Genomic DNA, 57,671 nt, shown 5'->3' with positions numbered 1-57,671 from the left:
TATTAATTGGCTGGTATTCATGTTTATTTGGCCTTAAATGCTTAATATTTATCCTAAATGGCCATTTTCACCCTGTGAGTTGGTAAAAAATCGGTTTATTTTAATTAAAACGGCCAGTAGTTGGTAAAATCGTGATCTCTATGCAAAACAGTGCTGCAGCCCTTATAATACTTACTGTTTCTCCGACCATACTGCAAATTCGTTACCGCTAGGCTCTGTAAAGTGAAACCGGCAACCGCCCGGAAAGTCAAAAATAGGCTTTATTATTTCACCACCAAACAGCACTACTTTTTTATAGGTTGCGTGAATATCGTTACTGTAAAACACCAGCAGAGCAGCCCCATTTTGAGTAAGCGATTTAAGCGGCGCATTAAAAAAGCCACCGTCAAGCCCTTGGCCGCTAAACGCTGTGTACTCTGGGCCGTAGTCGGTAAACTGCCAGTTAAATACGTTAGTAAAAAAGCTTTTTGTGGCTTTTAAATCGCATGCTGGCAGCTCTACATAATTTAGCTTTTCGTGGTTGCTCATTATTAGTTTGCTTTTAATACTTAGCTTTAATTGCCACTTTAAACCATTAGCTAATGGCTTATCAACAGCCTCTAAATAACCAAGATCAGTATTTTACTAAGTTATATAATTTTTTATCTAAATTAACTCAGTCATACAAATGAGAATAGCTATCTTTTGTATTTGAAGCCTATATAATAGCGCCTTCATTTATCCTCCATGTTTAAATAAAGGGTTTGTTAACTATGCAGGCACCGTTGCATCGTGCATCTTTTACTAATTTTAATCTTGAAGCATTTTTTAAAATTGCTAGTAGTTACAAGGTATTAGTATTTTTACGTTTTTTTATAGCCATTGTAGGAGGCTATGCTTTTACCTCTGCTGGTATTGCTTTATTAAGTGTTGTGCTACCAATAGCCAAGCAAGATGCTGTGTTGTTTAGCGTGTCGGTCAGTATTTTAATTTATGCTGTTGTGTTTATTTATGCGTTTTCGGTTAAGTCGTTAAAGACTGTATGGATCAGCATTTTACTAAGTACAGGACTGTTTATTGGCATACTTGCAGTGTTAAAGGGTTGGCTATGAAAGACAGTTTTTTTAGGTCGATGACGTGGCTACATACGTGGGTAGGCTTACTTACATGTTGGATCATTTACGTTATTTTTTTCGCAGGCACAATTAGCTTTTTTAGAGACGAAATAAACCTGTGGAACCAGCCTGCCATTCACAATGTACAAGCACAAACCGACAGAGTGGCCGCGCAGCGCATGCAAATTGTTAAAGGCTTTGATTATTTAAGCCACCATGGTGCAGGTTCAAACAGCTGGCGTATAACATTACCAGAGCAGCGTATTCCTTATTTAGTATACGGCTATGCAGAGCCAAAAGAGCCAGGACAGCGTCGCAGTAAATTTATAAATACCCAATTAAACCCAAATACAATGCAAGAACTAGCGCCTTTTGTGGATACTAAGGGGGGCAGTTTTTTTTATCGGCTTCATTACCAACTCTACTATTTAGATGCCATAACAGGACGCTGGGTGGTGTGTTTTGCCAGCTTTTTTATGTTGCTTGCGATTATATCGGGTGTGGTAATTCATAAACGTATTTTTAAAGATATGTTTAGTTTTAGGCGTAATAAAGGAGTGCGTAGCTGGTTAGATGCGCACAATTTAAGTTCGGTGCTTGCTTTGCCGTTTCATTTAATGATTACCTACACAGGTATTATTACGCTTATATTTATGTTGTTCCCCTACCCTGCGCTAACTACCTACGACAATGGCATGCGTGGCTTTTTTAACGATGTATCGCCTAGCAATAACGTGACTAATAAAGCGCAAGGTAGCGCGGCAATGTTGCCTATTAATAACATTTTGGATCAGGTTTATACTAAGTGGCCAGGTGCTGATATACGCAGTGTTAGAGTAAGCGAGCCTAATATGGCGGCCTCAACGGTTACTGTTTTGGTAGACCCTGGTAAGGAGTTGCGCGATCAAACGCCAAGGCTTTTATTTAGTGGTGCCACAGGCGAGCTTGTTGACCAATCGGCAGATGAGCTCACTAAAAGCAAAGCGCTTTACGAGTCACTTAACTCTATGCATACAGGGCGTTTTGCCACACCGTTATTGCGTTGGTTATATGTATTAGGCGGTATTGCAGGCTGTGTGATGATAGCTACTGGCTGCATAATGTGGGCTAAACGTATACGCGAGCGCAGTAAAGGTAAGGCATCGTTTGGCTTACAATTAGTAGAAGGCTTAAACCTTGCGACTATTATGGGCTTACCCCTTGCCTCTTGCGCGTTTTTTATTGCCAATAGGCTACTAAGCCCAACGCTTGCTGAGCGCGGCGATAAAGAAGTAACAGCGTTCTTTTTAGCTTGGTTAGTGGCGGGTGTTATTGCTCTAATTAAACGCGATAAGCTGCAATGGCGTGTAATGGCTGCTATTAATGCGCTTGCATGTTTAAGCGTTCCTGTAGTTAATGCGCTCACAACTAATGGCAATATTGTTAGTTATTTAATCCATAAACAGTGGGCGTTATTTACGTTCGATGCGTTATTTTTACTCTTTAGCATAATGTTTTTAGTACAAACCGAAAAATTACGTACTGCCAAAAACAATGTAAAAGCAGATAGTTTAAAACCAAGCACCCATCAAAAAGGAGAATAAGTATGATGGAATTACTTACTTTTAGCCTGTGTTTATTTGGTTTTAATGGTTTTGCGTTGGCAAAATTTAATCACTTTAAAGATGTTTTTAAAAAACGCCCTACTGAATTGCAACGTAAACAGCTTTTAATTGTTGCTTGGATCAGTATTTTACTAAGCTTAGTCATTTTTGTTGTAACACAAGGTAGTTATGGAGCTTTGCTATTTTGTGGGTTTATGAGTGTAAGTGTTTTAATTATAACAACTTTTTATAATTTGCTAACCGGCTATGTAAAATTGTTTAGTGTTTTAAATGCAGCATTAATCACAGTGAGTGGGCTATTTTTAGCATTAAAATAGCGTTAGTTGGTAAAAACGTGATCTGTGACTTTTAGTTTCAAATTTTTAGAAAAAAAATGGCAAGCTATTAAGCTTGCCAACAACAAGGGGGATATTCAGTATGTCCAACACTTGCATGTCTCGTTGCAAGTGCAGCTAATATAGCCTCAACATATTTAACTTACTTTACAGTAAGATGATCCTTTTATTACAGCTGTAAAGGGGCTTTACACAGCTATTGCTTAACCCAAATAATTTGCTCTGTTGCAAAACCAAGCTCTTTAGCTTTAGTTGTAAAATGTTGTTTAAGTTCATCACTAACTGTAGGTGTGCGCGATAAAAACCATAAATAATCACGGTTGTAGCTCGTTATAAATGCATACTGGTAGTCAGGCTGGTCAAGTTCAAAAATTACGTAAGCGCCATAAAATGGGCCAAAGAACGACACTTTGAAATGGCCTGTATCAGTCCCTTCTACAAATTTAGCTAAACCCTCTGCTTCATCCCACTTTTGCTCTTTGGTGATATAACCTTTGTTAAGTACCTTTACAGTACCGTCGTCGTTTACTGTGTAAGTAGCTGTTACCTGATCCATACCTTCTTCAAAAGAGTGATCTAGGCGGGCAATTTCGTACCACTTACCTTTGTATTGCTCAAGGTCAAAGTTTTTAACGGGGGTAATTCCTTCAGGTGCACTTGTGCAGGCAGTGAGTAAAAATAACCCTGTAATAAGTAAAATAGTCGTAATCGATTTCATGAAAGCTCCTTTTTAAAAGTGATGATGTTTGTACGACCGCAAGCAAATAAAGTTTGCTAGCCGATTAAAATAAATTGCTATAGGATCAGTTAAATACTAGAGCAATTAAAAGATTAAAGCATGAAAATATGGGTAGATGCCGACGCGTGCCCCGTGGTCATAAAAGAAATTCTTTTTAGAGCAGCAGAGCGCACGCAAACACCAACCATTTTAGTGGCTAACCATGCAATGCGCATTCCGCCTTCAAAATTTATTAGCCGCGTACAGGTTTCTAGTGGGTTTGATGTTGCCGATGACGAAATAGTAAAGCGTGTAGAAAAAGGCGACTTAGTCATTACGGGCGACATTCCACTTGCCAGCGAAGTTATAGATAACGGCGGCCAAGCACTTAACCCGCGTGGCGAGCTTTACACGCCAGAAAATATTCGCTCGTTGTTAAACGTGCGCGACTTTATGGATACTATGCGCTCAAGCGGCGTTGAAATGAGTGGCGGGCCACCACCGCTTAGCCAAACTGACCGCCAAAATTTTGCAAATAACCTTGACCGCATTTTAGCGCAAAATAAGGCAAAGTAAGTGACAGAGCAAGTTGTTGGTTTAGGTGAGTATGATTTTAACGTAGCCGTGTATGTCGCAAAAGCACCGCCTATGCCCTACTTTGAAACCCTGCAAAGTATTGAGCCTGTAATAAACGAGCAAATAAATACCATAAACCAGCACTGTGGAAATGGTTGGCGTAAGGTGTTTAACGTATACGCTAAAGTGTTGTTTGCATTACCGAGCGAACATTACAGCTTTGCAAAACAAGCCGATAGTTGGCAAGCGTATCGCGATAAATTTTTACTGCAAAACAACAGTAAAACAGCCCTTTTATTTAGTGCGCCCATTATTAACGGTACTAATAAAAACCAGCTGCATATAATTGCTGGGCGTACGCACGCTAAAAACTTACTTCAACAAGGTAAGCTTAATGCGCAATTTAATTGGCTAGACGACGAGTTTGCAATTGATACAACGAACCACATTATTGTTTGCCCGTATTTTGATTACAGACAGTTAAGTAATATAAAAATAGCCCGTTTAAGCGCACTAGTTGCACAGTTAAAAAACACTAAAAACAGATCGTAAGGAACTACTATGGCCGGAATTTTAGAGTTAAATGAATTATTAAAATCAATGCAGCCAGAACTAAAACAAGGTGAATACATATTTTGCTGTTTGGCAGGTAACCTTGCTGACTACGTTCATTTAAACCCGCTCGCCAGCTACGTTGAAGAAGAAGGGCTAACCCTTATTTTAAAAGCTGAAACTGCCGACAAAGCCGGTATTACTTACGAGGGTAAATATAATTTAATTACCCTTAATGTGCATTCAAGCTTAGAGGCTGTAGGGTTAACCGCTGCGGTATCGGCTAAATTAACTGAGCGTAATATTAGCGCCAATGTAGTGGCCGCGTTTTATCACGACCATATTTTTGTACAAACTGATAAAGCACAGGCGGCCATGAAGGCACTTGGTGAGATTAGTTAAGAGCTAATTTGATACAAAGCCGATATTGCAGTATCGGCTTTTGTTTTATTTATCGCTGCAAAAGTGCTGCGCTACAGGCTCCAGTTTTACTTTATCGCCTGCCGTTACGGCTACACATTGTGTGTTTTTATCGAGTTTTTGCTTTTGAATTACAGTAAATTCACCCTCGTTGGCAGCGTATAAATTATATTGATAGGCGTCATTACCGCCTTCAAATAGTGCCGTAAATAACCCTCCTATTAAGCCGCCAATGATGGCTCCGCCTACCATTTCTTCAGTGTTACCATCTAAGCTGTCTACAAAGCCAAACCCAGCGCCTGCTGCTATGCCTGTGCCTACTTCAGATGAAAGCGTTACTGGTTGCATTGATTCTACCGATGCGTAGTAGCGCTTAACTATTTGGTTTTGATTGTTTCTATCTACCCCTTGAGATGCGCAGCCTGAGAGTAGTAATACCGCGATAAGATACTTTTTCATGTTGAACCCCTATTAATATTTAATAGGAGGATTGTAAGCATGCAAGCATAAAAAATATGTGAGGAGTTTGTTTGTAGCTGTTAGAAGTTGTAAGCGTGTGTAGTGAACTACACACATTATTTTACTCAACCACCAACTTTGACACCACCCATTTATGCAGTGGGTTTTTATTGTAGCGTGGATGCCACGCGGCTATTACATCAAATGGGGCTGGTAGCTGCTGTAGTTCTATTTTTACCAAATCTGAACTGACTGCGCGTGAGGGTAAAAACGCGATGGAGTCGGTGGTTTCTAAGTACATAGGCACAATAGAAAAACACGGCGCCGATACAACAACATTGCGCGTTAAATCAAAGCTTTTAAACCAATCGTCAATAGAGCCTTTAAAATTTGGGCGCGAAGGAGAGGCAATAATACTTGGATAACTGGCTATTTGCGCTAAGGTCGGTTTTGTCCCTGCTATTGATGAGTTAGCGGAGGTAACGCAAATATGTTGCTCTTCAAATAACTTAATAATGGGGTAAGTACTTGGGATGTAGTCGGGGAAGGCAATGGCTAAATCAACTTTACCGTTTTCCATTAAATCGTGCAGGCTGTCGAGTTCAAAGTCTCTTATTATTAGTTTTAAGTTGGGCGCGTGATCTCTTAGCTCTTTTACAAGCGCTGGCAAAACAACTTGCTGTGCGTAGTCGGTAGCGGCTATTACAAAGGCACCATCAACCGTTTTTGGGTCAAATATTTTAGGTGCTATTAATGCCTGAAAGTCGTTTAATAGTTTGTCTATGTCTACCGATAACTCCTCTGCATAAGGCGTTGGCACAAAGCCGTTGGTTTTTCTTAAAAACAGCTGATCGTTAAATACATCACGTAGCTTTTTTAGCTGCTCACTCACTGCTTGCTGGGTTAAGCCCAATTTACCGGCCGCTTTTGATGCGTTTTTTTCGCGAATGAGCGCTTGAAAAATACGTAGCTGTTTTATATCTAGCCTGTCTAACTTACTCATACCAATGCCTTTGTTGTTTAAGCACGATTAACGTATCACATTACCACTTATTTTTGTATCAATTACATGAAAGGGTTGTTTCTAATTGTTGAGCTACCCCCTTACTATGCCCCTACAGACTAAATTGAATGATTGGAGCAAACAATGAAAACAGTAATTTTAATAGGCGCACTGGGTAAAATGGGTCAAGCGGCATTAACCGGTTTATCTAATCATAAAGTAATTACAGCGGGTCGCTCGGGCGAGGTAGATCATATTGTTGATATTACGAGTGAAGCGTCAATTACTGCTTTGTATGAAAAAGTAGGCCACTTTGATGCTCTAGTAAATACAGTGGGTTTATGTGAATACGACACCTTTGCTGATATGAGTGAAGCTCAGTGGATGACGACCGTTATGAGCAAAATGATGGGGCAAATTAACCTTGTACGTATTGGTCAAAAGTACATTGCCGATGGAGGCTCTTTTACGCTGATTAGCGGTATTTTAAACGTTAAACCTATCCCTTTTGCGATTGCCGATGCAACAACAAGCGGCGCAATAGATACGTTTGCAAAATGCGTATCACTAGAAATGCCGCGTGGCACGCGTATTAATGTGGTTAACCCTACTGTGCTTGAAGAAGCATGGGACGTATATGGCGAAATGATGCCAGGTTTTCAACCTGTACCAAGCAAGCTTGTAGGTAAAGCGTTTGAGCGTTCAGTTGATGGCTTTATTACTGGCGAAGTTATTTTTGTAGATGCATAACTACCCGCCAGATTGGTGAGAGAAACTAGCAAACTAACAAGCGCTTTGCATTAACAGTAACTGCAAAGCGCTTAAACACAGATTTTAACAGGTGATGAAATGAAAAAATTAATACCCGTATTTGCGATATTATTGGCCGCAGGCTGTGCCAATATAGCGCCAAGCTCGCAATATGTTAGCGAGCCAGGAGCCAATTCTAGTAAAGAATGTAAAACCATACCGCGCCATAAACATACGGTTAAATGGTGCAGGGCGCATCCTTCAAGATAAGTTAAACAACGTACCCGCTAAAACCAAGCGCTTTAAAATAAAGCTTAGGAACGCCGTATTTACACTCGTTAAGTAACTCGCTAAAGCGCATTCTATTAAGTGGGTAAAATTCACTTTCTAAGTTTTGAGCTGTGTAGGCTTGCCCTGCATCGCTTAAGCCTAAATCGGCACACACAGTGATTTGTGCTTCGCGCTCAAAGTCGGTTTCGGGTTTCATTAAATCGCTGATAAATAAGTGTGCGCCTTTATTTAAATTAGCTTTAATGTTTTTAAGTAGCTGCTTTTTACTACCGTCGTCTTCTAAAAAGTGCATTACGAGTAGGCATAGTGCGGCGTCGGCCTTTGCTGAAAGTTTATCTAGCTCGCCTTCAATAACGTTAACGCGCTCTGCTATGCCGTGCTCTTCAAACTCTTGTTTAGCAATGTTGAGCATATCACCAGAGATATCTTGCGCAGTAAATTGCCAAGTAGGGTTTAAAGCAGCCAGGGCGAGTACTTCTTTGCCTGTACCCGCGCCTACTACTAAAATATGCGCATTATCGTTAAGAGTTGCTTTAAGTTGTGCATTGGTAAGTTGGTGTAATAGCTCATAACCAGGCACTAAACGTGTTATGCGGCTATTGTATTGAGTTGCTTGCTCGTCTTTAAATGTTGGCATTTTTAATTCCTTTAATCAGCTTATAAAACTTCAACAGTGGAGTATCCACCACTTTGTTTACTTACATGTACTTGCGTGGCTACACGTTCGCTCATTTCGCTCACATGCGATATAACCCCTACTTTGCGGCCTTGTGCTTGTAATGAATCGAGCGCGTCCATAGCAACGCTGAGTGTTTCGCTATCTAACGTACCAAACCCTTCGTCAATAAACAAAGAGTTGATTTGTACTTTGTTTGACGAAAGCGATGCAAGCCCTAATGCCAATGCCAGTGATACTAAAAATGATTCCCCCCCAGAGAGCGTATTAACCGAGCGTTGTTCGTCGGCCATGTCGCGGTCAATAATGGCAATATCGAGTGACTGCGCAATGGCTGTGAGCTCGTAGCGCTTATTAAGGGTTTTTAAATGGCTGTTAGCATAATGCAGTAATATTTTTAGTGTTTGTGTTTGCGCTAAGTTACGCATGGTTTTACCGGTTGCATCGCCTAATACTTTATTTAATAAATGCCACTGCTCTACCTGTTTTTTAAGGGTAGCGAGCTGCGTTTGCTTACCCTCGAGTGCTTTGGCATTTTGGTTATGCTGCTCTATGGCGGTATTAGTGGCAAGTAAACTATTTTGCTGATCAGTTTGCTTTGTATTTAATGCCCCTAATTGCTCGGTTAGTTCAGTGTGGTTTTGTGATGGCTTGTTAGTATTATGGTGATCTGTATGCGCACTTTGTTGCTGCTTAAGCGCGGCATTTGCATCAGTAAGTGCTGCTGAAAGCTGTTCAAACTGGATTAAATGGGCTTTAATTTGCTCACTACTTAACGTTAGTAAAATTGTGATCTGCTCATGCGTTGCCTCACTGTACTGGGCTTTAAAGTCACTAAACCATTGCTTATAACGCGCATCAAGCGTTGCAAGCTCTGTGCTTTGCTCGGCTAAGCGAAGTTCAGCGTTTTTAAGCTCAATTGCATGCTCGTCTCGTTTTTTAACTGCACTATCGTAAGCTTGCTGGCTTTCGTTTAACTGTGTTTGGCATTGCTCAAGCTGGGCATTGATTTTTGCTTGATAGTCGTTTGCGCTTATTTGCTCGTTATTAAATAACGCAAGGCGCTCACTTTGTGTTGTATTTTGTAGCTGCTGAGCACTGTTTAAATCATCTTTTAGTGTTTTAAGTGCACTCTCGCTTTTGGTAATTAGCGGCGTAAGTTGCTGTGATTGTTGATTGGCAGTGTCTATTTGTTTTTGGCTTTGCTCAAGTTGCGCATGTGTTTGTTGATATTGTTCAACCTGCTGGCTTAAATCACTTAAGTTAAGCGAGCCTGCTTGCAGTTGCTGCCAAAAGTTGCTGTGTTCAAATTGTGCATTAAGCGCTGTAGTGAGCTCACTAATTTGCGACGTTAGCTCAGTGTGTTTTGTATTTACTTGGTTTAGTTTATTGGTTAATTCACTATTTAAATTATGTAATTGCTGCTGTGTTTGTTGCTCTGCTTTTAGTGAGTTTTGTTGTTGGTTTACTTTTTCTTGCAGGGCATTTTGCTGTTTTTGCGATTCAAAATACTGCGCTTTATGCCCATTAAGCTGTTTATAGGTTTCTTCTAGCTGCTCTGGTGTAAGGGCATTTAGATGAGTACGCGCAGCTTCCATGGTGGCTTTCATTTCGCTTCGTTTAGTATTGAGCGTTTGAATTGTTTGGCCGTGCTGAGCGTGTTCGTTAACGAGCACGGCATGCTGTGTTTGATGCGTGTGTAACTGCGTTTGGGCACTATCATACTGCTTTTTAGCATTGGTATAGCTGGCTTCAAAATCGGCTATTAAGTTGTTTAACTGCGGGTTTTGATCAGTAGCATAGGGGTGCTCGGTTGCACCGCACACTACGCAGGGCTCGTTAGGGTTAAGCTGTGCGCGCAAATGCTCTACGTTTTCGCTGGCACGCAGGCGAGCTTGGTTTAGCGCGTATTCGTTATGTTTTAGTGCCTGCTCGCACGTTGTTAGGTTTTGTAAAAGCGACTGCTGCTGTTGCTCACTTTGGCTAAGTTTAGCTGCAATGTTATTTTGCGCTTGCGTGCTTTGCTTAAGCTCTTGGGTAAATTGCGTGTAGCGTATTCGCTGCTCTTTTAAATAATCAATATTTTTAAGCTCGCTGTCGCATTGCTCAATATTAAATTGGCGTTGTTGCTCGTTCAGCTCGTTTAGGTTTTTTTGATCATGGCTTAGTTGCTGCTCTTGCTGCTCTACTTTTTTATTTTGCGTTGTTAAAAGCTCAGCCTGTTTGGTTTGCTCTGCTAGTAACTGCTGGTTTTGAGTTGCTGTTGCATTTAGCTGCTCATTAGCAGATAGATATTGATTAAAGCTATGTTGGTAGTAGTTCCAATCATTGGCTAGCGGTTTAAGCTGCGTATGCTCAGCAAGCCATTGCTGATGCTGCGTATTTAGTTTAGTTGCCTCATCAAGCGCAGTTTGGCTTTGCTTATGTTGAGTTTGTAAATCCGTTAATTGCTTTTGCTCTTTGTCGCTTTGCTGAGTAAGGCTAGTAATGCTTTGTGCGTGTATAGCAAGCTGGCTGTCGAGCTCGCGGGCTTTTGCAATAATTGGCTCAGCAGATTGCTTTTGCTCTTGCGCTGTTTTTAATTCGCTTTGCTTTATTTTAAGTGTTGCGGCCTGCTCTTCAATAAGCGCTGCGTGGTCAATACTTTTTAAGTTACTTATTTGTGTATTAAGGTCCTTATTTTGCGCCGTTAAATACTCATGTCGCTTTCGGTTATCTTTTATTTCAAGCGCGCTTTGTGCTTGTTTTGCTTGCTCACTTTGAAGAGCAATTGCTTCAAGCTCGCTATTAGCATGCTGCTGATTTTTTGTGGCTTCTTCAAGAGCTTGCTCAAGTGTACTGGCTTGCTTATACCAGTTTAAACTTTGCTCTGTGCTTATTAGTGCTTTTTTAGTGTGTTCTATTTGCTGTTTTAGCTCATTAAGCGTGGTGTGTTTTACTGATAATTCATCTTCACTTAATAAGGTATAGCTTGCGAGGCTTGCTTGAAGTAAATCAAATTTATCTTTTAATTCTTTGTTGCGCTCAAATATACGTTTTCCAATCAGGCTAAATTTATCTGTGCCTGTTAAGCATTCTAATAATTGCGCGCGTTCATCACCGGTGGCTTTTAAAAAGGCAGCAAACTCATGCTGCGCTAATAATACCGCACGGGAGAATTGCTCAAAGCTTAGCCCTATTTTGGTTTCTATTTCTTTTATGGTTTGGCTTTTGTCTGCTATGAGGGTTTCATCGGGCAAGGTAACTAACGTGTGCTCGGCGACTTTTAATTTACCCGTTACTTTTTTATGAGTGCGCTGAATTGAATAACGGGCGCGGTAACGTTGTTTGTCTTGCCCTATAAAATCGACCTCAGCGAAGCCTTCCCACTTTCCTCGGCGTAATAAGTTACGCGCATCGTTTAATTTTATGCTGTCGCCATTAAAATCAATTAGGTTGCCTTTATCGCCTTTTAGGCGAGCCGTTTTTGTGTAAAGTGCTAAACAAATGGCATCTAAAAAGGTACTTTTACCCGCGCCGGTGTCGCCGTTTATAGCAAACAAGCCCGCATCTTTTAGTGGGGCTTGGGTAAAGTCGATTTCGGCGTCAACTATAGATGCTAAGTTATGTATGCGTACTGCGGTAATTTTCATAGTTGTTCTTGCTCCGTCAGCTCACTTATTACATCGTTTAAAAGCGCTTTTAGTTCATCGGGTACACTTTGCCCAGCCATATCTTTATCATTTGCGAATGCTTGCTCTAATAAATTTTGTGGATTTAGCATTTCAACTTCACTTAAATCTTCAAATACAGATTCGTTGTCGTCTGTTGCTGATTTTTCACGTACTCGTTCAATACCGCAAAATTTTATATTTTTGCCTTCAAGTGCTTGTTCTATTTGTTCTCTGAATGTGGTGTCGGTATCGCTCGATTTAAGTTTTACGCGTAAATAGGGGGCTACTGTATTTTGCGCTGTATCGAGGGTTTTAATTTGTTCGCACAGTTCATTTAATGGTACACACTCCCCTTTAGGTAATACAATAACGTCGGCTGCTCGTGGAATGTAAAGGGGGTTTACAGTTGTGCTAATGTCATGTTTTTCATCGGTTTTAAATTCGATAACATTAACTTGGTGAGTGTAATTACGCTCTGAAAACGACATAGGAATAGGCGTGCCGCTGTAGCGAATAGCGTCATTTTTAGCAACTTGTTGCGCTTTGTGTAAATGGCCCAGAGCTACATAGTTGGCTTTTCTGCCAAATACATTGGCTGAAATAGACTCTTCCCCACCTATCACTAAGTTACGCTCTGAATCACTTGATATGTCGCCGCCTTTAGCATGTAAATGGCCCATTACTATTAACGGTGAATTTTGTTCATTAACCTTATAAGCATGATCTAAGGCAAGTTCATATGCTTTTGCAACGCCTTGTGCGTAGCTAGGGCCGTTTTTTGTTTGGCTTAGGGAACTAATATCACTTGAACGTAAAAACGGCATAGCAACGATTACAGCGCGTTTATTATTAGTGTTTATTTCTATAATAATATCGTTAGGCGTTGATACATCAAAACGCCCTACTACATGGGTATCAAATTGAGCCAGTAAAGGCTGAGCCGCTAATATACGATTAGCAGAGTCATGGTTGCCCGCAATAATTACCACATGTAATTGTGGGCACTGCTTTTTAACATCTTTTATAAACTGATAAAGTTGGTTTTCGGCGCTGGCGCTAGGTGTTGCCGTATGGTAAATGTCACCTGCAACTAATAATAAATCTATTTGTTGCTCAACAAGTGTGGCAAGTAACCAGGTAAAAAATGCTTGATGCTCTAAACGGCGGTCGTGTTCGTAGAATTGTTGGCCAAGGTGCCAATCTGAGGTGTGGAGAACTTTCATGTCGCGCTCTTAATAAAACCGTAAGAGCGCCAATATACCCAAGGCAGTTAAAGATGCAAGCCTCGGGTGTGCTTTAGCTTTAGGTTAAGTTATACCACGCTGCAAAAATAACCGGTAAAGCCAAAAGTGCCATTAATAATGGTAATTTTAGCGTTTTAGTTTGCTTTGCTTGTAATGCTTTAAGTGCGTTTGTTTCGTTACAGGCCGCTACTTTATCAATATAAAAATAACCTGAATCGAGATACTGCTTGCAGTTGTTCTCACTTGCTGGGATTGCAATTAGTTCTTGTTGTTTTTTTAGGATGTAAAAATCCATAAGCCCACCGCATTTCTTACTAGTAATCGATACAAATTTGAGGATAAACGTGACGAATTTATTTGCCTCAAATAAAAAGGTGGGCGATTTTAAATATAAACAGCAACAAAGATCAACCTAAAATTACACAATTTTTAATTTATCGTATAAATAGTTAAAATTAGCGAAAACACCGCAATATTTGCGCCAATTATTAACCATATTTTACTGTGTTTATGTTCAGTAGGTAGGCGTTTTAGCGCATCTTCTTTATCATACGCTGACACAACATCTACATAAGAATATTGGTCAGCTTCGTAGCGTTCAAGTAATGTTTTTTCAGCAGGAATTGCCTCGAGCTGATGATCTTTTTTTACGATGTAAAATTTCATACTGTGCTCCTTTAACTTTTTACTTAATTTAACTTTAAGCTATTTCTATGAATTAGACCTGAAGCACAGAAAATGTGCACAATTATGTGTTTTTGATTCCCTATATAACTGCCTTTTGTAAACCCCCTTTACACTTTAAAGTTCGTAGTATTTTGTTACAAAATCACTTTATTTTTTTATACAAAAAACTAAGCGAATATCACCCCAAAAATACGGCACTTGGTCGCTAATTTATTGAAGCGTGTAGGTATATTTGTCAAAGTACAATCACAAAATTATTTTAGGACTAACAATGAAAAAAATAAGTCTTACGCTTAGTGCTTTTGTATTGCCCCTAGCAATATCTAGCGCAGCTATGGCGTCATCTGTTGAGCAAACAAAAGGCTCTTACGTAGATAAGTTTCGTCAATTAGATGAAGCCCTTCCAACACCTAATGTTTACCGTAGTGCAGCGGGTGAACCGGGTGAGAATTACTGGCAGCAACGTGTTAATTACGACATTGATGTAAAGCTTGACGAAAAAAAGCGCCGTATTACGGGTAGCCAAAGCATTGAATATAAAAATAACTCGCCACATACGTTAAAATATTTATGGTTACAGTTAGATCAAAATATATTTAAAAGCGACTCTATTGCTGAAACAACTAAAACCTTTAAAAGCACACTTAATAGTTTACCGGCACAAAAACCAGCTAAGTTAAGTTTAGGTGAGCTTCGTCGTCAGCAGTTTATGAGCGACAACGAACTAGGCTATACAATTAGCGGCGTTAAAGATGATGATGGTAAAGAGTTACGTGTAACGGTTGTTGATACGTTAATGCGTATTGATTTAAACGAGCCATTAAAGCCAGGCAAAGAAGCTGAGTTTAGTATGAACTTTGCTTTTAACATTGTAGAAGAGGATGCTGTTGGGGCTCGTTCTGGTTACGAGCACTTTGAAGAAGATGGCAACGATATATTTTTACTTGCTCAGTGGTTTCCGCGTTTAGCTGCTTATACAGATTATGAAGCATGGACTAACAAGCCATTTTTAGGCTCTGGTGAGTTTACGCTTGAATTTGGTGACTACGATGTAGAAATTACCGTTCCTGCGGATCACATTGTATCGGCAACGGGTAAGCTTGATAACGCAAGTCAAGTACTTACACGTACTCAGCGTAACCGCTTAGAAAAAGCAGAAACGTCAAAACGCCCTGTGTTTATCGTTACTGAAGAAGAAGCGTTAGAGAACGAAAAAGAAGGTACCGACAAAACTAAAACGTGGCACTTCAAAGCCGAAAATGTACGTGACTTTGCTTGGGCGTCTTCTCGTAAGTTTATGTGGGATGCAAAAGGGTATCAGCAAGGTGGCGATGTTCAGCCGCTTGTAATGGCTATGTCGTTCTTCCCTAAAGAAGGTGGCGACTTATGGAAAAAATACTCAACTGAAGCTGTAGTGCACACGATGGAAGTGTACTCTAAGTACTCTTTTGATTACCCATACCCTGTAGCACAGTCTGTAAATGGCCCTGTAGGTGGTATGGAATACCCAATGATCACCTTTAATGGCCCTCGCACCAAGTTACAAGACGATGGTACGCGTACTTATTCTCAGGCTGAAAAACGCTTCCTACTTGGCGTAGTTATTCACGAAGTTGGTCATATTTACTTCCCAATGATTGTTAACTCAGATGAACGCCAATGGACGTGGATGGATGAAGGCTTAAATAGCTTTTTAGATGGCGTTGCTGGTCGTGAATGGGATCCTACGATTCCTTGGGGTGTTGAGCCTCGTGACATAGTAAGCTACATGAAATCTCAAAACCAAGTGCCAATAATGACTCAGTCTGACAGCGTGCTTCGTTTAGGGCCTAACGCTTATACTAAACCTGCTGCAGCGCTTAATATATTACGCGAAGTTATTTTAGGTCGTGATTTATTTGATTTTGCATTTAAAGAGTACGCTCAACGCTGGAAATACAAGCGCCCTACTCCTGCAGATTTTTTCCGTACAATGGAAGAAGCCTCTGGTGTTGATTTAGATTGGTTTTGGCGTGGTTGGTTTTACACCACAGACCATGTAGATATTTCGTTAGATAAAGTGTACAAACTGCGTTTAGACACTAAAAATCCTGATATTGATTACGGGCGTTTACGCGATATTGAAGCTGAGAAGCCTACATCGTTATTTGTTGAGCGTAACCGCGCAGAAGGCAAAAAAACGTGGGTAGAGAAAAACACTGACGTTACCGACTTCTACGATGAAAACGATCGCTTTACTGTTACCAATAAAGAGCGTAACTCGTACAACAAGTTCTTAAAAGGCTTAGAGCCGTGGGAGCGTAAAACGCTAGACCGCGCGCTTGAAGAAGATAAAAATTATTACGTTATGGAATTTTCAAACCTAGGTGGTTTGGTAATGCCTATTTTATTAGAGCTAACTTATGAAGATGGCACTACCGAAGAGCGTTATATTCCTGCTGAAATTTGGCGTCGTAATTACAAAAATGTTCAAAAGTTAATAGTTACAGATAAAAACAAACCACTTGTTTCGGTAACTGTTGATCCGCGCTGGGAAACTGCAGATGTGGATGTTGAGAACAATAACTACCCTCGCCGTATTATTCCTTCTCGTATAGAAGTGTACAAAAAGGAAAAGAGCAAAGCTAAGGTTAGCCGCGATATCATGCAAGATATTAAAACTGAGCTTAAAACGGACGATAAAAAAGACGAAAAGGATGACGGTGAGGAGCAACAGTAATGCGCTTTTTGCTTGTTATTGTTTGCCTTTTAGTTGCTGCGCCAAGTATGGCGCATCAACTTAAGTCATCGGTTACTACTGTGCTTTTTAATAAACGTACGAGTAATATTGAGCTTATGCATCGCTTTTACTTACATGACACCGAACACGCTGTAGGTAAACTATTTGAAGGCAAGGTCGATATTATTAGTAATAAAATTGATCAGCAGCGTTTTGCAAAATATGTTGAATCGCACGTAGCCTTAAAAACGCTTAGTGGTGAGACTTTAAAACTTAACTCTGTTGGAGCACAAGTAGATGGTAAGTTTTTTTGGGTATACCAAGAAGCTGCTATTCCTAAAGGGATTGAAGGTATAAAAATGAGTAATGGCGCACTACGTGACTTATGGCCATCTCAAGTAAATATGGTAAACGTTGAAGGTAAAGGTAAGATTAAAACTCTAAACTTTAGCCAAGACGATACCTGGCTCGAAGCTCGCTTTGAGCAAAACTAGTATCTAACTTCCCCAACCGACGCGCACAATAATTAATGTGCGCGTTTTCTTTATAAATTTAAACTACGTTCAGTTTTGATCTGCTATAAGTAAATTTACGTAAAATTTGGTAGTTCAGTTTGTATATTTACCTTTTATTGCGCATGCTACACTTAGAAATTATATTTACTGTGTTATCAATAGATTGATAGCTGTGTAAATAAATAATTTAAATATGGTTTCATTTATTCTTTTATTCAAAAGTATAAGCAGTAGAGATTTTTATGTTTAAATTTCATTTAGTATCGACTAAATTCAGGGAATGATATGACTACTCAGGTAGAGGCTATCCGTGGTGTAATTTTTGATTTAGATGGAACGCTAGTTTCGTCAGAATTAGATTTTTCGCTTATAAAAGCACAAATTGGCTGTCCTTGTGAGCAAGACTTACTTGATTACATTGCGCAGTTACCGTCTCCTTATATGCGTGAGGAGGCAATGAATATAGTCCATCAGCATGAGTTGATTGACGCTCAGAGCGCGAGTATTTTACCAGGCGTTGCTGATGCAGTTAATGCTTTGAAAGCCAAAGAAATTCCGATGGCTATTGTAACGCGCAATTTTGACAAAGCCGCTGCAATTAAGCTTCAAAATAATCCACTTCCTATTGAAACAGTATTAACCCGTAGTGACGCGCCAGCAAAGCCCGATCCGAGTGCATTAAATGCAATTTCTACTCTTTGGAATATAAGCCCTAGCAATTTATTGTATGTAGGGGATTTTCTTTACGATATTCAAGCAGCTCATAATGCTAATATGCGCGCGTGTTTATATGCTCCAGATACAACTCCAGCATACGCCGACCAAGCCGATTATGTTTTACATGATTTTATAGAATTAGTGACCTTAGTTGATAGTTACTCTCAAAAAGTAGAGTTATGTTAAATAGCGTGCGGTTTTAATTATTCAAGAATTAGAGCTGTATTATTAAAATTTGTTAACTAGCCCAATTCGGATGAAATTGGTAAAATATTGTAAAAGCTAACGTATTCATTAGAGGCATAAAATGGGCAGAGCATTTGTAGTTCGTCAAAGTTCTATGATCAAAACAGCCAACGCAAAAACAAAAATAAACTCAAAGTACGGTAAAGAGATTTACGTTGCAGCAAAAAATGGCGAACCCGATCCTGAAGTTAATCAAACACTACGTCGCTTAATTGAAAAAGCTAAAAAAGACCAAGTTCCAGCTCACGTTATTGAAAAAGCAATTGAAAAAGCTGCTGGCGGGGCAGGCGAAGATTACGCTGTTGCACGCTATGAGGGTTACGGACCAGGAAATTGCATGGTAATAGTTGATTGTTTGACTGATAACCCAAACCGTACAATAAAAGATGTACGCTTGCCGTTTACTAAAACCGACTCAAAAATTGGTACTCCTGGGTGTGTTGCACACATGTTTGATCATTATGCAGTACTTGGTTTTGCTGGTGATGACGATGAAGTTGTACTTGAAGCACTCATGATGGCTGATGTAGATGTAAGCGATGTTGAGTGCGAGAATGGTAAAGTATCGGTTTTTGCACCGCCGACAGAATACTTTAAAGCTAAAACAGCCCTTGAAGAGGCATTTGAAGGCATTAACTTTGAAGTTGATGAAATCACGTTTATTCCTCAAGTTAATATTGAAATCGAAGACGAAGAAGTGATTGCCAACTTTGATAAGTTTATAAATATGCTTGAAGATTGTGACGATGTACAAAATATTTATCACAATGCTATTGTAAAAAATTAGAGTAAATTCTTTAAAAAATACTAAAAAAGCGCGTTTTGTGTAAGCAAAACGCGCTTTTTTACGTTTGAATAAATGTTAGATATTCATGCTGGTTATTACTCCAATCTGCAATTGAACTAAACCAGTTTGAAGGATTGAATTTATCGCTAATTGCGTTAAAAACGGCATTAAATTCTTATATTTTGGCTCATACATGAAAAAACCAGCCCGAAAGCTGGTTTGACACGAAAAAATGACTCAATATAGCGTTAATTTAATTATTAACTCATTTGAGCCTTATATTTAATACGGTAGCTATGCAGTAATGGCTCAGTGTAACCACTTGGTTGTTTTGCTCCCTCTATAACTAAAGCTAAAGCCGCTTGATATGCAATGCTATTTTTAAGTGATAGCGCGTTGCTTGCCATAGGTTTATAAGCGCTGTCGTGCTCGTTTTGGCCATCAACTACTTTTGCCATTTTTGCCATTGTTGACTCTATTTGAGCTTGCGTACATACCCCATGGTGTAACCAATTAGCCATGTGTTGGCTTGAAATGCGAAGCGTAGCTCTGTCTTCCATTAAACCTATATGGTTTATATCGGGCACTTTGGAGCAGCCAATTCCTTGGTCTATCCAACGTACTACATAACCTAAAATGCCTTGTGCATTGTTTTCAAGTTCACTTTGAATATCTTCTTTTGAAAGCGCTGTAATATCGTCCATTAATGGTGGCGTAAGCAAATCATTTAGGCTTGCTTGTGCACGTGTCGCTATGTTTTGCTGCGCGTTAAATACGTTTACATCATGGTAATGCATTGCATGTAGGGTCGCTGCAGTAGGGGAGGGCACCCATGCGGTATTGGCACCAGATTGCGGATGCGCAAGTTTTTGCTCCATCATTAGTGCCATTTTATCTGGCATTGGCCACATGCCTTTACCTATTTGTGCCTTGTGACTTAAGCCACAAGCAAGGCCAATATCTACGTTACGGTCTTCGTATGCTTGGATCCATGGCTGCTTTTTAATCTCTGCTTTTGGTAATACAACTCCCGCATGCATTGAGGTATGAATTTCGTCTCCGGTTCTATCTAAAAAGCCGGTGTTAATAAATACAACACGCTCTTTAGCTCTATGTATACAAGCTTTTAAATTTGCAGAGGTGCGGCGCTCTTCATCCATAATGCCCATTTTAAGTGTATTTTTAGGTAAACCGAGTGCCTCTTCTACGTGGCTAAACAATGTGTTGGTAAAGGCAACTTCGTCGGGGCCATGCATTTTTGGCTTTACAATATTTATACTTTGAGCGCTTGAGTTTTTCATGCCTGTTTTTTTGTTTAAGTCGTGCAGGGCTGCTGTGGCTGTAAACATTGCATCCATAATGCCTTCAAATACAGGCTGGCCATAAATATCAGAAATAGCCGGATTAGTCATTAAATGGCCTACATTGCGGACAAACATCATGCTACGGCCTTTTAAGGTAACTGTGCCACCATCAAGAGCTGTGTATGTTTTATCGCTTTGTAAGGTACGCTCTACCGTTTTATCTCCTTTTTTAAATGACTCAGTTAAATTACCTTGCATAAGGCCTAACCAATTTTTATAAACTTGTACTTTATCCTCGGCATCAACGGCGGCTACAGAGTCTTCGCAATCCATTATGGTGGTAAGGGCGGCCTCGAGTACGACATCTTTTAAGCCGGCTTTATCGGCTTGGCCAATAGGGTGGTGATGGTCTATTTGTAGCTCTAAATGTAGGCCATTATTTTTTAATAATATAACACTTGGATTTTGCGCTTCACCCTTAAAACCAATAAGTTGTGAAGGGTTAGCAAGCGTTGTTTGCGAGCTGTCGCGAAGCGTTATAACTAGGCTACCATTAACTACTGAGTAATTAGTGCTTTCAATATGCGAGCCATTACTTAGCGGTAATGCTTTATCTAAAAACTGGCGCGCGTAAGCCATTACTTTAAAGCCGCGTACTGGGTTATATGTGCTGCCTTTTTCAGCTCCATCGTCTTCACTTAGCACGTCTGTGCCGTATAAAGCGTCGTATAACGAGCCCCAACGCGCATTTGCTGCGTTAAGCGCAAAGCGTGCATTACTAACAGGCACAACTAATTGTGGGCCAGCTGTAAGTGCGACCTCAGGCTCAACATTTTGAGTTTCAATACTAAAATTTTCAGGCTCTTTTACCAAGTAACCTATTTCTTGTAAAAAAGAGTGATATGCAGCGCTGTCCCACGATTTATTTTTCAAGTGGTAATCGTCTATTTGCTGCTGCAATTGCTCTCTTTTTTCAAGTAGTGCACGGTTTGTTGGCGTCAGTGTTTGCACTATATTTGCAAAGCTTTTCCAAAATTGCTGCTCTGATAAATGAGTACCTGGAAGTAGCTTTGTTTTAACAAAGTCAGCTAGCTGTGTATCTACGCTTAGCCCTGAGTGTGTGAGAGTGTGAGTCATAATTACCTTCCTTAAACGGTGCCGTGTGTTGTTTTTATATGTGTGTGTTAAACAAACAATACCGCATAAACACAGTGTTGAGTGCTTTTTGCTCATTCATAAAATATATAGCCGCAATAACAACTATAAATTTACTAAATCTAAAAAATGAGCCTAATGTTGAATTAAGCAAACGGAGCACACACTCCTAGCCACTCTCACAACATTAAAATAATTTATAGACCCGTTCGAAGGATTTTATTATGACAACGTACACACACGAAACAGACACTCTAGCGACCCTTTGCCAATCACAAGGTAATGCGTGGAAAGCAATTAACCCAGAGTATGCAAGCCGCATGCGTTTACAAAACCGCTTTCGTACTGGGATTGAAATTGCACAATACACAGCCGACGTAATGCGTGAAGATATGGCTGCATACGATAAAGACACAAGCCAATACACACAGTCTTTAGGGTGTTGGCATGGTTTTACTGCGCAGCAGATGATGATGGCTATTAAGCGTCATCAAAAAACAACTAAACGCAGTTACGTATACTTAAGTGGTTGGATGGTTGCAGCGCTTCGCTCTGCATTTGGCCCATTACCCGATCAAAGCATGCACGAAAAAACATCGGTACCTGCATTAATTGAAGAAATTTATACGTTTTTAAAGCAAGCTGATGCACGTGAACTAGACCATTTGTTTAACGATTTAGATGAAGCAAAAGCAAATGGTGGTGATGTACAAGCGGTGCTTGATAAAATCGATAACTTTGAAACCCATGTAGTGCCAATTATTGCCGATATTGACGCAGGCTTTGGTAACGAAGAAGCAACCTACTTACTCGCTAAAAAAATGATTGAAGCCGGCGCGTGTGCCATTCAGATTGAAAACCAAGTGTCTGACGCTAAACAATGTGGCCACCAAGCGGGTAAAGTAACCGTACCGCATGAAGACTTTTTAGCAAAAATTAATGCAGTACGTTACGCATTTTTAGAACTAGGGATTGATAACGGTATTATTGTGGCACGTACCGACTCGTTAGGTGCAAGCCTTACACAAAAAGTGCCGGTATCTCAAACGCCTGGTGATTTAGCTAGTCAATACAACGCCTTTTTAGAAACGACACCTATTAATGGGGTAGATGACTTAAATGAAGGTGATACCGCAATGAAAATCAACGGTGAACTTTGTAAACCAACTCGCCTTGAAAATGGCCTCTACCAGTTTCGCGAAGGCACTGAAAAAGACCGCGTAGTACTTGATTGTATTACCAGCTTACAGTCGGGCGCTGATTTACTGTGGATTGAAACAGAAAAACCACATGTTAAACAAATTGCAGAACTGGTAAACCGTGTTAAAGAGCAAGTACCTGATGCTAAGCTTGTATACAATAACTCGCCTTCATTTAACTGGACGCTTAAGTTCCGCGAGCAAGTTTACCAAGAATGGCAAGAAGCTGGCCGTGATTTAAGTGCTTACCCAAGCTTAGGTGACAACAAAGGCTTAATGGCGCCAGAAATGGATGACACTGAGCTTGCTCAAGCAGCTGATTTACTGGTACAAAACTTCCAGCGCGATGGCGCACGTGAAGCCGGTATTTTCCATCACTTAATCACACTACCTACCTATCATACTGCTGCACTAAGCACTGATATTTTATCTGAAGGTTACTTTGGTGACATGGGGATGCTTGCTTATGTACGTGATGTACAGCGCCAAGAAATTCGCCGAGAGCAGGCGTCAGTTAAGCATCAGGATCTTGCTGGTTCTAACATTGGCGATACGCACAAAGAGTACTTCTCGGGTGATAACGCACTTAAAGCAGGTGGTGAAGACAACACCATGAACCAATTTTAAATTCCTAACTAGATAGTGTTACTCAAGGGCCTGTAGGCCCTTTTTTATTATTTTAAATAAAGTTAGGTCATTGAAGGCATAGTTACAGATCATAGTTTAACTAACCAAATTATTTTGGATCACGATTTAACTACCTGAGTAAATTTACAGATCAGAGTTTAACTAACACGGTGTAAAACGCATTTTTTACGCTAATTTTTACCGTAAAGGGCCTTTCTTGGGCATTAAAAAGCCGATAAGTTACTGATTTTAGATTTATAGGAAGATTTGATGCGTTTTATAAACCGATTTTTTACTAACTTCTTTTAACTATAAAACAAAATTTTACTAACTGAGAGGTTATAAACAGTGGCTCAAACCGCTTTTTTACTAACTCAAACTAGTTAAAATAGTATAAACCGAAATTTTACTAACTGAAGTTTTGGCTAAGTCCGATATTTGTCTGCCATAAAACTGTAAAGGGGGTTTACAGTTTTAATGCTACAGCAGTAAATATAAAAGCCACTTATTTAAAGTGGCTTTTATTTGAGCTATAGATTTATTATTTTAAAATTAGGTTATTTAGTGTGCTTATCAAACCACCATTGAATATACGCAACTTTGGTCATTAAGTTAGATGGGCGTGTAGTAATTCCGTGAGATGCATTAGGAATACGCACCATTGCTGTATCAACACCCTGTAGTTTTAACGCTTGATAAAACTGCTCAGTTTCTGATATTGGTGTACGGTAGTCAGATTCTCCAGTAAGCAACATGGTTGGTGTGGTTACATTACCTACGTAGCTTATTGGTGAGCGCTTCATGTAGTGCTCAATATGTTCCCATGGCTTACCTGGAAACCAGTAATCAGCAAAAAATGGATAAAAGTCAGCAGTTAGTACAAAGCTGATCCAATTAATAACAGGTTTAGCAACCACTGCAGCTGCAAAGCGGTCAGTGTGGCCTACAATCCATGCTGTTAGTACACCACCGCCAGAGCCACCGGTTACAAATAATTTAGACTCATCAATAAAGCCTTTTGCTATTACTGCATCAACGCCAGTCATTAAATCATCAAAATCGTTGCTAGGGTAATTATGGTGTATGGTTTGAGCAAACTCTTTACCGTATGAGTCACTCCCGCGAGGGTTCATGTATAAAACTACATTTCCTTTTGCAGCAAATAACTGTATTTCAGCACTAAAATGAGGGCCATAATTAGCGACAGGGCCTCCATGTATCTCTAGTATTAGTGGGTATTCTTTATTACTATCAAACTCAGGCGGGTACGCAATCCAGCCCTGAATAGGCAGCTCATCGTGGCTAGATTTAACCCAGATTTCTTCAACTTTGGCTAATTGTTTGGTGTCGAGTGCATCCGCATTTAAGTTTGTTAAGCGCTCAGCTTTGCCGCGCTTAACTTTAGCTACATCTGCCGGGCGTTGGATGTCTGCAAGGGTAAAAGCAATATCACCATCTTCACTAATATCAAAATCCCCTCCTGAATAAGGACGACCAAACGCAACGCTGCCTATTTGCTCGGTGAGCACTTTACGTTTACCGCTACGAGGCTGATAGGCAAGGGCTGTTTGGCCTTCATCGGCGTAACTAAAGTAAACCCCTTTTGAGTTAGCACTCCATTTAATTTGGCTCACGCTTCTATCAAAATTAGGAGTTAAACTTTTTGTATCACCCGTTTTTAAATCACGAATATAAAGCTGAGTGTTTTCGTAATTTGTACGTTTATCATCATACCCTGTGTATGCTAAGTAACGACCATCAGGCGATACTTTAGGCTGCTGGTCGGGACCATTTCTATCAGTGATTGGCTCAATTGCTAAAGTGCTTAAATTAAGTTTATACACTTCGCTATTGGTTGGTTTAAGTAAGTTTTGCTCGTGTCTGTTTGCTGAAAAATAAAGAGATTTACCGTCTTTACTAAAACTAACATTGCCAGCGTTATCAAACTCATCATTTGTGAGTTGTTGTGCATTCCCACCGTTGGCATCTATGGCAAAAAGCTGGCTAAATCCTTTTTGCGTATAACCGCCACCATCTGCTCGATAGTAAACATCGTCAATAAACTTAGCAGGCTCTGCCCACGTTGCACCTTTTGGCTTTCCCGGTAAGCTTACTGGCGCCGAAGAGTTGCTTGGAACAAACATGCTAAAAACAAGCTGGCTTGAATCTGGGCTCCATGAAATAGCACGAGGGGAGCTTGTTAAGTTACTAATTTTTGCTATTGCACCGGTTTTTAGCCATTTCATATAAATTTGGCTACTGCCATCGCGGGTAGATATAAAAGCAAGGCGCTGACCATCTGGAGAAAGTACCGGCGAGTAATCCATATGCACGCCAGAAGTTAATGGCTGCATTTGCTTAGTTTTATAATCAACAGACCAAATATTACTTACTTTACGGTCGGTTTTTATATCCATGCGGTTACGCACAAAATAAACCGTTTTACCGTCTTCTGTAATATCTATTTGATTGGCATATTCTAAATTGAATACGTCTTGTAATTGCAGTGTGTTTTCTTCTGCGTAGGCTAAACTACTACATCCTAAAACGAGGCTACTACTAAGGCTAAGCGCTAAAAACTTTTTCATTTATGGTCCCTGTTGTGGTTTTTATCATTCTAAATGTATTTATATGATAGCTGCTTAGGGATTAAAAGGGGGATGCGGTGAAGCTCTTATAAAACTCTATGAGTTAAGCTGTAAAGGGGGTTTACAGCTTCAATTAAAGGTACTGTAAAGACTTAGTCAGCTGATTCGCACAGTGATTTAATATCTTTAATAAGCGCTATGCCGTCTGAGTTGTCGCCATGTACACATAAGCTATGTGCGTTGAGCGTTAGTTTTTTTCCTGAGCGAGTTGTTACGCTACCATCAGATAAAAGCTGAGTTACTTGCTTTAATAATGCCGCTTTATTGTGAACGCTACCTTCAAGCGTTCGTGATACTAAATGTCCGTCATCGGTGTACTGCCTATCGGCGAAGGCTTCGAGTATTAGTTCTACGTTTTGCTCTTTTGCTTTTTTAATATGCTCGTGAGCACTACTTGTGGCTAAAATCATTAATTTTAATTGGCTAGGGTAGTTGGCAATAGCATGTATAACCGCTTGTAATATTTGCTCATCAGCCATCATGTCGTTATAAAGTGCGCCATGGGGTTTAACGTAACTAAGCGTTAAACCATGCACTTTTGCCATCCCCTCAAGAGCCGCTATTTGATAATGCAGGCAATTAGTAAGTTCTACTTCGCTAAGGTTCATTGAGCGCCTACCAAAACCCTGTAAATCAGGGTAGCTAGGGTGAGCACCAATTTGTACCTTATGCTGCTTAGCAAGTTTAAGAGTTTTAGCTATTACATCAGCGTCACCTGCATGAAACCCACATGCAATGTTAGCCATATTAATATGCGGCATTACATCATCGTCTAGCCCCATGTTCCATGAACCAAAACTTTCGCCTAAATCGCAATTTAGTTTCATGTTAGTGCGCCTTTTGCGGTTTGATTGTGACAGGTAAAACGCCATTTGCTTGCTCTTTACCAAGTAATACTTTTGCTAACGCTGTAAAAGCGGGGCCAGAAACTCTCTCGTTTTTATCTATATCAATATTGTACGCGTATGATGCAAGCACTGCCTGAGCATATTCACCATATGTAGCAATATCGTACGGCGCCCTTAAACTAATAAACACGGTACTTTTATTACTTTGCTTAGCTATTTTTAATAATGACTCAAGCGCTTGAGGTTGTTGTGCAGTACTAAGAGCAAAATTAGGGTCATCTTTTAAATCGTCCATTCCGCCAATCTCTACTGCACTTTGATTAGGTGTGGCATTTGCAGCAATAATTACATCAGCCGAATTTATTTGCTTGCTAGCTTGTTCGGGATCAAACCCTTGTAAGCTACTACAGGTATAAGTTAATACTTTTTCGCTGATAGCTTCAAGTGCTTGCTGCATCGCCATACATTTACGTGTGTCGGGCATAATAATATGCACACGCTGCGTATTTTTTAGTTTTAGTGGCAAGGTGCTATCTGTATTTTTTACTAGTGTAATAGCCGCCACTGCAAGCTCTGTTTCTACTGTACGGTGAGCTTTGCTGCCAATAATCTGCTTTGCATTAATAAGCGCGGTAATAGGATCAAAATTAGTGCTTAGCTTAAATTTACTTTTTAAAGTGGTAATACGCTTCGCAGATTGTGCTATTTCGTGCTCATCGAGTTGTTTTGATTTTACAGCGGCTACCAGCTCTTTAATTAAAAAGTCTAGCTTGTTCAAATCATCGGGTGTTCTTATCTCTATAGGCATAAGTGCTATATCAACACCTGCCGCAAAGGTATTAATAACCGCTTGAGTTGGCGTAAAGAAGTGGCTAATACCCGCCATATCAAGCGCATCTGTAACCACGACCCCTTGATAGTTAAGCTCGTCTCGCAAAATATCAGTAATAATAGTGCGTGACATAGTGGCTGGTTTAATCATGGCTTTACCATCAATACTTATAAAGGTACTGCTATCGAGTTGCGGGTATTGAATATGTGCAGTCATTATCATACCAGGGTTTTGCTTGGCGATAATATGTTTAAACGGCGCAAGATCTTGCTCGTAAATAACCTCTTTTGAATGGTTTACTTGGGGTAGCCCTGTATGGCTATCGACACTTGTATCACCATGTCCAGGAAAATGCTTTAAAGAGGTAATAACGCCGTTACTTTCAAAGCCAGCAACTTGAGCTGCACCTAATTTGCCAACCAGTGTCGGGTTTTCACCAAAGGATCGAACATTTATTACAGGGTTGTCTGGATTCATATTTACATCAACAGTAGGCGCGTAATTAACATTAACTCCTAATGATGCAAGTTCTTTTGCTATGACTGTTGCCGTTTTAGTTGCGAATTCAATACCGTGCTTTTTGTAGGTTGCGCCAATCGACATATTACCTGTAAAGGAGGTCGCTACATCGCGAGGTAAACGTGCTACGCGTCCGCCCTCCTGATCTATTGAAATAAATAGCGGCAACTTACTGCTTGATTTGCTTGCTGCAGTTTGTAGCTGCGTATTAAGCGTAATCGTTTGCTCAATTGATTGTGTATTTTCAGAAAATAAAATAACACCACCAATATTGTGTTTTGTTACTACATTAGCAAGCTCGCTTGGCAAGCTGGTCATTGGGGTACGGCATTGTTTACTTGATCCTTGCTCACAGTAGTAGCGAAAGTCGAGTATTAACTTTTGGCCAAGTTGCTGTTCAAGAGAAAGTGCTGATTTAGCAAAAGAAGATTGTAATGGCATTAAGCACCCAGATAAAAAAACAAGAGACGATACAACATACTTATTTAGCAAAATATTCTCCAAAGCTAAATAAAATTAGATAAGTACACGCAGCTTATCTACTTTTACGCGCAACTGCAAAGCGCGTATTGATAACGATTTTTAGTAAAGTATAGATAGTATAATTAATGGCTTAATATTCAGCTAAGAGTTATAATTGACGGCTTTTTTACACTTTAAAGTGTTATTAATAACGAGTTGTGGAAGCGTTTTGATTAAAAAATTATTACCTGCTTTAAATTTAAGGTTTCTTATATTATTGCTCGCATTTTCTGCTGCAATGAGCACACTGGTGGGAAGTTTTTACTCTACTTATCAGGTTCAAAAAGAGCAGCTGACCAAATTTACGCTTAGAAGTAACCTAGCTTATGCACAAAAGCTAGCGTCCGCAACTGACAATTTTTTAGAGTCGGCTCTTCAGCAACTGGCTTATTCAGCTAACGTTATTGAACATCAAACAGATGACCTGCAGTTACTAAATAGCGAAGTAACCCGGTTAAACCTTCAAACAAAGAGTTTTAATTCTGTTGTGGTTAACGTTAATGGAATTCTTGCTGCTACTTCTCCACACTTTGCTACTATAATTGGCCAACCAATAAATACGCCAGGTGCAATTGAGGCCACTAATAAGAAACGTCCGTTAATTAGTAAGCCGTATATGTCGGCAGCTGGCAACTTAATTGTTTTTATATCGCATCCACTATTTGATTTAGAGGGCAATTATTTAGGCTATATTGGTGGCTCTCTTTATTTAAAAGAAAAAAATATTTTAAATGCCCTTTTAGAGCAGCATTATCACGAAGGGGGCTCTTATTTATATGTGGTCAGCTCAAATAAATATATTTTGTATCACCCGGATGCACACCGTATAGGTTCTTTAGTTACTGGTAATGCAGTTGTAGATGCTGCGTTAAGTGGCAAAAAAGGCGCGTCGCAAGTACTTAATAGTAAAAATAAAACCATGTTAGCAGGCTATGCACCTGTTGCGTCCTCTGGTTGGGGCATAGTGGCACAAAGACCTCTAAAACTAACGCTTTCATCACTAGATGTATTAACTATTGAAGTAGTTAAGCAAACGATCCCTATGGCGTTAATTACATTTATACTCATAGGCTTATTTGCGCACTTTATTGCAAGGCCATTAAAGCGCTTAGCCGACAATGCTGACACCCTTGACGATCCTCAAAGCTTAGACAAACTAAAAGCGGTTAAGTCTTGGTACTTTGAAAGTCATAGATTAAAAATGGCGATGCTAAAGGGGGTTAATATATTACAAATGCAAATAGGGCAGCTTCGCCATGATGCGCAAACAGATCCTCTAACTAACACTCATAATCGAAGAAGTCTAAATGGTTTATTAAACCAGCTTATGTTTAAACAAACACCCTTTGCTATTTTAGAAATAGATATCGATTTTTTTAAACGCGTAAACGATACCTTTGGCCATGATAAAGGTGATGAAGCGCTTGTTTACTTAACAGACATCATTAAAAAGCTCTCAAGAAAAGACGATATTGTAGCCCGTATTGGCGGTGAAGAATTTGTGCTAGTGCTACCTAACGAGGACAGTAAAAGTGCTTATACAATTGCGGAGCGCTTACGCACCACCGTCGAGTCTTCAAAAATAGATACTATTGGCTACATTACTATTTCGATAGGTATAGCAACTTGGCCAGATCACAGTAACGATATTGACCAAGTTTATAAGTGTGCCGATAAAGCACTTTATTATGCTAAAAACCATGGCCGCAATAGATGTGTAATAGCTGGTTCACTCTAGCTATTCCAACTTTTGAATGTAATTACAGATACTTACTTATTTTTGTGCATTAAAAGTTGATATTATCTCTGTTAGCTATTCACTCGTTATTTAATTAGTTATAAATGCTTGACAAAATATTCGAACTCTATATAGTGGGCCGCAGCTAGAAAGAAAGCATGTAATTTATAAATCTCCATTTCGTTGTTGTATAAGTAATACTTGTAGTACCGTCCTGAAGTTTTTAAGTACCATCTCATTTTTTGCTACACCCGCTCATATGAGCATATTTTTTTATTTTATATCAGGATATTACAATGTCTAACATCGTATCAGGTACAGTTAAGTGGTTCAACGAGTCTAAAGGTTTTGGTTTCATCGAGCAAGAAAATGGCCCAGACGTTTTCGCACATTTCTCAGCAATCAAAAGCGAAGGTTTCAAAACTTTAGCTGAAGGCCAACGTGTAGAGTTCACTCTTTCACAAGGTCAAAAAGGTCCTCAAGCTGATAACATCACAGCTGTATAATTTTACTTTTTAAGTAAAATGAAAAAAAGCGCTTAAGGCGCTTTTTTTGTGTCTGAAATTTGACTCAACCTAAGCTGCGCCTATTATTAATGTAAGTTCATCAGTAGGTATCGTTATCATTAAGTCCTTCCTCACACTCGTTTTTATATTTATCAGCCATTATGTACAGGCTGAAGATTTCAAGCTCACGATCTACACTGAGCACTTTTCACCATACAATTTTGAAAGCAAAGCGGGTCAGCTTGTTGGCATAAATCTCGATATTGTAAAAGATGTATGCATTGCGTCAGACATTATCTGTGAATTTAAAATACTTCCTTGGAAACGTGCTTACAGCCTAGTCCAAAAAGAAAAGCATTCAGGTATTATTTCTATCGCTAAAACGTCCCAAAGAACGCCTATTTTTAATTGGGTAGGGCCTTTGGCATCCAGTGAAACATTTTTTTATAAACTTAAAAAAAATACTCAGTTAAAAATGAACAGCTTAAATGAAGCTAAGCAGTTTTCACTTGCTATTGTAAGAGGGGATATTTACGAATCGATAGTCAAAAAAGTAGGGTTTGAAGCAGGTAAAAACCTTTTGTCTATAGGTGATGAAAAGCAATATATGCACTTGTTTTTAAATAGTAAAATAGACTTAATTTTAGGCTCAGAGTACACCATTGGTTATCAGCTTTCGCCTTTTGGGTATAGTGAGGACGATGTCGTTAGACTGCAGGAATTGCCAATACCTGAAATAGCAGGCAACTACATTGCGTTTAATAAATCAGTACCCAATTACATTGTAGCGCGTTTTAATAGTGAGTATGAAAAGCTTAAAAGGAAGGATAACTTTTCAGCTTATAAAAAGCGATATAAGCGCTGATGTTAGTGACTATAAGGGAGAGCTTTATTCTTTTTTACTTCTAAGAATGCTGCTTGAAGGGCTTCAATTAGTTGAATATCTGTTTTTTTGTTAGCCGCCAAGTAGGCATCAATCGTCAACTCATCAATTTTATAAACGAATTTTAAGTGCCCAGGTTCTAGCTTTAAATAGTCACTCATTTGCTGCATGTATAAAGGATCATCAACAATTAATTCTACTTTTTTTGCCAATAATAAAGAGTATGATTTTTGTATATCTGATGTAAGTACTACTTCAAAACCAAGTTTAGTTAAAGTTTGTGTAGAAAAGTCATTTCGTTGCATCGCAATTTTGTATTTTTTTGCCCCCTCTGTGCTGTTGATTTCAATATCATTACGTGACGATAAACTAATAAATCCTAGCTCAAAGCGTCCTACAGGCCCTATCCAATAAAATAAATCTTCGCGTTTCTCAGTGCGTGCTAAGCTGTAAATAAACGTGTTTTTAAGCTCTTTAGCGACTTTATATGCTCTTGCCCAAGGGTACATTTGTATATTAGGTTTTAGCTTGGCTTGGGCGAAAATATCCCTTATAAACTGCGTGCCTTCACCCACTACTTCACCATTAACTAGTTCTTGATTAGGTGGAGCAAGCTCTGTTACCACCAAGTAGTCATCTTGCGCTACGGCGGCTAGGCAATAGGTAAGGCATAAAAGGTAAATAAAGGGTTTCACAAGGTATATTCATTATTTGGTTTATAAGCATAAATTAAGTGTGGCTTAAAATATAAAAAATACAAAAGTAAAATTGGCATAAATTTCTTTAATAACAAAAATTAAGCTAAAAGTTAGGCATTTTATTGATGGTAATTTGCTTATGCCAATCTGCAATAATACTTAATCACTATGCGGGGCTAAGCGTGTTGCTACCTGCGTTAAAATATCTTCATTTACGACCGCATAAATGCAGAAAGTAGAGCAATGCAGGAGCAATTGCCAAGAACAATTAAATAGCGAATTTTTTGTCTAGTTATCAACACGTTTTTCCACCCTCAAAAATAGATAGTTCAATTAAGCGAGTGTGTATTAGGTAAGATAACCTAAGGTTTGAAGATATTCTCATGGCATGCAAAGCTGTGTACAGCGCTAAGAGTTTTAATAACCAGATCTCTGGTTAAATAGAATGAGTTACTATGTTTGTAATAATAGCGGCTTAAAGGGTATTTAAAGACTTGTGTAGAGTTTGCTTGTGGGAAGGTGAGTAAACAGAAGGAAGGTTAATTATTAAAGCCCTAAAACGATAAAAGGGCCTTGCGGCCCTTGGTGAAGTATCGTTCAAGTCAGATAGTACTTTAACCCCTTAAAGGACTATCTTCTTGTTTTGCAACACCTGAGTTCATCTCAATAAGTTTCTAAGCTAGCGAGAGGAAAAACCCAGCAATTGCTGCACTCATAAGGTTAGCCATAGATCCTGCTAACACTGCTCTGAGCCCTAAGCGTGCGATATCCTTCCGCCTGCTAGGCGCCATACCGCCTAACCCACCTAGTAAAATGGCTATCGATGATAAGTTAGCAAATCCACACAATGCAAAAGTAACAATTGCTTGCGTGTGAGCACTTAACGTATCGCGATAATTTATAAAGTCTAAGTAAGCAACAAACTCGTTTACTACTATCTTTTGACCAATAAAGCTGCCGGCTATAATTGCTTCATCCCACGGTACACCGAGTAACCATGCAACAGGAGCAAATAAATAGCCTAATATTTCTTGAAGCGTCAATGTTGGGTAATCGAACCACCCGCCAACGCCGCCTAATAAACCGTTTAGTAGAGCAATTAACGCCACGAAGGCAAGTAGCATTGCACCTACGTTAAGTGCTAGATGCATGCCGTTAGCTGCGCCTGATGCAGCTGCATCGATTACATTAACTGGTTTATCATGATCACTTAAATCTAAATCTGCTAAGTTATCTTTAGGAGTTTCTGTTTCTGGCACAATCATTTTTGCCATTAAAAAACCACCCGGCGCGGCCATAAAGCTTGCCGCAATAAGATACTTAAGGTCTACACCAATAATTACGTAACCGGCCATAACAGAGCCTGCTACAGTGGCTAAACCACCTACCATTACTGCAAACAATTCAGACTTAGTCATTGTTGCTATAAATGGCTTAACTATTAGCGGTGCTTCAGTTTGGCCCACAAAAATATTGGCCGTTGCTGAAAGCGATTCTGTACGCGAGGTTTTCAAAAGCTTTTGTAAACCACCGCCTAAAATTCTAATTATCCAATCCATAATGCCAAGGTGATATAAAACAGCGACAAGCGCTGAGAAAAACACAATAACCGGCAATACTTGAATTGCGAATATAAAACCTAACGTATCTTGTGACGCTAGCGGGCCAAATAAAAACCCAATACCGTCATTTGCATAACCAATAACCGATGAAACGGCTGCAGACATGCTTGTTAATACATTTTTTCCTGCTTCAAAAAACAGAACAAAACCGCCAATAACGACTTGCATAGCAAACGCTATGCCAACGGTTCTTAAACTAATTGCTTTGCGGTTAGTTGAAGCCGCAAAAGCAATACTTAGCAGCACAACCATGCCCACTAAGCTCATTAATGTTGTCATACCCATGTTTCCCGTTATTATTCTTGTAGTAAATACTTGATTTTACTTTTAATAATATCAATCGCAACACGGTTCATACCGCCTCGAGTCACAACTAAATCAGCGTTATGCTTAGAAGGCTCAATAAATTGATAAAACATCGGTCTAACAGTTGCTTGATATTGCTCAACAACAGATTGTAATGTTCTGCCTCTTTGCTCCATATCACGTTGCATACGTCGCATTAAGCAAATATCTAAAGGTGTATCAATAAACACCTTGATATCAAATTCTTTATTAAGCGCTTTATCGCTCAGTAATAAAATACCTTCTACTATTAAGATTTTAGCAGCCGGTACACGTCGCGTTTTATCGCTACGGGTATGCTGTGCATAATCATAAGTTGGTACTTCTACAGAGTTTCCACTACGAAGTTGTGTTAAATGCTCAAGCATTAGTTCATGTTCAAATGCATCAGGATGATCGTAGTTAGTTTGCGTACGATGAGCCATAGGCAAATGAGACTGATCCTTATAATAAGCATCTTCTTCGATAATGGCGATAGCACCAGGTTCAAGCTCGTTAACCAGTTCGTTGTATATAGTTTGGCTAAATAGAGATTTGCCAGACGCAGATGCGCCAGCTATGGCTATAATTGTAGTTCGTGTCACTAAAGTTCTCACCCACACAGAAGGATATATTGTTGGTAGATCACAATAGCAAAAAAGACACGATTAATCTCTTTTGCTTCGCTCAAGAACGCAAATTTATAATGTTTAGGTTTTATGAAACAGGACTTTTGTCCTGTACGAAAAATTCGATCAGCGGATAAAGTAACCACCTAGAAGCAAAGTGAGGTCAAAATGGCAAGAGCAATTATCTTAATGGCGGATAGCCTAGGAATCGGTGCAGCACCAGATGCAGACAAATTTGGTGATCTTGGCGCTAATACATTCGCTCACTTACTTAAAGCATATTATGACGAAACGGGCAGTGCACTATCGCTACCTAATTTATCTAAATTAGGTTTAGTAGATGCATGTGAAGCTGCCGGTGGGGAAACGTGTTTAGTATCAGATCGTCAAACACCGCAAGGTGCTTGGGGTTATGCTAAAGAACTTTCGAGCGGTAAAGATACACCATCAGGTCATTGGGAAATGGCGGGTGTACCTGTGTTATTTGATTGGGGTTATTTCCCTAAAACACAGCCGAGCTTCCCACAAGAATTTATAGACGAGTTTATTGCTCGCACTGGTATTCCTGGCATTTTAGGCAATTGCCATGCATCAGGAACCACCATATTAGAGCAGCTAGGTGAAGAGCACGTAAAAACAGGTAAGCCAATCTGTTACACCTCAGCTGATAGCGTGTTTCAAATAGCCGCGCATGAAGAGTCATTCGGCCTAGATAAGCTTTATCAAGTTTGCGAAATCGCACGGGCGCTACTTGATGAAATGAATATAGGACGAGTGATTGCGCGGCCATTTTTGGGTTCAAATAGTCAAGATTTTGCTCGTACAGGTAATCGCCGTGACTATTCGGTACTTCCGCCAGCGCCAACGTTGTTAGATGTATTAGCAAAAGATGGCGGCGAAGTAATTAGTATTGGTAAAATTTCAGATATTTACGCGCATCAGGGCATAACTCAAAAGCACAAAGCACCAGGGCTTATGAACTTGCTTGAAAAAACCAGTGAAGTTATTTCAAGCGCACCAGATCGCAGCTTAGTTTTTACTAACCTTGTAGATTTTGATGAAAAATTTGGTCATCGCCGTAACCCAGTAGGTTATGCAAAAGCATTAAAAGAATTTGATGACTATTTACCAACTATACTTAAACAGTTAAATGCAGATGATATATTAATGATCACTGCCGATCACGGATGTGACCCAACCTTTCCAGGTTCAGAGCACACTCGTGAATACGTACCTGTAATAGCTTATAAGCCAGGTATGAATAACACACCATTAGGTGAACGCAACAGCTTTGCAGATATAGGCCAAACCCTAGCACAGTGGTTTAACCTTTCTGAGCTTGAATACGGTGACAGCTTTTTAGATAAGCTAACTACACCAAATAAAAAGGAAAACAATTAATGAGTACTCCGCATATCAGTGCAAACGTTGGTGATTTCGCCGAAACAGTATTAATGCCTGGCGATCCGCTACGTGCGCAATATATTGCTGAAAACTTTTTAGATGATGCAGTACAGGTTACAGGTGTTCGTAACATGTACGGTTTTACTGGCACTTATAAAGGTAAACCAGTAAGCATTATGGGTTCTGGCATGGGCATTCCATCAATGTCTATTTATGCACGCGAACTAATTGTAAGCTTTGGCGTTAAAAACATTATACGTATTGGTACATGTGGCGGTATTGGTACCGACATTAAAATCCGCGACGTGATTTTTGCACAAGGTGCAAGCACAGATTCAAATGTAAATCGTGCACGTGTACGTGGTTACGATTTTTCTGCTATTGCTAATTTTGATCTACTTTTAAACGGCGTAAATGCTGCGAAAGAGTTAGGTATTAAAGCAAAAGTAGGTAACGTATTTACTACCGACACCTTCTATCAAGCAGACGACACATTCTACAAAGACCTAGATAAGTTGGGTATGTTAGCTGTAGATATGGAAACAGCCGGCTTATACGGCGTTGCTGCAGAGTATGGTGCAAACGCAATGGCACTATTTACCGTAAGTGACCACGTGATCACTGGCGAAGCAACACCAGCCGACGAACGTCAAAGCACGTTTAACGAAATGGTTAAAATTGCATTAGAGTCTATCTAATTAACTAAATAATCTGAACTTTGGTTAAGAGATTTATTATCCAGAGTTCAGGTTAAATATAACAGTTCCTTGGTAACGTATTCACTAAGTTTTGGAGACACGCCCAAAGTGAAGTGAGACTAAAACCTCCAAAGCCGCATTTTATGCGGCTTTTTTTATGCCTAAATAAAGAGTTAATCTTTATTAAAGTGCTAGGATTTGCGCATGTTTAGAGCAAAGCCTCTTCAAATTGACCCCTCTTTTTAAAGCTTTTAAATATAACGGTGCGTTATGTAAGTTTATCTCACTTAATGATAGTGTTTAAATTACAACCATTCTTTAGGTCGGCAGTGATATTGTTCAGCTTTGGAGTTAAATATGTCTAATTGGGTAGAAGCAACAGTAAAAGATATAAAATGGTGGAGCGAAACACTTTTTAGTTTAACGCTTAACGCAGATATAGCGCCATTTAAGGCGGGGCAATTTACCAAGCTTTCAATAATGGATGGCGAAAAACGTATTGCTCGCGCCTACTCATTTGTAAATGCCCCAGAAAACCCCAATCTAGAGTTTTATTTAATTAATGTTATTGATGGTTTGCTTTCGCCGCATTTAGCAAAATTGCAACCCGGCGAAACTGTACTTATAGAACAACGTGCTACAGGCTTTTTTACCCTTGACGAAATCCCGCAAAGCGATCAGCTTTGGATGCTCGGAACGGGCACTGCAATAGGGCCATTTTTATCTATATTGCAGCAACCCGATGTATGGCAAAAATACAAAAGCATTAATATAGTACATGGCGTACGTTTTAATAACGATTTAAGCTATCAAGCACTTATTAATGAGCTTTTAAGAGTGTACCCAGAGCAACTTAACTATATTCCTGTAGTGAGTAGAGAAGAGCCGTTACAAGGCCTTAGCGGTCGTATTACTAGCGCCATTGAAAACAATCGACTGTTTGATCATGCAAACTTACAGCCTACACCTAACAACGCTCAATTTATGATTTGCGGAAATCCACAAATGGTAAAAGATACAACAAACTTATTACTTGCAAAAAACTTTACCCGAAATCGCCGCAAAAATCCCGGTAACATCACTGTAGAGCAGTATTGGTAAGCTTCAGCTATGGTATTAGCTACCCGATAACGTTAAAATTTGCTATGTTGCAACCTTATACCAATTTTATCAAAAATATGAGCATTCTATTGCATTAAATAACTCACTAACTGCGTTAAAAATTATTCATATAAAACAGCTATATGTCACAATTTTCGCGTTGTTATTGTGCTATTTTCTTGACGCTATAACAGATCACTTATTTAATGCAATTGGTATTACACGTGTTTAGTGTTCATTTTAGGAAAGTTATGAAACCGTTATCAATCATTTTGGCCTCGTTAGCTACTACCGTTGCGCTTATTACTTATGCTGCCGATCAAACCGAGTCTGAGCAAAAAAAAGCACAACCAACTCAAGCAGAGCAAGTAAACACTGAAAGTAAAATAGTTGAAGAGCAGCAATCAGTGGCTGAAACTAAAACAGAAGATAAACTTAATACGCTTGAGTACAAAGAACCTGAGCTCAAAAAGCCAGTTATTGATAACACCAAACCGGATGATTCCAAAGTTTTAGGTAACGAGCAAAGTAAACCAGCTGTAAAACCTAAAAACAAAATAGAAAAAGCCGTAGCCGTAGCAGAAGCCGAAAAAGCAGTAACACAAGCTAAAGAAGCCCTAACAGTTAAACAGCAAACTAAAGCTAAGCAGTCACGCGAATCTCTAGCTGTAGTAGAGCAGTTAATAAAAGCATATAACGCACGCAACATTGAAGAGTTTTTACGTGTATATGATGAAGATGTAGAGTTTTATATTTTCCCAAATGAGCTACTATTTAAAGGAAAAGAAAAACTAATAGCACGCTACGGGCTAATGTTTAAAAAGCTAAAGTGTATTCACTCATCGCCAATCAAACGCATAGTGCACGGCGATATTGTAATAGATCACGAGCTATCAGAAACTTGCTCAACCGACGAAAATGTAATTGATAAACGCTCAGAGCTTATATCGAGCTACCAAATAAAAGATGGAAAAATAGTACGTGTGCTGTTTTTTAGATAAAGGGTAAGTATGCAAATAAATGACGAAAAAAAAATTCGCTTAATGTATCGCATTGAGCCAGGTTGCCTTGGGCCGCAAGGCGTTGAGCATATTGAAGATTTCTGTCGCTTTGCTAATAAGCATATTAAATCCCCTTTTTATGCACAGTTTGTATTTTTACCTCGTCACGACAAAACTATTGATGAGCGGCAATACAGTGTAAACAGCCGTAACCTATCTCTTGTGCAGGCTCGCGCATATTTAAAACACTTTGAAATTAATATGGAAGAGTTTGAAGAGCAACTCGACGAGCTGCTCACTAAAGCCATCGACCTATACTTTAAGCGATAAACGCACACCATTTAAGTCGCTGCACATTCACAGTTAACATATTTGTTTACTTAACTTTTAAAATCCAATTCGCATGTACTAAAAAAGGGCCTAAGCCCTTTTTTAAATACCAGCAACGTTAAGTACAAAGCTAACTTACTATGCTTGCTCACCCGCTACAATAATATTAAAGCTATCGTTGTCATGCAGGCTTGCAAATGCACTTTCATGCAATAGCTCATTTCGTAAATTAGGTGAATACTCAAGTGCCATTTTAATATCGGCTAAGGCGTCGGCATGTTTGTGTGTAAGGGCATAAGCACAGGCACGCTGCCAATATGCATAACCGTAATCACTATCTATATCAATGGCTTGGTTACAAAGTTCAATGGCTTGTGCTGTTTCGTTAATTTCAAGCAGTGCATCGGCTTTGTACGCAATCGCTTCAACGTCTTCTGGTTTACGATTAAGTATTTCGTCAAAAATTTCAATTTTGTTAGCAAAGTCACTTTCTAAATTGGCACGCATCCACAGTGAGTGCACTTCGTTTGTAACCGATATACGTTCTTGGTTACTAAGAATTTCTTCTGAACGTACGCGTAGCTTTTCTTCAAGAATTTTTAAGCGATCTTCGTACTCGTCAGTAATAACGCTAACACGTGTATTTACTATATCTTCTACTTTGTTTTTAACATCACGCAAAGAGTTCCAGCCCACCAATACCAAAATAGAAGCGGTAGCCGTAATTATAAAAAATACATTATTAATAGTGTCGGTAGTGTAGGTTAAAGCGCGATCGGCGGTATCTAATTGGGCGTGCGTTACTTGCTTAGTTACATCTTCGCGAAGCTTTTGCTGATCTTGTCGAACGGCTTTTAGTTCATCAAGAATGTAACGCTCCATTAGTGGTTTGTACATTGGCTCTTTAAGTTGCTCAAGAGCTTGCTGCTCTTGTTGTGCTGTAGGGGCTTGAGAAACTTGCTCTGCAGCATAAGCTGAAGAAATAAAGAGTGTAAAACACACACAAACAAAATAGAGGTAATAACGCATTGGTACGCCTAGTTAAATTAATTGAGTATTACAAATACTTTAACACGGGGGCACAATCTTACCCAATTAAAACAGGCAAAAAAAAGCCAGCTCAAGGAGAGCTGGCAAAAACTGCTTAAAACAACAATATGTCGTAAGGGTTCACAGGAGAACAACTACATGCTAACTGAATCTATCTGAACAATTACTTAACTTAATTCAATTAGTTAAAAATAAAAGAAAAGGTGCATTGGGCTTAGTAATACACCTTTTTCATAATAACTACAATTTCATGGTGAAGGGGGGTGTTCCAATGTGCGCTTTGGTAAACCAAGGCCACTTTCAAACCCTTCACATACCATTACGCCCGCTTTCGTAAATTAGATCAGTGAATGTTTAAAATTAATTTATAAGTTTTAAATGCGCTACAAACTAGGTTTTAAGCGTTGATAGTTGCCCTGTTTCACAAATAAAAATTGCCTTCCGAAAATTTAGCTCTTTGCAAAATAGTGCACTATTTTAAGTTTGCTCCTCAATTAAATGGTTTTATGCAAATCTGAGATAAATTCGTACGAACATCTGAATTATCAATAGTATCAATCGATTTAATTAAATGTTTATAGGTAGCTAATAACGGGGGGGATGCCTATATTACTAGTACAGATTATAAAAAGCGCACTAACCGTTAAATATCGATTTATAAAGAAATAGTAAATAAATAATTTAAATAAATAAGGATTCACAATGAGCAAGCCAACAGCGGGTCAATGCCCTGTTATGCACGGTAGTAATTCAGTTATTTCTAAAGTAAACACCGATTGGTGGCCAAACACACTCAATTTAGACATTCTTCATCAACACGACACTAAATCAAACCCATACGATACCAATTTTAACTACGCAGAGGCGTTTGAGTCGCTTGATTTAGACGAAGTAAAAGCTGATTTAAAAACCTTTATGACCGACAGCCAAGATTGGTGGCCTGCCGATTGGGGGCATTATGGCGGTTTAATGATTCGCATGGCGTGGCACTCTGCGGGCACGTATCGTTTATCTGACGGGCGCGGCGGTGCAAGTACAGGTAATCAACGCTTTGCACCGTTAAATTCATGGCCAGATAATGCCAGCTTAGATAAAGCTCGTAGGCTTTTATGGCCACTTAAGAAAAAATACGGTAATAAGTTATCGTGGGCCGATTTATTTATACTTGCTGGTAACATGGCATACGAATCAATGGGCTTAAAAATTTATGGTTTTGCCGGCGGCCGTGAAGATATTTGGCACCCAGAAAAAGATATTTACTGGGGCGCAGAAAAAGAATGGTTGGCACCAAGTGATGAGCGCTACAACAATGTAGAAAAACCAGACACTATGGAAAACCCATTAGCGGCAGTACAAATGGGCCTTATTTACGTAAACCCAGAAGGGGTTAACGGCATACCAGATCCACTTAAAACAGCAGCCCACGTACGTGAAACATTTGCGCGTATGGCAATGGACGACGAAGAAACAGCCGCGCTTACTGTAGGTGGCCACACTGTAGGTAAAACGCACGGTAATGGTAAAGCTGAGCATTTAGGCCCTGAGCCAGAAGCCGCCGATGTACATGAGCAAGGCTTAGGCTGGAATAGCACCAAAGAAGGTGGTATTGGCCGTCATACTGTAACCTCAGGCCTAGAAGGTGCATGGACCACACACCCAACTAAATGGGATAACGGTTACTGCCATTTATTACTAAATTACGAATGGGAGCTCACAAAAAGCCCAGCCGGCGCTCATCAGTGGGAGCCTGTAAATATTAAAGAAGAAGACAAGCCAGTAGACGTAGAAGATCCATCAATTCGTTTAAACCCAATGATGACCGATGCCGATATGGCCATGAAAGTGGACCCAGCGTATCGTAAAATTATTGAGCGCTTTAATAACGACTTTGAATACTTCTCTGATGTGTTTGCGCGCGCATGGTTTAAGCTAACTCACCGCGATTTAGGCCCTAAAGCCTGTTACTTAGGTAAAGACGTACCAAGCGAAGACCTAATTTGGCAAGATCCAATTCCAGCGGTTGATTACACATTGTCAGACGACGAAATCACAAGCTTAAAAGCGCAATTGCTTGATTGCGGTGTAAGCGTAACTGATTTAATAAATACTGCATGGGATAGCGCACGAACGTATCGTGGTTCTGATAAACGAGGCGGTGCAAATGGCGCGCGTATTCGTTTAGCACCACAAAAAGATTGGCAGGGTAATGAACCAGAGCGCTTAGCAAGCGTATTATCAGCGCTTGAAAAAGTACAAGCGGGTTTATCTAAGCCAGTAAGTATGGCTGATCTAATTGTACTAGGTGGCACAGCGGCTGTAGAGCAAGCTGCAAAACAAGCAGGTGTTAATGTAACAGTTCCGTTTGCACCAGGACGCGGCGATGCAACAGACGAAATGACCGATGCAGAGTCGTTTGATGTACTTGAGCCAATTCACGATGGTTTTAGAAACTACCTTAAAAAAGACTTTAGCGTATCGCCAGAAGAACTACTTTTAGAGCGTAGCCAGTTAATGGGCTTAACGGCACCAGAAATGACCGCGCTTATGGGCGGCATGCGAGTACTAGGTACAAACTACGCAGGTACAAAACATGGTGTACTTACTGATAACGTAGGTACATTATCAACCGACTTTTTTGTAAACCTAACCGACATGGCCAACAACTGGAAGCCACTAGAGCCAGGTATTTACAACATTGTAGAACGTAAAACAGGCACCATTAAATGGACAGCCACACGTGTAGATTTAGTGTTTGGTTCAAACTCTATTTTACGTGCCCTAAGCGAGTTTTATGCACAAGACGATAATAAAGAACGTTTTGTACACGACTTTATAAATGCTTGGGTAAAAGTAATGAACGCCGATAGATTCGATCTTAAATAATCTACGTGGTAAAACTAAAAAAGGTGGCCAATGCCACCTTTTTATTTAAGCGTTAAATCACATACCGCAGGCGCCGAGCTTGCTCACGCGAGAAGCAAAGCTTCTAATCACTTGCACTTAACAAACCACCTTTTTACATAAAGCGTTAAATCACCCACCGTAGGCGTCGAGCTTGCTCACGCGAGAAGCGAAGCTTCTAATCACTTACGCTCAACAAACCCACCTTTTTACACAAGCGTTAAATCACATACCGCAGGCGTTGAGCTTGCTCACGCGAGAAGCAAAGCTTCTAGTCACTTACGCCCAATAAAGCCCACCTATACTTAAATTTTTAGCTGCACTTATTCAAGCTTTTCCTATAGTTATAAAAAAGGTAACCAAACCCACCTTTTTACATCAAGCGTTAAATCATCCACCGTAGGCGTCGAGCTTGCTCACGCGAGAAGCAAAGCTTCTAATCACTTAAGCTCAACAAAATTTACTTACGCTTATTCAAACTATCAAAAACCAGGCATTAAAAAAGGTGGCTAAAGCCACCTTTTTACACAAGCATTAACTTATAAAATTATAATAATGCAAAAATCTTTTGAAGCTGTGGCATGTATTCACCAACTAGTTCTAGGTTACTTTCGCTTACTAGCGAATCAGTAGATTCTTCAGCAGCGCTTGATGATTTACCAAACGAACCCATTAACGAGCTAGCGTCACTACTTTTTGCGCTTTTAAGGCTTTGTAGGCCGCTCATTACTTTAGTTGCTGTTTCTTGGTTTTCTGCAGAAAGGCCCGACTTTAAGTTTTCGATGTAAGCCATAGACACTTCAGAACCCACAGAAACCAATTCTTCAGGAGAAAAACCATAGCTGTTTGTTACGCTTGCAAAGCTTTTGTATAGGTCTTGTTCTTTGATCATGTTAAGCGCAGTGTTAGCCATTGAGCTTTGCTCATCAACGCTTTGATCGGCAGAGCCACCCAACATGCTTGCTAAATCTAGGTCTTGTAAAGACTCTTGACTGCTTGCCCAGCTAGAAACCGCTGGAAGAGCTTTCATGTAGCTTTGTAATTGGCCTTCGCTAATGTCTTCTGCAAGGCTTGAAAAACTCATTGCTAATAAGCTGATAGATAAAAGTATTTTTTTCATTGGGCATTTCCTATTATGTAATTAACGCCATTAAAAACTAAATGTAAGCGCTTGCCAATAAAAAACTAAAGTATTAGTCATATTTAGGCAATAAAGCAGTATAAATCTAAGGCTTGTTGATTCAGCACAAATCTAGTTACAAATGATATAATGCATTTTTGTCGATACGAGCTGAACACAATGTTAACCATATCAAATACTGTCACGATAGATGAATGGGAACTAGAGCTAACCGCTATACGTTCGCAAGGTGCCGGTGGCCAAAACGTTAACAAGGTAGCCAGTGCTATTCATTTACGCTTTGATATTAATCGCTCAAAGTTACCCGACTTTTACAAAGAGCGCCTACTAAAGCTAAACGACTCACGCATTACTAAAGAAGGCGTTTTAATCATAAAAGCGCAAAGCCACCGCACACAAGAGCTCAACCGCGAAGACGCGCTAAGCCGCTTAAAAGATCTAATTCTTAGCGCTACAAAAGTAAATAAAGCCCGCCGAGCAACCAAGCCAAGCCGCAACTCACAGCGCAAACGCATGGATAAAAAAACTAAGCATGGGCAAACTAAAGCCCTACGCGGTAATATTAAGTTTTAACCGCACAAAAAAACGGCGCTAAATTTAGCGCCGTTTTTTGTAAGCTATTAAAGGTAAAACTTACGCTTTTTTCATTTCAATGCTTGATAGGTACTCGTCAAACGTACCTTGAAAGTCAATTACTTGCTTATCTTTAATATCAATAATACGCGTAGCAAGGGACGATACAAATTCACGGTCGTGGCTTACAAAAATAAGCGTACCTTCAAAGTCTTTAAGCGCATTGTTAAGCGCTTCAATGGCTTCCATATCCATGTGGTTAGTTGGCTCGTCCATTACAAGTACGTTAACGTCTTGCATCATTAACTTACCAAATAACAAACGGTTTTTTTCACCACCTGAACAGTTACGCGCTTTTTTGTTTGAATCGTCTGCGGTAAACAACAAACGGCCTAACATGCCACGAACCATTAAATCATTGTGCTTAGCTGTACGCCACTGCGACATCCAATCAAACAAGGTTAAGTCGTTATCAAAATCTTTTGTGCTGTCTTGTGGGCAGTAACCAAAGCTCGCATTTTCAGACCATTTAATTTCGCCTTCATTACTTTTAAGCTCGTTAACTAAACAGCGTAAAAAGGTTGTTTTACCCACACCGTTTTCGCCAATTACCGCAAGCTTAGCGCCTGCTTCTAGTAAAAAGTCGCCGCCGCTAAATAAGGTTTCGCCATCAAAACCGTGGCCAAGCTTGTTAACTTCAAGCGCTTGACGGTACATTTTTTTGCCTTCGTCAAAACTAAGTGATGGGCTCATACGGCTCGATGCTTTAACTTCATCAAGCTTAATTTTATCCATTTTTTTAGCGCGCGAACTTGCTTGTTTAGCTTTAGAGGCGTTAGCACCAAAACGGTTAACAAAGTCTTGTAACTCGTCAATCTCGGCGCTTTTTTTAGCGTTTTCAGCTAAAAGTTGCTCACGTTGTAGGCCTGCCGCTTCTAAAAACTTCTCGTAATTACCAGGGTAAATACGCAGCTCGCCGTAATCAATGTCGGCCATGTGTGTACATACCGAGTTTAAAAAGTGGCGGTCATGGGAAATAATAATCATCGTACATTTACGTTTGTTTAGCTCATTAGCTAGCCACGTAATGGTATGAATATCCAAGTTATTGGTAGGCTCATCGAGTAGCAAAATATCAGGGTTTGCAAACAGCGCTTGTGCTAAAAGCACACGTAATTTCCAACCTGGTGCAACGTTTGCCATTAAACCGTAATGAAATTCTTTTTCTATGCCGGCTTCTAGCAAAATTTCTTCTGCGCGGCTTTCGGCTGTGTATCCGTCCATTTCAGCAAAAACGCTTTCAAGATCGGCTACTTTCATGCCGTCTTCTTCGCTCATTTCTGGCAATGAGTAAATACGGTCACGTTCTTGTTTTACTTTCCAAAGCTCAACGTCGCCCATGATTACTGCGTCTACAACACTGTATTGTTCAAACGCAAACTGGTCTTGGCTTAGGTTACCTACTTTTAACCCTGGCGTAATAGATACATTACCCGCACTTGGAACAAGCGCACCGCTTAAAATTTTCATGAAAGTCGACTTGCCGCAGCCGTTAGCGCCAATTAAACCGTAACGGTTTCCGTTACCAAATTTAGCTGAAATGTTTTCAAATAACGGCTCTGCGCCAAACTGCATCGTAATATTTGCGGTGGAGATCAAAAAGTTAGTCCTAGAATGAGTACTGACAGGGACCAACTGCAGCAAAAACGCCACAAACAAGACCAAGCAATAGGGTAAATTAGCTGGCGAATTATACAGATCAGCCCACCCGAATGAAAGGTAAAAGGCGGCTAATTTTTACAAGTTAAATTTAAAGGAGAGAGGCATAAAAAGTAACTTAACCTAAATGTCAGCTTTAAAGTGGCTAAGTTATTAATATAAATGGTTAGATTAAAGCATTTTAATTAATGGTATAAATTTGCTCAATAACGGCTTTTTTGTCTTTAATAAGCGCATTGATTACAGCAACGTCATCAAGCGTCATCGACTCTTTACTCATCATAAAATGTACGCCATTAGTATTAATGGCAGGCGAGCTGTTTACCGGTAAAACCGTGTTGTATTGTTTAGCAAAGTATTGCGCGACTATTGAATCGTCAATGACGTAATCTACTCGTTTTTTATTTAGCATACCAAAGCGCGTATTTGCATCGCTAGTAGGCACTACTTGGTTGCTATATTGCTTTTTTATTTTTTCAAACTCAGCACCAAAAAAGCTCCCTCTATTAACCGCAACGCTATAACCTTTATTAAAAAGGGCCTCTAAGCTGGTTACTTCTTTTGCATCTTCATGCTTATAAAGCAGCATAATTTCATCGCGGTACGCAATAGTAAAATGAGAATACTCAGCACGCTTTTCAGTAAAGCTTGCAGCATAAGTAATATCTATATGACCTGTTTTAAGCTCTTGTTGCACACGCGCAAAGCTCGGAAAATAAACCCATTTAATGCAAAAAGGGGAACCCTCAAATACCGCGTTAACAGTATCAACCTCTGCGCCTATAAATTTATCGCCTTGCTTAATTAAGTACGGCGCCCAATTCGTCTCGTTGGTACCCATTATTAGCGTTTTAGTACATGCCATCGCATTAAATTGAGAAAATAAAAATATAAAGCTTATTACTAACGTTTTCATAAATAGCCTATTCAAAAAGCGCCTTAAGGGCGGCTTTATTTTGCAAAATATGCTGATTAATTACGTTAACGTCATCAACCGAGAGAGTTTTTTTACTTAACATTAAGTAAATGTCGTCTTTATTTACTGCCTTAAAGTTAGGCACTACCGCCACATTATTAGCGCGCTTACTAAAATAAGCGCCTACTAGCTTATCTTCAATGACAAAATCTATTCGTTGTTTGTTAAGCATTTCAAAGCGCTTACTTGTTGCGCTGGTGTACTCTATTTGGCTTTTGTGTGTTGTTTTATATTGCTCAAACTCAGCGCCATAATAACTCCCAAAATTAGCACCAATGGTTAAACCTTGGTCAAAAATATCAGCCAAGTTTTTAACTGTATGAGTGTTGTTTTTGTTTTGGTATACGCGCATTACCTCAGTGCGATAGCTATCGGTAAAGTGTACAAACTGTGCACGTTTATCGGTATAGCTTGCCGCCCACCCTAAATCTATACGGCCATGCCTAAGTTCTGTAAAAGCGCGTTTAGAATTTGGCAGCATTTTTACTTCAAAGCAAAAAGGGGAGTCTTTAAAAATAATGTTTAACGCATCTACTTCACTGCCTTGCAACTGCCCGTTCAAACCCACCACATAAGGCGGCCAAAAGGCATCGTGCGAGGCTACGGTAAGTGTTCTTTCGCAGGCAAAAACACTCAAAGAGGTACTAAATAGCAAACACAGTAATACGGTCGTTAATTTATTCATTGCGCCTCATGCAGTGTAATTTTTTGTTTATTATTAAAACAGTATAAACCAGCTTTTATATATTGGTGCAGGAATGAGCAAAGTTGTAAAAAAATGCATTAAAAAAACTAGCAATAAACTTCAATGCGAGAAGATTATTGCTAAATTCAATACAAACAGCGTATTAAGTTAAAAAAATCTACTTATAACTTCTTTAATTTATAGGCTTGTTCCTGTAGATTAGACAAATTATGAATGGAGTATTAACAGCGCCTTAGCTGTTAGATGATTAGCCAAGGAGCGGTGAGTCTCGTGTCAAACACCACACTTACTTATTACAACCAAAATGCGAAAGCCTTTAGCGACTCAACACTTAATGTTGATATGTCGGCGCTTTACGCTGAGTTTTTACCGCACGTTGCACAACACGGGAGTATTTTAGATGCCGGTTGTGGCAGTGCACGCGATGCCGCATTTTTTAAAGCGCAAGGTTTTACTGTAAGTGCATTTGATGCAAGCACAGAGCTTACTGAGTTGGCAAGCAGTTACTTACAACAACCTGTAGCGGTTAAAACATTCCAAGAGCTAAATTGTGTAAATAAATACGACGGGATTTGGTGCTGCGCTAGTTTATTACACGTGCCAAAAGCTGAGTTACCACAAGTGTTTTTAAACCTACAAAATGCGCTTAAACCGAATGGGGTTTTATATGTATCGTTTAAATATGGCGATACAGAGCGTGTGCATAATGGTCGTGAATTTACCGATTTAAACGAAAATGCTTTAACGCATTTACTTAGCCATACGCAGTTAAAAGCTATTAAACAATGGCAAAGTGTTGACAAGCGACCAGAACGCGAAAGTGAAGTGTGGTTAAATGCGCTTATAAAAGTAGTGCACGTTTTATGATTGGATCAATGCAGCAACAGCTCGACTTTATTGCTTATATTCAGCGCTTATTAGTTGAAGGTGATTTTAGTGCTACTTATAAGTTTGCACTTTTACATGCACTGGCTGATATTAGTATCGAAAAACATCACGCCGATCCGCAAGCACAGTTACAAATAAAATTTGATGAATTAGTCGATAAATTTATTACTTTATATTGGCACCAAGCGTCGCCATTTGGTGCAATTGGTAATAATAGAGAGCAACTACTTTTACAAAATACCAACTCTAATAAACAAGCCAAAATTATAACTACGCTTCATGATGCAAAATTAAATAATATTAATTCAATTAGCCAATTAAAAAAGAGCCACGGTTGGAATAATATACGCAGTTCAACACTAAAAACCATTAAAGATGGCCCGCTATGGCTATTACAAAAATTAAATGGCAAAGAAGAGTGTTTCTTGTATCCCCATATTAAAGGTCAATCATACATTACATTAAATGAAGGCATTGCAGGCTGCTTTAGGCGTTTTTACGACTTAGTTGTTTATTTAGCAAAAAATGCATGGCTGCAAAAAATTCAAAGTATTAAGCATAATCAAGCCTTAATTGGCCCACAAAGCCAATTACACGAATTTTTATTTGGTTTTGATCGCAATGCACTGAGTAAGGCAAAGCCTGTGTTGATAGAGCTTCAGCACGGTAATTGTTTTTATTGCCAAAAGCCGTTGAATAGTAAAACCGAGGTTGATCACTTTATACCGTTTGCTCGCTACGCAAATGATTTAGGTCATAACTTTGTGGCAGCACACAGCACCTGTAATAACAGTAAAAGTGACTTTTTAGCTGCGCAGCTTCACCGCGAACGCTGGCAAGAACAAAATTTAGTGATTAATAGCCAGCATTTAACAAGTGAACTTAGTAATTACTTTAATTGCGATTCAGATAAGTCACTTGCAGTCAGTAATTGGGCATATCAGGTTGCACAGGCTAACAGTGCAAAGTTATGGGTAAAAAAAGGTTATTTTGAAGAAGCGGCTAGCTTTAAATATCAGCAGCCAAGTGCAAGGTTTGATTTAGTGGCGGAAGAAAAGCCAAGGTATGACGTGTAATGAATAATTTGTAGTTCGTGCTGTAGGTTTGGGTTTACCTCGCGCTTTTGGGTTGTAGGCGCAGAGCTTGCTCGCGCGAAAAGCGAAGCTTTTAAATTTCGGTGTAATTAATGTGTAGGTGCGATTTTATATCGCGCTGTGAATTGTAGACGCGCAGCTTGCTGGCGTGCAAAGCGAAGCTTTGAATGTGTTAATGTAATTATATAAATGATGTTTTGGTGTGAAGATTTAAGGGATTTTAAAACCTCTATTCGAGGTTGTATCGCGTTGGCGATGGCAACCAAAGGGCGGCTGCCGCCGACCGCCCTTTGGAATCCCACGGCGCACCCGAGGATCACACTTTATCTTCAACTTACGTGAATGATGTGAACGTAACCAGCGTAGATAGGCCATCCATGGCCAAGCTACGCTTTGTACAGCATCCATGCTGTAAATTACTCATCATTAACTAAGTCTCAGGTGTGATCACGGGGAATTGGCGTGTGCTGGTAGATTGGTGTTTATGAATGTAGACGCGATTTTATCTCGCGCTTTTGGGTTGTAGGCGCAGAGCTTGCTCGCGCGAAAAGCGCAGCTTTTAAACTTCGTGTAATTAATGTGCAGGTACGATTTTATATCGCGTTCATAAGTTGTTTTTTTCGTGGGATTCAAGGGATTCAAAACCTCTATTCGAGGTTTTATCGCGTTGGCGATGGCAACCAAAGGGTGGCATTTGAGAAATATTTTGGCATTGTACGAGGTAATTCGTCCATGAAGCAGGGTTCCTGTCAGCATCCATGCTTTCACTTCTTCGTGCTGCGAAGCTTCGCTTCGGTCACTCGTCACTCACGGCGCACCCGAGGATCACACTGTATCTTCAACTTACGTTAATGATGTGAACGTAACCAGCGTAGATAGGCCATCCATGGCCAAGCTACGCTTTGTAAAGCATTGCCTAAAGGGATTTAGGTACTTGGAATTTGTCGGGAACAAAATTCCGCCATGCTGTAAATTACTCATCATTAACTCAGTTTCAGGTGTGATCACGGGCAATTGGTGTGTTGGTAGATTGGAGTTTATCTTAAACTTTGATTAGTTTTAACATTTATAATAGCTATAGAATCCCAGTGAGATTGTTGATTACATAATTTATACAAAGCTTCAAAATACTCAAGGGCATTAATAGAAATTTTAGAATAAATAAGATAATAAACTTACAGTCTTTGAGGCTGATTTGTGTGACTTTTGAATAGTTGGAAAGTATGAAATTATTGAATAAAGTAAAAGGTTTTTTGGCTGTATTCGGCACTCAAATATTAATTATTTTTCTTTTTATAGAAGTAAACTTGAAAAAAAAGATATCAACTCTGGGGATGCTACTGATCTTTGGTTCATCAAATATGCTATAGATTTTTTTCGCAGTAGAGAATAAACCACTTTTTTCAGCTGCTATACGACATGCTCAAAATCTAGATAGTGATGCCGTTAAAGAGAAGATTCTTGCGTATGTTTTCATATGTATATTCCTATCAATCATTTATGGAGTGACTTTTTTATATACTTCATTTACAAGGAAGATGCTCATTCGACATAAGATCATTAATACGCTGGGCTATGAAGCATGGAAAAAAGTTGATGAAGCGAGCGTATATTTGATGCTAAAGAAAGAGTTGAAAAATAATAAGAAGACGAATTTATCAATACTTGCCATGACTCTAGTCGTAATTACTTTATTGCTGATCTGTTTTTCGAAGAGTACTAAACTAGAAAAAGCTATAAGTTGCATTGAGGATAAGGAGAGTACTTCAGCATTAAGCAACTTTAACGCTGACCTTAGTGGCGTAAATAGAGCGATAAATGAGTCTTCTGAATTAGGCGACTGTTTAGTCGATAAGCTAACTCTAATAAAAAATGGAACTGATATTGACAAGGCGCAAAGCGTTCTCGATTTTGTAAGTAAAAGTATAAGTTATAAAGTTGATGTTTCAGGAACGCGTTTACCATCTAAAACTATTGTTGATGGTGAAGGGGACTGCGAAGATATGACCGCATTGTCTGGCACATTATTAAAATCTTTGGGAGTTGACTTTTATCTGATAGAAAGGAAAGCTCTAGGGCAAGATAAGCTTGGGCATATATACACTGCTATTGAATCTGATAAATATACAGGTGTAACTTGCGGAGATGTTAATTTGAGTGTGATTGATGCAACTGATGATGAAGCCACTGTAGGAATTCAAAATAACAATGGCTTAAAGTTTAAGTTTAAATGTCGATTAATAGCTAGCGAGAGATCAAGCTTTTGAATACGTAGGTGCGATTTTACATCGCGATCATAAATTGCTGTTTCATCGTGCGGATTTAATGGGTTTAAAACCTCTATTCGAGGTTATATCGCGTTGGCGATGGCAACCAAAGGGCGGCTGCCGCCGACCGCCCTTTGGCATCCCACGGCGCACCCGAGGATCACACTGTATCTTCAACTTACATTAATGATGTGAACGTAACCAGCGTAGATAGGCCATCCATGGCCAAACTACGCTTTGTATAGCATCCATGCTGTAAATTACTCATCATTAACTAAGTTTCAGGTGTGATCACTGGGAATTGGCGTGTGCTGTTAGATTGGTGGTTATGGTGGTAGGCGGGAGTTTACTCCGCGCCTTAATTTTTAGTATTAGAAAAGATCCAAAATGCAGATTGCAACTAATGTGGTTTACTTACAATAAGGCACAACGTAATATCAACTTTAATAGTTCTAATAGTTAAGGGAATAATTATTCAAGTGAGATTTTTAATATTATCTGACTTACACGCCACTTTCGAATCCAGCGAAGTAAAAAACTCTAGACTAGTTTTTGAAAATACAGAAAGTGAGTTTGGTACAAGATTTATACAGTACTGTAAATCTTTAAATTTTCATTTTGACTTCCTTGTTTGTCCTGGCGATATATCAAATCAAGGTTGTGGCGAATCTTTCAAAAGTGGCTGGAAGTTTTTAAACGAAGTTAGTCATAAGCTAAATATTAAAGAAATTTTATGTGTTCCCGGCAATCATGATCTTCAATCACGTCCCGAATCAAATTTCTCTCCGTTACATACTGTAAAATTTTGTGAACCAAATTTTCCATCAACTTGCTATGAGACTAACACTCATTTTTGGGGGTGGAATTGGGGGCATATTGAAACTGAAAATTTTAATTGTATATTATTAAATTCAAGTGCTTACCATGGTTTTTCTTCTGAATATAAACATGGAAGAGTTGCCCCTGAAACGACGAAGCAACTTTCTGAATTTATAACAAGTGATAAGTTTAAACAAAGAACATTTAATGTTTTACTTTGCCATCATCATCCAGTTAAGCGAGAAGATATTGATTTTGACTCTGATCATGATGTTATGGATGGTGGTCAAGCGCTTTTGAATGAGCTTGAAAAAGTAACTTCAGAACCGTGGCTGATAATCCATGGTCATAAACACTTCGCAAGTATCTTCAGGGCTCAGTCAGCAGGTTTTAATGCCCCCCTAATCTTTTCAGCTGGGAGTTTTAGTGCAAAGTTGTATCCTAAAATAGAGTCTAGAACTTCAAATCAATTTTATATTTTGGATATAGATTTAAAAGAAACGTTAGAAAAAGATTGTTTAGTTGGAACGTTCGAAGCTCATTCTTGGAACATAGAGAATAACTGGCACCCATCTTCCTCTGATAATCTCCCATACAAAGGTGGATTTGGCACAGATATAAAACCACGAGACATCATTACAAAGCTTAAAGAGCTTTTAGCTGAAGACCCATATTTAGATGAAAGTAGCTTACAGCCAATTTATGAGATGTTGACTCATTACACTCCGACAGAGTTCAAAGAACTATTACAGAAACTTACAAAACTAAACTTCGAGTACGATATTTCTGATAATAAATTAATACAGGTGGCATTAAAAAAATGATTGATCAAATTCAGCACTTTAATAAATCTTTTAATGCCAAATCTACTTCAAAGCAAAATTTAGCAGAAAGTTTTATTCCTAATGGACACTTTGACAGATTAACATCTCCTAATCACACTATTATGATCGGCCCTAGGGGAAGTGGAAAAACCACATTACTGAGAATGTGTGAGTTAGAAGCCTTAGATATTTGGGACGGGACAAAGTCAGATAATTATAGAAGTAAAATAGACTTTACAGGTGTATTTATCCCAACTGATAGGTTCTGGAAAGCACAATTTGATCTATATAGTGAGAAATTTAAATCAGATAAACTACTCAAAAAGCTATTACTTTCTTCATTTACTTACCATGTATTAGAATGTTTTTCTAATACTCTTATCTATAGAGTTTTAACGTCAAAGAAAAAAAAGAGTTACTTTAGAAATATTGAAATTTCTAAACAAAATGAAGTTCAACTTGTAGAGTACTTGAGTGAATTGTGGCATGTTGAAACAAAAATACCTTCATTAAGAGGACTAACCATAGCATTAACTCTAAAAAAACATGAGATATCTTCCTATTTATCTTCTTCAGATGGTTCAAGACAGTCAAGTAAAATCCCAAATTTTGCTGATTCAAATATTATTTCACTGTTAGATACGAGTATTCAAATTGTAAATCAGTTTTTTGATGACTCTGACGGTAAATGGGCTTTTTTGTTTGATGAATTGGAGCTTGCACCAGATAGTTTTGTTCAGCCACTAATTGATAATATGCGGGGAGGTCCTCAAAATTTGATTTTGAAATTAGCCCTGTCGCCATACCACAAAGATGTGTCAATTACTAATAACTCATATAGTAGTATGCATAAACAAGATTTATCATTTATTAATTTAAGTGGGGTTAGAGAGGATGGTTTAGAGTTTGCTAAAACTCTTACGAATAATATTTTTAAGAAGGAAAAGTTAACAAATCCAATCGAGAGTTACTTTGAAACTATTGATATTAATAGAGACAAAGAGTTTTCAGAGTTGACTAAGAATGATAAAAGTTTTTTTGATTATTGTTCAAGGCAATCTATTTTAGGAAAAAGCTATAGTGAGCTTTCAAATAATCAACAAGCGGCTTTTAGAAGAATTCAATTTAATGTTCATTTAAGAAACTATTATCAAACCACAAGAAAAAGAGCTTCACATTACTATACTGGTTTCGATAATATTTGTAGGTTATTAGATTATAATCCTAGGATGCTTGTTGGAGTTATGAGTATTTTTTCTTCAATAGCAAAATCAGAGGGGCATATAAAAGTTCATCGTCAATTAAAATGTATTGATGATTACTATCAATCATTTAAAGCTTTACTTAACACTATAGCAGTAGAATCCAATGAAAGTAGTTTGAATTCTCTTTATGACGTCATTACTAAAATTGCGAGTTATTTTGAACAACAAATACACGGTGAAATATTCTCACCTGATCCAAAAGGTACAATAACTTTTAGAGATGACTATAATAGAAATTATTTAGAGGCAGTCGGCTTAGCTTTAAATGCTGGTGCTCTTGTGATTGAAAAGAATGACACTGACTCTTTCCATGATACCGATGGGTTGTATAGTTCTAGATGCAGATTGTCGTATATCTTTTCTCCTAAGTTTAAGCTGTTGACTAATGTGCAGCCATCAATCGACCTTGTGGAAATTTTAAATCAGCGGAAGATTAAAATTCTAGATATGTTTGGTGGACAAGGAGAATTTAAGTTATGAAATTAGATAATCAAGCATATACAAGTAGTTTTGATTTATCAATTTTTGGTTTAGGGTATGAAAGTCGAGCCACAACAGCATATGTAAAATATAAAAACTTATCTAAAAGAAATATTGTTTTTGGGTATAACTCAAATAAAACAGTATTGAATTATTCTAAAAATAAGAAAGTATTCCAAGGTGCTGAAATTTTAGAAATGGAATGTGCACAAATATCAGATTATTTAGTTACCGTAGTGGATAAATTAAATAATGATCTGGAAGAACCTAAAATTCTAATTGATATTACAGCAATGACAAGACATAGACTCGCTGTGGTATTGTTTTGTTTTATGAGTAACTTAAAGAAAAAATCAAAAGTTACTATTTGTTACAATAGCTCAAAATATGTTGCTCCCCCAAGTGATCTTCAACCTGTAAGAAAAGTAGGAGCGCTTATTCCTCAGCTGAGTGGTAATCTTGGAGATTTGTCGAGTACTACAGCTGTAATTTTCGGTTTAGGTTATGAAAAGTTAAAGGCTCTAGGTGTTTATAATTACTTAGATCCGGATCTTCCTTATGCATTTATTCCTAAAAGTGAAAACCCTAAGTTTGAATTTGATGTCAGGGAAAATAATAACTCTTTGCTCAATAGCCTCCCAAGTAAAAATGTATATACATACAATGTATATAGCCCTTTAGATCTTTATATTGATTTAAAGTCATTAACTCTCTCTTTAAGAGAAAGTTCTAGGGTAGTTATTGTTCCACTAGGGCCTAAAATTATCTCGGCAATAGCTGTCATTATTAGTATGGAAATGAATTTAGAAATTCCTATTTGGAGAGTTTCTTCTTTGCACTGTGAAGAGCCAATAGATCGTGTTGCTGATAGAGAGATACTACAGTCAATATCATTATGATAAGCGGCTATTCAAATAACAACCATTTCTATGTTGGTTCTAAACACTTTATCCCTTTTTAGAAGGTTTAAGTGCAGATAAAACAATCACCCAACCGCTAATTTCCCCGCCTCATGCCACATTTCACTTGGCATTTGGTTGGTTAACTTCCACGTTATATTCATTGGCTGACTGCCGATGTGGCTTTGGTATTTAACCTCGCCATAGTTTACAAAACCCATGGTTCGGCCGTTTTCGTCTTTGCCTTGTTCGCGCACAAATAACAGGATGGTTTTGCCTGTTTGTTGGTGCTGAATGTAACTTAGGCCGCGGCCGTGTTCTGGTCGGGCGCTGTTTTGTGTTTGCCAATGGAACAGGGTGGGGCTGATTGCGTAGTCGTGATATAGCGTTGTAGGCGAGTAGCTTTTTTCGCACTTATTAAGTGTTACAAATAAC

General features: G+C 39.1%; 52 protein-coding genes (2 of these 52 cut by a window edge). 29 read left to right on the top strand and 23 right to left on the bottom strand.

The features are described from left to right. Both J8L71_RS14095 and J8L71_RS14090 read right to left on the bottom strand, forming a co-directional pair. Window positions 1–21 carry the 5' end (the start) of a uracil-DNA glycosylase family protein gene (locus J8L71_RS14095; RefSeq protein ID WP_211001085.1) on the bottom strand. It extends 561 nt beyond the left edge of the window, so the window shows 21 of its 582 coding nt (coding positions 1–21); it begins with the start codon at window positions 19–21; its stop codon lies beyond the left edge, outside the window. Between the two features lie 150 nt (window positions 22–171). Then, complete coding sequence (locus tag J8L71_RS14090) at window positions 172–528, bottom strand: VOC family protein (protein WP_211001084.1); 357 nt, start codon at window positions 526–528, stop codon at window positions 172–174. A 224-nt stretch (window positions 529–752) separates the two neighbouring features. Here J8L71_RS14090 and J8L71_RS14085 point away from each other — a divergent pair, with 224 nt between their 5' ends. The 3 genes from J8L71_RS14085 to J8L71_RS14075 are packed head-to-tail and all read left to right on the top strand — an operon-like array spanning window position 753 to window position 3,015. Then, entirely contained in the window at window positions 753–1,091 is a 339-nt protein-coding gene (locus J8L71_RS14085; RefSeq protein ID WP_211001083.1) for a hypothetical protein, read from the top strand. Then, window positions 1,088–2,677 (top strand): PepSY-associated TM helix domain-containing protein, encoded by a 1,590-nt coding sequence (locus J8L71_RS14080; protein WP_211001082.1) that lies wholly within the window; start codon window positions 1,088–1,090, stop codon window positions 2,675–2,677. Before J8L71_RS14085 ends, J8L71_RS14080 begins: the two co-directional genes overlap by 4 nt. 2 nt (window positions 2,678–2,679) lie before the next feature. Then, on the top strand, window positions 2,680–3,015 hold the full coding sequence (locus tag J8L71_RS14075; RefSeq protein WP_211001081.1) for a DUF3325 domain-containing protein: 336 nt from the start codon (window positions 2,680–2,682) through the stop codon (window positions 3,013–3,015). A gap of 214 nt (window positions 3,016–3,229) precedes the next feature. Here J8L71_RS14075 and J8L71_RS14070 read toward each other — a convergent pair whose 3' ends face one another. Next, window positions 3,230–3,751 (bottom strand): lipocalin family protein, encoded by a 522-nt coding sequence (locus tag J8L71_RS14070; protein ID WP_211001080.1) that lies wholly within the window; start codon window positions 3,749–3,751, stop codon window positions 3,230–3,232. Between the two features lie 120 nt (window positions 3,752–3,871). Here J8L71_RS14070 and J8L71_RS14065 point away from each other — a divergent pair, with 120 nt between their 5' ends. Genes J8L71_RS14065 through J8L71_RS14055 form a run of 3 tightly spaced genes read left to right on the top strand, consistent with a single transcriptional unit; the run spans window position 3,872 to window position 5,281 of the window. Then, window positions 3,872–4,327, top strand: a complete 456-nt coding sequence (locus J8L71_RS14065; RefSeq protein ID WP_058405404.1) for a YaiI/YqxD family protein — start codon at window positions 3,872–3,874, stop codon at window positions 4,325–4,327. Further along, window positions 4,328–4,879, top strand: a complete 552-nt coding sequence (locus tag J8L71_RS14060) for a hypothetical protein (protein ID WP_211001079.1) — start codon at window positions 4,328–4,330, stop codon at window positions 4,877–4,879. Window positions 4,880–4,888: 9 nt separating this feature from the next. Then, the gene (locus J8L71_RS14055) at window positions 4,889–5,281 is read left to right on the top strand and encodes an ACT domain-containing protein (protein WP_211001078.1); all 393 of its coding nucleotides are present in this window, start codon (window positions 4,889–4,891) and stop codon (window positions 5,279–5,281) included. A gap of 45 nt (window positions 5,282–5,326) precedes the next feature. Here the strand turns inward: J8L71_RS14055 and J8L71_RS14050 are convergent, their stop codons facing one another. Further along, on the bottom strand, window positions 5,327–5,758 hold the full coding sequence (locus J8L71_RS14050) for a hypothetical protein (protein WP_211001077.1): 432 nt from the start codon (window positions 5,756–5,758) through the stop codon (window positions 5,327–5,329). Between the two features lie 121 nt (window positions 5,759–5,879). Further along, window positions 5,880–6,761, bottom strand: a complete 882-nt coding sequence (locus tag J8L71_RS14045; protein WP_211001076.1) for a LysR family transcriptional regulator — start codon at window positions 6,759–6,761, stop codon at window positions 5,880–5,882. Between the two features lie 144 nt (window positions 6,762–6,905). Here J8L71_RS14045 and J8L71_RS14040 point away from each other — a divergent pair, with 144 nt between their 5' ends. Further along, window positions 6,906–7,511, top strand: a complete 606-nt coding sequence (locus J8L71_RS14040; protein WP_211001075.1) for a short chain dehydrogenase — start codon at window positions 6,906–6,908, stop codon at window positions 7,509–7,511. A 99-nt stretch (window positions 7,512–7,610) separates the two neighbouring features. Continuing rightward, the gene (locus J8L71_RS14035; RefSeq protein ID WP_211001074.1) at window positions 7,611–7,781 is read left to right on the top strand and encodes a hypothetical protein; all 171 of its coding nucleotides are present in this window, start codon (window positions 7,611–7,613) and stop codon (window positions 7,779–7,781) included. Window position 7,782: 1 nt separating this feature from the next. Here the strand turns inward: J8L71_RS14035 and J8L71_RS14030 are convergent, their stop codons facing one another. The 5 genes from J8L71_RS14030 to J8L71_RS14010 all read right to left on the bottom strand — a co-directional run bounded on the left by J8L71_RS14030 (window position 7,783) and on the right by J8L71_RS14010 (window position 14,041). Beyond that, the gene (locus J8L71_RS14030) at window positions 7,783–8,439 is read right to left on the bottom strand and encodes a class I SAM-dependent methyltransferase (RefSeq protein ID WP_211001073.1); all 657 of its coding nucleotides are present in this window, start codon (window positions 8,437–8,439) and stop codon (window positions 7,783–7,785) included. A gap of 20 nt (window positions 8,440–8,459) precedes the next feature. Next, window positions 8,460–12,110, bottom strand: coding sequence for an AAA family ATPase (locus tag J8L71_RS14025; RefSeq protein WP_211001072.1), 3,651 nt, complete (start codon window positions 12,108–12,110; stop codon window positions 8,460–8,462). Beyond that, the gene (locus tag J8L71_RS14020; RefSeq protein ID WP_211001071.1) at window positions 12,107–13,354 is read right to left on the bottom strand and encodes an exonuclease SbcCD subunit D C-terminal domain-containing protein; all 1,248 of its coding nucleotides are present in this window, start codon (window positions 13,352–13,354) and stop codon (window positions 12,107–12,109) included. Before J8L71_RS14020 ends, J8L71_RS14025 begins: the two co-directional genes overlap by 4 nt. Window positions 13,355–13,433: 79 nt before the next feature. Then, a complete protein-coding gene (locus J8L71_RS14015; protein WP_058550433.1) occupies window positions 13,434–13,670 on the bottom strand; it encodes a hypothetical protein in 237 nt (78 codons plus the stop codon). Between the two features lie 134 nt (window positions 13,671–13,804). Further along, window positions 13,805–14,041: a hypothetical protein gene (locus J8L71_RS14010; RefSeq protein ID WP_211001070.1), complete on the bottom strand. Its 237-nt coding sequence runs from the start codon at window positions 14,039–14,041 to the stop codon at window positions 13,805–13,807. A 292-nt stretch (window positions 14,042–14,333) separates the two neighbouring features. Here J8L71_RS14010 and J8L71_RS14005 point away from each other — a divergent pair, with 292 nt between their 5' ends. The 4 genes from J8L71_RS14005 (at window position 14,334) to J8L71_RS13990 (ending at window position 19,046) form a co-directional block, all read left to right on the top strand. After that, window positions 14,334–16,781 (top strand): M1 family metallopeptidase, encoded by a 2,448-nt coding sequence (locus J8L71_RS14005; RefSeq protein ID WP_211001069.1) that lies wholly within the window; start codon window positions 14,334–14,336, stop codon window positions 16,779–16,781. Continuing rightward, window positions 16,781–17,275 (top strand): DUF6702 family protein, encoded by a 495-nt coding sequence (locus J8L71_RS14000; RefSeq protein WP_211001068.1) that lies wholly within the window; start codon window positions 16,781–16,783, stop codon window positions 17,273–17,275. The genes J8L71_RS14005 and J8L71_RS14000 overlap by 1 nt, the downstream gene beginning before the upstream one ends. A gap of 306 nt (window positions 17,276–17,581) precedes the next feature. Further along, window positions 17,582–18,199 carry an HAD family phosphatase gene (locus tag J8L71_RS13995; protein WP_211001067.1) on the top strand — a complete coding sequence of 206 codons (618 nt, stop codon included), beginning with the start codon at window positions 17,582–17,584 and terminating at the stop codon, window positions 18,197–18,199. Between the two features lie 121 nt (window positions 18,200–18,320). Then, the gene (locus tag J8L71_RS13990) at window positions 18,321–19,046 is read left to right on the top strand and encodes a YebC/PmpR family DNA-binding transcriptional regulator (protein ID WP_211001066.1); all 726 of its coding nucleotides are present in this window, start codon (window positions 18,321–18,323) and stop codon (window positions 19,044–19,046) included. 260 nt (window positions 19,047–19,306) lie between these two features. Here J8L71_RS13990 and J8L71_RS13985 read toward each other — a convergent pair whose 3' ends face one another. Beyond that, entirely contained in the window at window positions 19,307–21,487 is a 2,181-nt protein-coding gene (locus J8L71_RS13985; protein ID WP_211001065.1) for a malate synthase G, read from the bottom strand. 242 nt (window positions 21,488–21,729) lie between these two features. On the opposite strand from J8L71_RS13985, the gene J8L71_RS13980 reads away from it, so the two are divergent. Further along, a complete protein-coding gene (locus tag J8L71_RS13980) occupies window positions 21,730–23,331 on the top strand; it encodes an isocitrate lyase (protein WP_058550440.1) in 1,602 nt (533 codons plus the stop codon). 557 nt (window positions 23,332–23,888) lie between these two features. Here the strand turns inward: J8L71_RS13980 and J8L71_RS13975 are convergent. The 3 genes from J8L71_RS13975 to J8L71_RS13965 all read right to left on the bottom strand — a co-directional run bounded on the left by J8L71_RS13975 (window position 23,889) and on the right by J8L71_RS13965 (window position 28,619). Continuing rightward, window positions 23,889–25,919, bottom strand: coding sequence for a S9 family peptidase (locus J8L71_RS13975; RefSeq protein ID WP_211001064.1), 2,031 nt, complete (start codon window positions 25,917–25,919; stop codon window positions 23,889–23,891). A gap of 152 nt (window positions 25,920–26,071) precedes the next feature. Next, on the bottom strand, window positions 26,072–26,806 hold the full coding sequence (locus J8L71_RS13970; protein WP_211001063.1) for a 5-oxoprolinase subunit PxpA: 735 nt from the start codon (window positions 26,804–26,806) through the stop codon (window positions 26,072–26,074). Window position 26,807: 1 nt separating this feature from the next. Continuing rightward, complete coding sequence (locus J8L71_RS13965) at window positions 26,808–28,619, bottom strand: glycoside hydrolase family 3 protein (protein ID WP_211001062.1); 1,812 nt, start codon at window positions 28,617–28,619, stop codon at window positions 26,808–26,810. 319 nt (window positions 28,620–28,938) lie between these two features. On the opposite strand from J8L71_RS13965, the gene J8L71_RS13960 reads away from it, so the two are divergent. The 3 genes from J8L71_RS13960 (at window position 28,939) to J8L71_RS13950 (ending at window position 31,809) form a co-directional block, all read left to right on the top strand. Further along, window positions 28,939–30,438: a sensor domain-containing diguanylate cyclase gene (locus tag J8L71_RS13960; RefSeq protein ID WP_211001106.1), complete on the top strand. Its 1,500-nt coding sequence runs from the start codon at window positions 28,939–28,941 to the stop codon at window positions 30,436–30,438. A 296-nt stretch (window positions 30,439–30,734) separates the two neighbouring features. After that, window positions 30,735–30,944, top strand: a complete 210-nt coding sequence (locus tag J8L71_RS13955) for a cold-shock protein (protein ID WP_002959120.1) — start codon at window positions 30,735–30,737, stop codon at window positions 30,942–30,944. Window positions 30,945–31,026: 82 nt separating this feature from the next. Continuing rightward, entirely contained in the window at window positions 31,027–31,809 is a 783-nt protein-coding gene (locus J8L71_RS13950) for a transporter substrate-binding domain-containing protein (protein ID WP_348771806.1), read from the top strand. 2 nt (window positions 31,810–31,811) lie between these two features. On the opposite strand, the gene J8L71_RS13945 is transcribed toward J8L71_RS13950, so the two are convergent. The 3 genes from J8L71_RS13945 to udk all read right to left on the bottom strand — a co-directional run bounded on the left by J8L71_RS13945 (window position 31,812) and on the right by udk (window position 35,076). Then, complete coding sequence (locus tag J8L71_RS13945) at window positions 31,812–32,522, bottom strand: transporter substrate-binding domain-containing protein (RefSeq protein ID WP_211001061.1); 711 nt, start codon at window positions 32,520–32,522, stop codon at window positions 31,812–31,814. A 677-nt stretch (window positions 32,523–33,199) separates the two neighbouring features. Beyond that, window positions 33,200–34,426 (bottom strand): NupC/NupG family nucleoside CNT transporter, encoded by a 1,227-nt coding sequence (locus tag J8L71_RS13940; RefSeq protein ID WP_211001060.1) that lies wholly within the window; start codon window positions 34,424–34,426, stop codon window positions 33,200–33,202. A gap of 17 nt (window positions 34,427–34,443) precedes the next feature. Beyond that, window positions 34,444–35,076 (bottom strand): uridine kinase, encoded by a 633-nt coding sequence (udk, locus tag J8L71_RS13935; RefSeq protein ID WP_058550446.1) that lies wholly within the window; start codon window positions 35,074–35,076, stop codon window positions 34,444–34,446. 192 nt (window positions 35,077–35,268) lie between these two features. Between udk and J8L71_RS13930 the strand changes: the two genes are divergently transcribed. From J8L71_RS13930 to J8L71_RS13910, 5 genes are all read left to right on the top strand, one after another. Continuing rightward, the gene (locus J8L71_RS13930) at window positions 35,269–36,501 is read left to right on the top strand and encodes a phosphopentomutase (protein WP_211001059.1); all 1,233 of its coding nucleotides are present in this window, start codon (window positions 35,269–35,271) and stop codon (window positions 36,499–36,501) included. Then, entirely contained in the window at window positions 36,501–37,202 is a 702-nt protein-coding gene (gene deoD / locus J8L71_RS13925) for a purine-nucleoside phosphorylase (protein WP_211001058.1), read from the top strand. The genes J8L71_RS13930 and deoD overlap by 1 nt, the downstream gene beginning before the upstream one ends. Window positions 37,203–37,559: 357 nt before the next feature. After that, window positions 37,560–38,303, top strand: a complete 744-nt coding sequence (locus J8L71_RS13920; RefSeq protein ID WP_211001057.1) for a ferredoxin--NADP reductase — start codon at window positions 37,560–37,562, stop codon at window positions 38,301–38,303. A gap of 251 nt (window positions 38,304–38,554) precedes the next feature. Beyond that, entirely contained in the window at window positions 38,555–39,304 is a 750-nt protein-coding gene (locus J8L71_RS13915) for a nuclear transport factor 2 family protein (protein ID WP_211001056.1), read from the top strand. Between the two features lie 9 nt (window positions 39,305–39,313). Next, window positions 39,314–39,634, top strand: coding sequence for a hypothetical protein (locus J8L71_RS13910; RefSeq protein ID WP_211001055.1), 321 nt, complete (start codon window positions 39,314–39,316; stop codon window positions 39,632–39,634). Window positions 39,635–39,772: 138 nt separating this feature from the next. Here J8L71_RS13910 and J8L71_RS13905 read toward each other — a convergent pair whose 3' ends face one another. Beyond that, window positions 39,773–40,663 (bottom strand): tetratricopeptide repeat protein, encoded by an 891-nt coding sequence (locus tag J8L71_RS13905; protein WP_211001054.1) that lies wholly within the window; start codon window positions 40,661–40,663, stop codon window positions 39,773–39,775. A 723-nt stretch (window positions 40,664–41,386) separates the two neighbouring features. Here J8L71_RS13905 and katG point away from each other — a divergent pair. Next, window positions 41,387–43,567, top strand: a complete 2,181-nt coding sequence (katG, locus tag J8L71_RS13900) for a catalase/peroxidase HPI (protein WP_211001053.1) — start codon at window positions 41,387–41,389, stop codon at window positions 43,565–43,567. Window positions 43,568–44,132: 565 nt separating this feature from the next. Here katG and J8L71_RS13895 read toward each other — a convergent pair. After that, on the bottom strand, window positions 44,133–44,705 hold the full coding sequence (locus J8L71_RS13895; RefSeq protein WP_211001052.1) for a short-chain dehydrogenase: 573 nt from the start codon (window positions 44,703–44,705) through the stop codon (window positions 44,133–44,135). A 180-nt stretch (window positions 44,706–44,885) separates the two neighbouring features. Between J8L71_RS13895 and arfB the strand changes: the two genes are divergently transcribed. Further along, the gene (gene arfB, locus J8L71_RS13890; RefSeq protein WP_104643747.1) at window positions 44,886–45,299 is read left to right on the top strand and encodes an alternative ribosome rescue aminoacyl-tRNA hydrolase ArfB; all 414 of its coding nucleotides are present in this window, start codon (window positions 44,886–44,888) and stop codon (window positions 45,297–45,299) included. 60 nt (window positions 45,300–45,359) lie between these two features. Here the strand turns inward: arfB and J8L71_RS13885 are convergent, their stop codons facing one another. The 3 genes from J8L71_RS13885 to J8L71_RS13875 form a co-directional block, all read right to left on the bottom strand. Then, window positions 45,360–46,958, bottom strand: a complete 1,599-nt coding sequence (locus J8L71_RS13885) for an ABC-F family ATPase (RefSeq protein ID WP_211001051.1) — start codon at window positions 46,956–46,958, stop codon at window positions 45,360–45,362. A 241-nt stretch (window positions 46,959–47,199) separates the two neighbouring features. Next, the gene (locus tag J8L71_RS13880) at window positions 47,200–47,934 is read right to left on the bottom strand and encodes a transporter substrate-binding domain-containing protein (protein ID WP_211001050.1); all 735 of its coding nucleotides are present in this window, start codon (window positions 47,932–47,934) and stop codon (window positions 47,200–47,202) included. A gap of 7 nt (window positions 47,935–47,941) precedes the next feature. Beyond that, the gene (locus J8L71_RS13875; protein ID WP_211001049.1) at window positions 47,942–48,679 is read right to left on the bottom strand and encodes a transporter substrate-binding domain-containing protein; all 738 of its coding nucleotides are present in this window, start codon (window positions 48,677–48,679) and stop codon (window positions 47,942–47,944) included. A gap of 291 nt (window positions 48,680–48,970) precedes the next feature. On the opposite strand from J8L71_RS13875, the gene J8L71_RS13870 reads away from it, so the two are divergent. The 6 genes from J8L71_RS13870 (at window position 48,971) to J8L71_RS13845 (ending at window position 57,236) form a co-directional block, all read left to right on the top strand. After that, window positions 48,971–49,567: a class I SAM-dependent methyltransferase gene (locus J8L71_RS13870; protein ID WP_211001048.1), complete on the top strand. Its 597-nt coding sequence runs from the start codon at window positions 48,971–48,973 to the stop codon at window positions 49,565–49,567. Next, entirely contained in the window at window positions 49,564–50,664 is a 1,101-nt protein-coding gene (locus J8L71_RS13865; protein WP_211001047.1) for an HNH endonuclease, read from the top strand. Before J8L71_RS13870 ends, J8L71_RS13865 begins: the two co-directional genes overlap by 4 nt. Window positions 50,665–52,220: 1,556 nt before the next feature. Continuing rightward, window positions 52,221–52,949: a transglutaminase domain-containing protein gene (locus tag J8L71_RS13860; protein ID WP_211001046.1), complete on the top strand. Its 729-nt coding sequence runs from the start codon at window positions 52,221–52,223 to the stop codon at window positions 52,947–52,949. Window positions 52,950–53,428: 479 nt separating this feature from the next. Beyond that, the gene (locus tag J8L71_RS13855; protein ID WP_211001045.1) at window positions 53,429–54,592 is read left to right on the top strand and encodes a metallophosphoesterase; all 1,164 of its coding nucleotides are present in this window, start codon (window positions 53,429–53,431) and stop codon (window positions 54,590–54,592) included. Continuing rightward, a complete protein-coding gene (locus J8L71_RS13850; RefSeq protein ID WP_211001044.1) occupies window positions 54,589–56,337 on the top strand; it encodes a hypothetical protein in 1,749 nt (582 codons plus the stop codon). Before J8L71_RS13855 ends, J8L71_RS13850 begins: the two co-directional genes overlap by 4 nt. Beyond that, window positions 56,334–57,236: a hypothetical protein gene (locus J8L71_RS13845; protein WP_211001043.1), complete on the top strand. Its 903-nt coding sequence runs from the start codon at window positions 56,334–56,336 to the stop codon at window positions 57,234–57,236. The genes J8L71_RS13850 and J8L71_RS13845 overlap by 4 nt, the downstream gene beginning before the upstream one ends. An 86-nt stretch (window positions 57,237–57,322) precedes the next feature. Here J8L71_RS13845 and J8L71_RS13840 read toward each other — a convergent pair whose 3' ends face one another. Continuing rightward, window positions 57,323–57,671, bottom strand: the final stretch of a protein-coding gene (locus tag J8L71_RS13840) for a DEAD/DEAH box helicase (RefSeq protein WP_211001042.1). It continues 2,804 nt past the right edge of the window; 349 of the gene's 3,153 nt are visible here — the last part of the coding sequence; its start codon lies beyond the right edge, outside the window — the gene reads right to left on this strand; it ends in the stop codon at window positions 57,323–57,325.

Origin of the sequence: Pseudoalteromonas sp. MMG007 (genome assembly GCF_018100985.1) — a bacterium.
GTDB lineage: Bacteria > Pseudomonadota > Gammaproteobacteria > Enterobacterales > Alteromonadaceae > Pseudoalteromonas.
This window is presented reverse-complemented; position numbering and strand designations above follow the sequence as displayed.

Coding starts and splice junctions, on each gene's coding strand:
- J8L71_RS13850 (WP_211001044.1), top strand. CDS start 54,589: ATGATTGATCAAATTCAGCACTTTAATAAATCTTTTAATGCCAAATCT.
- J8L71_RS14040 (WP_211001075.1), top strand. CDS start 6,906: ATGAAAACAGTAATTTTAATAGGCGCACTGGGTAAAATGGGTCAAGCG.
- J8L71_RS14080 (WP_211001082.1), top strand. CDS start 1,088: ATGAAAGACAGTTTTTTTAGGTCGATGACGTGGCTACATACGTGGGTA.
- J8L71_RS13995 (WP_211001067.1), top strand. CDS start 17,582: ATGACTACTCAGGTAGAGGCTATCCGTGGTGTAATTTTTGATTTAGAT.
- J8L71_RS14085 (WP_211001083.1), top strand. CDS start 753: ATGCAGGCACCGTTGCATCGTGCATCTTTTACTAATTTTAATCTTGAA.
- J8L71_RS14055 (WP_211001078.1), top strand. CDS start 4,889: ATGGCCGGAATTTTAGAGTTAAATGAATTATTAAAATCAATGCAGCCA.
- J8L71_RS13905 (WP_211001054.1), bottom strand. CDS start 40,663: ATGCGTTATTACCTCTATTTTGTTTGTGTGTGTTTTACACTCTTTATT.
- J8L71_RS13975 (WP_211001064.1), bottom strand. CDS start 25,919: ATGAAAAAGTTTTTAGCGCTTAGCCTTAGTAGTAGCCTCGTTTTAGGA.
- J8L71_RS13915 (WP_211001056.1), top strand. CDS start 38,555: ATGAAACCGTTATCAATCATTTTGGCCTCGTTAGCTACTACCGTTGCG.
- J8L71_RS14045 (WP_211001076.1), bottom strand. CDS start 6,761: ATGAGTAAGTTAGACAGGCTAGATATAAAACAGCTACGTATTTTTCAA.
- deoD (WP_211001058.1), top strand. CDS start 36,501: ATGAGTACTCCGCATATCAGTGCAAACGTTGGTGATTTCGCCGAAACA.
- J8L71_RS13980 (WP_058550440.1), top strand. CDS start 21,730: ATGACAACGTACACACACGAAACAGACACTCTAGCGACCCTTTGCCAA.
- J8L71_RS13880 (WP_211001050.1), bottom strand. CDS start 47,934: ATGAAAACGTTAGTAATAAGCTTTATATTTTTATTTTCTCAATTTAAT.
- J8L71_RS13970 (WP_211001063.1), bottom strand. CDS start 26,806: ATGAAACTAAATTGCGATTTAGGCGAAAGTTTTGGTTCATGGAACATG.
- J8L71_RS14020 (WP_211001071.1), bottom strand. CDS start 13,354: ATGAAAGTTCTCCACACCTCAGATTGGCACCTTGGCCAACAATTCTAC.
- J8L71_RS13860 (WP_211001046.1), top strand. CDS start 52,221: ATGCTCATTCGACATAAGATCATTAATACGCTGGGCTATGAAGCATGG.
- J8L71_RS14030 (WP_211001073.1), bottom strand. CDS start 8,439: ATGCCAACATTTAAAGACGAGCAAGCAACTCAATACAATAGCCGCATA.
- J8L71_RS13865 (WP_211001047.1), top strand. CDS start 49,564: ATGATTGGATCAATGCAGCAACAGCTCGACTTTATTGCTTATATTCAG.
- J8L71_RS13895 (WP_211001052.1), bottom strand. CDS start 44,705: ATGAAAAAAATACTTTTATCTATCAGCTTATTAGCAATGAGTTTTTCA.
- J8L71_RS13930 (WP_211001059.1), top strand. CDS start 35,269: ATGGCAAGAGCAATTATCTTAATGGCGGATAGCCTAGGAATCGGTGCA.
- J8L71_RS14005 (WP_211001069.1), top strand. CDS start 14,334: ATGAAAAAAATAAGTCTTACGCTTAGTGCTTTTGTATTGCCCCTAGCA.
- J8L71_RS14015 (WP_058550433.1), bottom strand. CDS start 13,670: ATGGATTTTTACATCCTAAAAAAACAACAAGAACTAATTGCAATCCCA.
- J8L71_RS14075 (WP_211001081.1), top strand. CDS start 2,680: ATGATGGAATTACTTACTTTTAGCCTGTGTTTATTTGGTTTTAATGGT.
- J8L71_RS13910 (WP_211001055.1), top strand. CDS start 39,314: ATGCAAATAAATGACGAAAAAAAAATTCGCTTAATGTATCGCATTGAG.
- arfB (WP_104643747.1), top strand. CDS start 44,886: ATGTTAACCATATCAAATACTGTCACGATAGATGAATGGGAACTAGAG.
- J8L71_RS13990 (WP_211001066.1), top strand. CDS start 18,321: ATGGGCAGAGCATTTGTAGTTCGTCAAAGTTCTATGATCAAAACAGCC.
- J8L71_RS14070 (WP_211001080.1), bottom strand. CDS start 3,751: ATGAAATCGATTACGACTATTTTACTTATTACAGGGTTATTTTTACTC.
- J8L71_RS13940 (WP_211001060.1), bottom strand. CDS start 34,426: ATGACAACATTAATGAGCTTAGTGGGCATGGTTGTGCTGCTAAGTATT.
- J8L71_RS13920 (WP_211001057.1), top strand. CDS start 37,560: ATGTCTAATTGGGTAGAAGCAACAGTAAAAGATATAAAATGGTGGAGC.
- J8L71_RS13965 (WP_211001062.1), bottom strand. CDS start 28,619: ATGCCATTACAATCTTCTTTTGCTAAATCAGCACTTTCTCTTGAACAG.
- J8L71_RS14000 (WP_211001068.1), top strand. CDS start 16,781: ATGCGCTTTTTGCTTGTTATTGTTTGCCTTTTAGTTGCTGCGCCAAGT.
- J8L71_RS14065 (WP_058405404.1), top strand. CDS start 3,872: ATGAAAATATGGGTAGATGCCGACGCGTGCCCCGTGGTCATAAAAGAA.
- J8L71_RS14035 (WP_211001074.1), top strand. CDS start 7,611: ATGAAAAAATTAATACCCGTATTTGCGATATTATTGGCCGCAGGCTGT.
- J8L71_RS14025 (WP_211001072.1), bottom strand. CDS start 12,110: ATGAAAATTACCGCAGTACGCATACATAACTTAGCATCTATAGTTGAC.
- J8L71_RS13955 (WP_002959120.1), top strand. CDS start 30,735: ATGTCTAACATCGTATCAGGTACAGTTAAGTGGTTCAACGAGTCTAAA.
- J8L71_RS14010 (WP_211001070.1), bottom strand. CDS start 14,041: ATGAAATTTTACATCGTAAAAAAAGATCATCAGCTCGAGGCAATTCCT.
- J8L71_RS14050 (WP_211001077.1), bottom strand. CDS start 5,758: ATGAAAAAGTATCTTATCGCGGTATTACTACTCTCAGGCTGCGCATCT.
- J8L71_RS13845 (WP_211001043.1), top strand. CDS start 56,334: ATGAAATTAGATAATCAAGCATATACAAGTAGTTTTGATTTATCAATT.
- J8L71_RS13960 (WP_211001106.1), top strand. CDS start 28,939: ATGAGCACACTGGTGGGAAGTTTTTACTCTACTTATCAGGTTCAAAAA.
- J8L71_RS13875 (WP_211001049.1), bottom strand. CDS start 48,679: ATGAATAAATTAACGACCGTATTACTGTGTTTGCTATTTAGTACCTCT.
- J8L71_RS14090 (WP_211001084.1), bottom strand. CDS start 528: ATGAGCAACCACGAAAAGCTAAATTATGTAGAGCTGCCAGCATGCGAT.
- J8L71_RS13985 (WP_211001065.1), bottom strand. CDS start 21,487: ATGACTCACACTCTCACACACTCAGGGCTAAGCGTAGATACACAGCTA.
- katG (WP_211001053.1), top strand. CDS start 41,387: ATGAGCAAGCCAACAGCGGGTCAATGCCCTGTTATGCACGGTAGTAAT.